The sequence below is a fragment of the Streptomyces sp. NPDC002309 genome (assembly GCF_053593375.1).
In genome coordinates this window covers 113,764-171,434 of the sequence record NZ_JBSFCI010000010.1, presented here as the reverse complement: position 1 = coordinate 171,434, position 57,671 = coordinate 113,764, and the positions used below count along the sequence as shown (strand labels likewise).

Annotated in this window: 40 protein-coding genes and 1 pseudogene (1 of these 41 running past the window's edge); 20 read left to right on the top strand and 21 right to left on the bottom strand. The window is 70.3% G+C overall.

The window, feature by feature from the left end:
* On the top strand, positions 1-5,996 hold the 3' portion of the coding sequence (locus tag ACWCPM_RS11685) for an RHS repeat-associated core domain-containing protein (RefSeq protein WP_450975958.1). 415 nt of this gene lie to the left of the window's left edge; the window shows 5,996 of its 6,411 coding nt (coding positions 416-6,411); the start codon falls outside the window, past its left edge; its stop codon occupies positions 5,994-5,996.
* Complete coding sequence (locus ACWCPM_RS11680; protein WP_450975957.1) at positions 5,977-6,453, top strand: SUKH-3 domain-containing protein; 477 nt, start codon at positions 5,977-5,979, stop codon at positions 6,451-6,453. The genes ACWCPM_RS11685 and ACWCPM_RS11680 overlap by 20 nt, the downstream gene beginning before the upstream one ends.
* A gap of 228 nt (positions 6,454-6,681) precedes the next feature.
* On the opposite strand, the gene ACWCPM_RS11675 is transcribed toward ACWCPM_RS11680, so the two are convergent.
* The gene (locus ACWCPM_RS11675) at positions 6,682-7,020 is read right to left on the bottom strand and encodes a hypothetical protein (protein ID WP_450975956.1); all 339 of its coding nucleotides are present in this window, start codon (positions 7,018-7,020) and stop codon (positions 6,682-6,684) included.
* Between the two features lie 199 nt (positions 7,021-7,219).
* On the opposite strand from ACWCPM_RS11675, the gene ACWCPM_RS11670 reads away from it, so the two are divergent.
* On the top strand, positions 7,220-8,449 hold the full coding sequence (locus tag ACWCPM_RS11670; protein ID WP_450975955.1) for a hypothetical protein: 1,230 nt from the start codon (positions 7,220-7,222) through the stop codon (positions 8,447-8,449).
* On the opposite strand, the gene ACWCPM_RS11665 is transcribed toward ACWCPM_RS11670, so the two are convergent.
* Positions 8,421-9,590, bottom strand: a complete 1,170-nt coding sequence (locus ACWCPM_RS11665) for a hypothetical protein (protein ID WP_450975954.1) — start codon at positions 9,588-9,590, stop codon at positions 8,421-8,423. The two genes, ACWCPM_RS11670 and ACWCPM_RS11665, sit on opposite strands and share 29 nt — an antisense overlap.
* A gap of 287 nt (positions 9,591-9,877) precedes the next feature.
* Between ACWCPM_RS11665 and ACWCPM_RS11660 the strand changes: the two genes are divergently transcribed.
* Positions 9,878-10,888 carry a DEAD/DEAH box helicase gene (locus ACWCPM_RS11660; protein ID WP_450975953.1) on the top strand — a complete coding sequence of 337 codons (1,011 nt, stop codon included), beginning with the start codon at positions 9,878-9,880 and terminating at the stop codon, positions 10,886-10,888.
* Positions 10,889-11,362: 474 nt separating this feature from the next.
* Here ACWCPM_RS11660 and ACWCPM_RS11655 read toward each other — a convergent pair.
* From ACWCPM_RS11655 to ACWCPM_RS11645, 3 genes and pseudogenes are all read right to left on the bottom strand, one after another.
* Positions 11,363-11,503, bottom strand: a pseudogene (locus tag ACWCPM_RS11655) (L-serine ammonia-lyase); the annotation flags it as partial.
* Between the two features lie 475 nt (positions 11,504-11,978).
* A complete protein-coding gene (locus tag ACWCPM_RS11650; protein ID WP_450975952.1) occupies positions 11,979-13,508 on the bottom strand; it encodes a helix-turn-helix domain-containing protein in 1,530 nt (509 codons plus the stop codon).
* A 64-nt stretch (positions 13,509-13,572) separates the two neighbouring features.
* Complete coding sequence (locus ACWCPM_RS11645) at positions 13,573-13,770, bottom strand: DUF4236 domain-containing protein (RefSeq protein WP_450975951.1); 198 nt, start codon at positions 13,768-13,770, stop codon at positions 13,573-13,575.
* 429 nt (positions 13,771-14,199) lie between these two features.
* Between ACWCPM_RS11645 and acnA the strand changes: the two genes are divergently transcribed.
* Positions 14,200-16,917: an aconitate hydratase AcnA gene (gene acnA, locus ACWCPM_RS11640; RefSeq protein ID WP_450975950.1), complete on the top strand. Its 2,718-nt coding sequence runs from the start codon at positions 14,200-14,202 to the stop codon at positions 16,915-16,917.
* A gap of 198 nt (positions 16,918-17,115) precedes the next feature.
* Here acnA and ACWCPM_RS11635 read toward each other — a convergent pair whose 3' ends face one another.
* Entirely contained in the window at positions 17,116-18,030 is a 915-nt protein-coding gene (locus tag ACWCPM_RS11635) for an RNA polymerase sigma-70 factor (protein WP_450975949.1), read from the bottom strand.
* Positions 18,031-18,204: 174 nt separating this feature from the next.
* On the bottom strand, positions 18,205-21,951 hold the full coding sequence (locus tag ACWCPM_RS11630; RefSeq protein WP_450975948.1) for a GH92 family glycosyl hydrolase: 3,747 nt from the start codon (positions 21,949-21,951) through the stop codon (positions 18,205-18,207).
* A 416-nt stretch (positions 21,952-22,367) separates the two neighbouring features.
* On the opposite strand from ACWCPM_RS11630, the gene ngcE reads away from it, so the two are divergent.
* The 10 genes from ngcE (at position 22,368) to ACWCPM_RS11580 (ending at position 36,042) form a co-directional block, all read left to right on the top strand.
* On the top strand, positions 22,368-23,816 hold the full coding sequence (ngcE, locus tag ACWCPM_RS11625; protein WP_450975947.1) for an N-acetylglucosamine/diacetylchitobiose ABC transporter substrate-binding protein: 1,449 nt from the start codon (positions 22,368-22,370) through the stop codon (positions 23,814-23,816).
* 110 nt (positions 23,817-23,926) lie between these two features.
* Positions 23,927-24,856: a carbohydrate ABC transporter permease gene (locus tag ACWCPM_RS11620; RefSeq protein ID WP_450975946.1), complete on the top strand. Its 930-nt coding sequence runs from the start codon at positions 23,927-23,929 to the stop codon at positions 24,854-24,856.
* A 15-nt stretch (positions 24,857-24,871) separates the two neighbouring features.
* Complete coding sequence (locus ACWCPM_RS11615) at positions 24,872-25,795, top strand: carbohydrate ABC transporter permease (protein WP_450975945.1); 924 nt, start codon at positions 24,872-24,874, stop codon at positions 25,793-25,795.
* Positions 25,796-25,987: 192 nt separating this feature from the next.
* On the top strand, positions 25,988-27,199 hold the full coding sequence (locus tag ACWCPM_RS11610; RefSeq protein ID WP_450975976.1) for an ROK family transcriptional regulator: 1,212 nt from the start codon (positions 25,988-25,990) through the stop codon (positions 27,197-27,199).
* 132 nt (positions 27,200-27,331) lie between these two features.
* Positions 27,332-28,438 (top strand): sugar ABC transporter substrate-binding protein, encoded by a 1,107-nt coding sequence (locus tag ACWCPM_RS11605; RefSeq protein ID WP_450975975.1) that lies wholly within the window; start codon positions 27,332-27,334, stop codon positions 28,436-28,438.
* 185 nt (positions 28,439-28,623) lie between these two features.
* The gene (locus ACWCPM_RS11600; RefSeq protein ID WP_450975944.1) at positions 28,624-29,415 is read left to right on the top strand and encodes an ATP-binding cassette domain-containing protein; all 792 of its coding nucleotides are present in this window, start codon (positions 28,624-28,626) and stop codon (positions 29,413-29,415) included.
* Positions 29,412-30,707, top strand: a complete 1,296-nt coding sequence (locus tag ACWCPM_RS11595; RefSeq protein WP_450975943.1) for a sugar ABC transporter permease — start codon at positions 29,412-29,414, stop codon at positions 30,705-30,707. The genes ACWCPM_RS11600 and ACWCPM_RS11595 overlap by 4 nt, the downstream gene beginning before the upstream one ends.
* Before the next feature lie 190 nt (positions 30,708-30,897).
* On the top strand, positions 30,898-32,823 hold the full coding sequence (gene dxs / locus ACWCPM_RS11590; protein ID WP_450975942.1) for a 1-deoxy-D-xylulose-5-phosphate synthase: 1,926 nt from the start codon (positions 30,898-30,900) through the stop codon (positions 32,821-32,823).
* 148 nt (positions 32,824-32,971) lie between these two features.
* Complete coding sequence (locus tag ACWCPM_RS11585; RefSeq protein ID WP_450975941.1) at positions 32,972-34,495, top strand: amino acid permease; 1,524 nt, start codon at positions 32,972-32,974, stop codon at positions 34,493-34,495.
* 74 nt (positions 34,496-34,569) lie between these two features.
* A complete protein-coding gene (locus ACWCPM_RS11580) occupies positions 34,570-36,042 on the top strand; it encodes an ArnT family glycosyltransferase (RefSeq protein WP_450975940.1) in 1,473 nt (490 codons plus the stop codon).
* 32 nt (positions 36,043-36,074) lie between these two features.
* On the opposite strand, the gene ACWCPM_RS11575 is transcribed toward ACWCPM_RS11580, so the two are convergent.
* Positions 36,075-36,440, bottom strand: coding sequence for an NTP pyrophosphohydrolase (locus tag ACWCPM_RS11575; protein ID WP_450975939.1), 366 nt, complete (start codon positions 36,438-36,440; stop codon positions 36,075-36,077).
* A 74-nt stretch (positions 36,441-36,514) separates the two neighbouring features.
* Here ACWCPM_RS11575 and ACWCPM_RS11570 point away from each other — a divergent pair, with 74 nt between their 5' ends.
* Positions 36,515-37,528 (top strand): hypothetical protein, encoded by a 1,014-nt coding sequence (locus ACWCPM_RS11570; RefSeq protein ID WP_450975974.1) that lies wholly within the window; start codon positions 36,515-36,517, stop codon positions 37,526-37,528.
* A gap of 78 nt (positions 37,529-37,606) precedes the next feature.
* Here ACWCPM_RS11570 and ACWCPM_RS11565 read toward each other — a convergent pair whose 3' ends face one another.
* The 5 genes from ACWCPM_RS11565 to ACWCPM_RS11545 form a co-directional block, all read right to left on the bottom strand.
* Complete coding sequence (locus ACWCPM_RS11565) at positions 37,607-39,736, bottom strand: 3-hydroxyacyl-CoA dehydrogenase NAD-binding domain-containing protein (protein WP_450975938.1); 2,130 nt, start codon at positions 39,734-39,736, stop codon at positions 37,607-37,609.
* Entirely contained in the window at positions 39,733-40,950 is a 1,218-nt protein-coding gene (locus tag ACWCPM_RS11560) for a thiolase family protein (protein WP_450975937.1), read from the bottom strand. The genes ACWCPM_RS11565 and ACWCPM_RS11560 overlap by 4 nt, the downstream gene beginning before the upstream one ends.
* 482 nt (positions 40,951-41,432) lie before the next feature.
* Positions 41,433-42,722 carry an HRDC domain-containing protein gene (locus ACWCPM_RS11555; protein WP_450975936.1) on the bottom strand — a complete coding sequence of 430 codons (1,290 nt, stop codon included), beginning with the start codon at positions 42,720-42,722 and terminating at the stop codon, positions 41,433-41,435.
* Positions 42,723-42,940: 218 nt separating this feature from the next.
* Complete coding sequence (locus ACWCPM_RS11550; protein WP_003993737.1) at positions 42,941-43,603, bottom strand: response regulator transcription factor; 663 nt, start codon at positions 43,601-43,603, stop codon at positions 42,941-42,943.
* A 313-nt stretch (positions 43,604-43,916) separates the two neighbouring features.
* Positions 43,917-44,585: a DUF3000 domain-containing protein gene (locus ACWCPM_RS11545; protein WP_450975935.1), complete on the bottom strand. Its 669-nt coding sequence runs from the start codon at positions 44,583-44,585 to the stop codon at positions 43,917-43,919.
* Between the two features lie 148 nt (positions 44,586-44,733).
* On the opposite strand from ACWCPM_RS11545, the gene hemE reads away from it, so the two are divergent.
* A complete protein-coding gene (gene hemE / locus ACWCPM_RS11540) occupies positions 44,734-45,801 on the top strand; it encodes a uroporphyrinogen decarboxylase (RefSeq protein ID WP_450975934.1) in 1,068 nt (355 codons plus the stop codon).
* Between the two features lie 4 nt (positions 45,802-45,805).
* Here hemE and ACWCPM_RS11535 read toward each other — a convergent pair whose 3' ends face one another.
* Entirely contained in the window at positions 45,806-46,630 is an 825-nt protein-coding gene (locus ACWCPM_RS11535; RefSeq protein ID WP_450975933.1) for a rhomboid family intramembrane serine protease, read from the bottom strand.
* 123 nt (positions 46,631-46,753) lie between these two features.
* Between ACWCPM_RS11535 and ACWCPM_RS11530 the strand changes: the two genes are divergently transcribed.
* Positions 46,754-47,080: a hypothetical protein gene (locus ACWCPM_RS11530; protein WP_450975932.1), complete on the top strand. Its 327-nt coding sequence runs from the start codon at positions 46,754-46,756 to the stop codon at positions 47,078-47,080.
* A 10-nt stretch (positions 47,081-47,090) separates the two neighbouring features.
* On the opposite strand, the gene ACWCPM_RS11525 is transcribed toward ACWCPM_RS11530, so the two are convergent.
* Positions 47,091-48,497: an FAD-dependent oxidoreductase gene (locus ACWCPM_RS11525; protein WP_450975931.1), complete on the bottom strand. Its 1,407-nt coding sequence runs from the start codon at positions 48,495-48,497 to the stop codon at positions 47,091-47,093.
* Between the two features lie 27 nt (positions 48,498-48,524).
* Positions 48,525-49,499 (bottom strand): DUF4349 domain-containing protein, encoded by a 975-nt coding sequence (locus ACWCPM_RS11520; RefSeq protein ID WP_450975930.1) that lies wholly within the window; start codon positions 49,497-49,499, stop codon positions 48,525-48,527.
* Positions 49,500-49,679: 180 nt separating this feature from the next.
* On the opposite strand from ACWCPM_RS11520, the gene hemG reads away from it, so the two are divergent.
* Positions 49,680-51,134 carry a protoporphyrinogen oxidase gene (gene hemG, locus ACWCPM_RS11515; RefSeq protein WP_450975929.1) on the top strand — a complete coding sequence of 485 codons (1,455 nt, stop codon included), beginning with the start codon at positions 49,680-49,682 and terminating at the stop codon, positions 51,132-51,134.
* A 5-nt stretch (positions 51,135-51,139) separates the two neighbouring features.
* On the top strand, positions 51,140-51,871 hold the full coding sequence (hemQ, locus tag ACWCPM_RS11510) for a hydrogen peroxide-dependent heme synthase (protein WP_450975928.1): 732 nt from the start codon (positions 51,140-51,142) through the stop codon (positions 51,869-51,871).
* A gap of 25 nt (positions 51,872-51,896) precedes the next feature.
* Here the strand turns inward: hemQ and ACWCPM_RS11505 are convergent, their stop codons facing one another.
* From ACWCPM_RS11505 to ACWCPM_RS11485, 5 genes are all read right to left on the bottom strand, one after another.
* Complete coding sequence (locus ACWCPM_RS11505) at positions 51,897-53,528, bottom strand: alpha/beta hydrolase (protein ID WP_450975927.1); 1,632 nt, start codon at positions 53,526-53,528, stop codon at positions 51,897-51,899.
* Positions 53,529-53,662: 134 nt separating this feature from the next.
* Positions 53,663-54,439, bottom strand: coding sequence for a TIGR04222 domain-containing membrane protein (locus ACWCPM_RS11500; protein ID WP_450975926.1), 777 nt, complete (start codon positions 54,437-54,439; stop codon positions 53,663-53,665).
* 96 nt (positions 54,440-54,535) lie between these two features.
* Positions 54,536-55,882, bottom strand: coding sequence for a DUF692 domain-containing protein (locus ACWCPM_RS11495; RefSeq protein ID WP_450975925.1), 1,347 nt, complete (start codon positions 55,880-55,882; stop codon positions 54,536-54,538).
* Positions 55,883-56,039: 157 nt separating this feature from the next.
* Positions 56,040-56,828 carry a DUF4142 domain-containing protein gene (locus ACWCPM_RS11490; RefSeq protein WP_450975924.1) on the bottom strand — a complete coding sequence of 263 codons (789 nt, stop codon included), beginning with the start codon at positions 56,826-56,828 and terminating at the stop codon, positions 56,040-56,042.
* 124 nt (positions 56,829-56,952) lie between these two features.
* Positions 56,953-57,660 (bottom strand): peptidyl-tRNA hydrolase, encoded by a 708-nt coding sequence (locus ACWCPM_RS11485; protein ID WP_450975923.1) that lies wholly within the window; start codon positions 57,658-57,660, stop codon positions 56,953-56,955.
* Between the last annotated feature and the right edge of the window lie 11 nt (positions 57,661-57,671).

Genomic DNA, 57,671 nt, shown 5'->3' with positions numbered 1-57,671 from the left:
TCAGTCACGCTGCCGCGCAGAAGGCCGGCATCGACGGCCTGCTCCTGAAGGTGGCCCGCGCCGACAGCCGCACCTCCAACGGCAAGGTCTCTGTCGAGGTCGACTACACCGCCTTCGCCCAGGCATACGGCGGCGACTGGGCCCAGCGGCTGCGTCTGGTAGAGCTGCCCGCCTGTGCGCTGACCACGCCTAAGGCGGCCAAGTGCCAGACCGTCACCCCGCTGAAGACGGACAACGACGTCCGCGACCAGAGGCTCACCGCCGACGTCACCGCGCTGCCCGCCGCCAAGGCACCGATGCTCGCGGTCGCGGCGGGTCCGGCGGGCGGATCGGGTTCGTACACCGCGACCTCGCTCGCCCCGTCCGCGTCCTGGCAGGTCGCAGGGCAGACCGGCAGCTTCACCTGGCAGTACCCGCTGCGCGTACCGCCAGCCATCGCCGGACCCTCCCCGCAGCTGGGCCTCGGCTACAACTCGGCGTCCACGGACGGCCGTACGGCCTCCAGCAACAACCAGACGTCCTGGATCGGCGAGGGCTTCGACCTCTCCGCCGGTTACATCGAGCGCTCGTACCGCTCCTGCACGGAGGACGGCCACGACGAGGCCGGGGCGCAGAAGTACGACCTGTGCTGGCACTCCGACAACGCCACCATGAACTTCGGCGGCCGGGCCGGTGAGCTGGTCAAGAAGGGCAAGGACGAGTGGCGTCTGAAGCAGGACGACGGCACCCGTATCGAGCGCAGGTACGACGGCTTCAACTCCGACAACAACGACGAGTACTGGGTCGTCACCACCACCGACGGCACTCGCTACCAATTTGGCAAGGGCAAGCGCGAGTCGGAGGCCGCCGACGCCGAGAACACCGGCTCCACCTTCGAGGTCCCGGTCTTCGGTGACGACAAGGACGAGCCCTGCCATGCCGACACCTTCAAGGAGTCCCGCTGCCAGCAGGCCTGGCGCTGGAACCTCGACTACGTCGTCGACGTGCACGGCAACACGATGACGTACTACTACGGCACCGAGACCAACAAGTACGACTCGGTGCGCGGCGACAAGGTCGTCTTCTACGACCGCGGCGGCTGGCTCAAGCGGATCGAGTACGGCGAGCAGCAGGGCAAGGAGAACACGACCGCCGCGCCCTCGCAGGTCGTCTTCGACGTGGCCGAGCGCTGCACCGGCGCGGCCGCCGACTGCGAGCCGGCCGATCTGAAGGAGTCCACCGCCAAGCGCTGGCCGGACGTGCCGTTCGAGCAGATCTGCACCTCCGACACGGAGTGCAAGGACCAGTGGTCCCCGACCTTCTTCTCCCGCAAGCGCCTGTCCAAGGTCACCACACAGGTCCTGGGTTCCGACGGCAAGACGTACGGAGACGTCGACGAGTGGGAGCTGGCGCACAAGTACCAGAGCGCCGACACCACGCACGCCCCGGCCATGTGGCTGGAGTCGGTCACCCACTCCGGCAAGGACGGCGCGAACAAGCTCCCGAAGGTCATCTTCTACGAGCGTCAGGACGCCAACCGGGTCGACACCGGCTCCGACGACCGACTGCCCATGTACAAGTGGCGCATCCGGGCCATCCAGTCGGAGACGGGCGGCACGATCTCGGTCAACTACAAGCCGACCGAGTGCACGCCGACGAACCTCCCCACCCCCGAGACCAACACCAAGCGCTGCATGCCGTCCTTCTGGTCGAAGGAGGGCACGGTCGGGGAGAAGGAGGACTGGTTCCACAAGTTCGTCGTCGACACGGTCATCGAGGACGAGGTCACCGTCACCGGCCCGAACAAGGTCACCTCCTACGACTACTCCGGCGCGGCCTGGGCCTTCGACGACAGCGAGCTCGTCAAGACCAAGAAGAAGACCTGGAACCAGTGGCGCGGCTATCGCACCGTCACCATGAAGACGGGCGAGGCGGCCAGCAAACAGCTCCGGACCCAGACCACCTACCTCCAGGGCATGGACGGCGACCGTGAGAAGGAGTCCGGCGGCACCAAGTCTGTCACGGTCACCTCCTCCGACGGCATGAAGATCCGTGACGACGCCCGCCACCAGGGCTTCGTCGTGGAACAGCGCAGCTTCAACGGCGAGACAGAGATCACCGGTTCGGTCAGCACCCCCTGGAAGTCCGACGCCACGGCCACGGAGGGCAAGGACGAGGCGAGCTTCGCCGCCGTCAAGTCGGTGAAGACCCGCACCGTCCTCGACAACGGAAAGATCCGCCGCGCCTCCATCGAGCACTTCTACGACGCGTACGGCATGCTTGTCCGCTCCTCCGACTCCGGCGACCTCGCCGTCGAGGATGACGACACCTGCACGACGAACGAGTACAACCGCAACACCGACGCGAACCTGCTGACGCTGCTGAAGCGGGTCACGGTCGTCCCCGTCAACTGCGACGAGGGCACGCCCACTTCGTACACGGGCGTGGCCATCTCCGATGTCCGCACCTGGTACGACGACCGCGACACCTACGGCACCACGCCGACCAAGGGTGACGTGGTGCGCAGCGAGAAGGTCAAGGGGTACGCCGCTGACGGCACCCCGCAGTACGTGACGACGTCCACGGCCAGGTACGACGTGCACGGCCGTGTCGTGGAGTCCGCCGACCAGGCGAACAACGCGACGAAGACGACGTACACGCCGACGACCGGCGGCCCGGTCACCGGCATGAAGGTCGAGGACCCGCTCGGCAACACGACCACGTCCACGGTCGACCGCCGCTGGGGCCTGGTCACCGCCACGGTCGATGCCAACAAGCAGCGCACCGACCTGGAGTACGACGCCCTCGGCCGACTCCTGAAGGTCTGGCTCCCAGGCCGCGCCAAGGCCACGGACACGCCAAACCTTGAGTACGCCTACCTGATCCGCAACAACGGGCCCGTCGTCACCACGACGAAGTCTCTCCTTCCCAACGGCTCGGTGGCCACCAGCCACCAGCTCAGCGACGGCCTGCTGCGCCCGCGTCAGACGCAGACCCCGGCCGCGAACTCGGGACGCGTCATCACCACCACCGAGTACGACACCCGCGGCCTGGCGGTGAAGGAGATCGGCCCCTTCTACAACACGGCGGCGGTCGGCACGACGTTCGTGAACGTCGTCGACGCCTCCGAGGGCACGCCCCGGGAGACGGAGACGGTCTACGACGCGGCGGGCCGGGCCACGGACTCGATCTTCCGCGTCGCCGGTACCGAGAAGTGGCGCACCAAGACCGCGTACCACGGCGACCACACGACGGTCGACCCGCCGGCCGGCGGCACGCCCACCGCGACGTACACCAACGCGCAGGGGCAGACCACCAAGGTCCTCGAGTTCAAGGCCTCGACGCCCACGGGCGCGGCGGACACGACGTCTTACGACTACGACGCCGCGGGCCATGTTTCCGAGGTCAAGGACGAGTCGGGCAACCTCTGGTCGTACGAGTACGACGTGCGCGGCCGTCAGACTCAGGCCGTCGACCCGGACGCCGGCACGTCCTGGATGACGTACAACGACCTGGACCAGCTCAAGACGATCCGCAACCAGCGCGCGATTACCCTCACCTTCACCTATGACAAGCTGGGCCGGCAGCGCTCGCTGTACAACGGCGACAAGAAGCTGACGACCTGGGAGTACGACAGCGCCACCGTCCCCCACGGCAAGGGCCGTCTGGCCGCGGCCACCAGGTGGGTCGGTGACGACGCCTATACGAGTTCGGTCGACGCCTATGACGTGGCGGGCCGTCCGACGAAGACCTCGGTGACGATCCCTGCCTCCGAGGGCAAGCTGGCGGGCACCTACACCTCGACGGTGTCGTACAAGCCGGACGGCTCGATCGACGACGTCGGCCTCCCGGCAGCCGGCGGTCTACCCGCCGAGACGATCACCACCGGTTACACGGCGACCGGTCTGGCGTCCTTCACCCTGGGCGACGCGACGGACTACGCCCGCGAGACCCGCTACTCCAACTACGGCGAGATGCTCCAGCTCACCCTGGGCACGGCCAGCGCCGACAAGTACACCTGGCTCACCAACACCTACGAGGAGGGCACCCGGCGCCTGGAGCGCGCCCGCATCGACCGGGAGATCGTCAAGACCCCCGACTCCGACATCACCTACGGGTACGACGCCACCGGCAACATCCAGAAGATCGCGGACACACCCGAGGGCAAGACGGCGGACGTCCAGTGCCTCACGTACGACTACCTGCGCCGTCTGACCGAGGCGTGGACCCAGACCGCCACCGCCTGCGCGGCAAGCGCCGGTGAGGCGACCGTCGGCGGCCCGGCACCGTACCGGCACTCCTACAGCTACGACGCGGCGGGCAACCGCACCGGCGAGGTCCGCCACGCCACCGGCACGACCGGCGACGCGGCGATCACGCAGACGACGACGTACGTGCCGAAGGCCCAGGACCCCAAGGGCGGCATGCACGCGCACGCCCTGAAGTCGGCGGAGGTGCGCACCGCGACGGCGGCCAAGGAAGTGACAGCGGTCCAGAGCTTCCATTACGACGAGACGGGGAACACCGTCCGTCGCACCAAGGCGGCGACGGACCTCTCCCCGGCGGTCGACCAGAAGCTGGACTGGGACGAGGAGGGCCGCCTGAGCGCGGTCACCCCGTACCTGTCCGGCGACACCCTGGACGAGGCGAACAAGACCTCGTACGTGTACGGCGCGGATGGAACGCGCCTGCTCCGCAAGGAGAAGGGCGCGGTCACGCTGTACCTGGGCAGCCAGGAGGTCCGACTCGACACGGCCAAGAACTTCCTGTCCGGTACGCGTTACTACTCACACGGCGGCCGGCAGATCGCGATGCGGACGTCGGCCGGTGTGACCTGGCTGGTGGGTGGCCAGAACGGCACGGCCGAGATCGCGATCAAGGCCGCGGACTCGGCGATCACACAGCGTCGGACGCTGCCGTTCGGTGAGGTGCGTGGTGCCAAGCCGGCGGCGGGCGCGTGGCCGGGTGACAAGTCCTTCGTGGGTGGCACGGCGGACGCGACGACGGGGCTCATCCAACTCGGCGCCCGCGCATACGACCCGGCCACGGGCCGCTTCGTCTCCGTCGACCCCGTGCTGAACGTCGCGGACCCGCAACACCTCAACGCGTATGCCTACGGCCGCAACAACCCACTCGCCTTCCCGGACCCGACGGGCTTGTACTGGGGCGAGTCCTGGATCAGCCCGATCGGTCACGGTGCCCTCGATGTCCTGGGCCTGGTTCCGGTCTTCGGAGAGCCCGCCGACCTCCTCAACGGCGTCTGGTACACGGCCGAAGGCAACTACATCGACGCGGGGCTGTCCTACGCCTCGGCGATCCCCATCGCGGGCTACGCGGCCACGGCGGGGAAGGGCGCGCGGTACGTCAACAAGGCGGTGGACGCCGTCGACACGGCGACCGACACCACCAAGGCGACCAAGAAGACCGAGGACGCGGTCGACGCCGCCGACAAGGTCACGCCACCGGTGACCCCGAAACCGAAGCCCACTCCCAAGCCCGCCCCTCCGGCCAAGGCCAAGGAAGCGCCCCAGGCGAAGAAGGGCGACTCGGGCGGAGCGAAGACCGAGGGCGGCGGCAAGGGCGGCAAGGGCGGTGACGACGGCGGGAAGAAGAGCCCTGCGGGCAGCGCCGACGACGACCTCCCCGAGTGGACGAGGGCGGAGACCAAGAAGAGCGGTACCAACAACACCGCCGGTGCCGGGGCGCGCGACGGGTACACGGGAGAGCGCCGCTACGGCGAAAGCGGTGCCGTACCTGGAAACGTCCACCCCGATCTCGCTCCCCGCCTGCAGGAAGCACAGGACATGCAGGCCCAGGGGAACCATCTGGAGGAGTGGGATCCGGGGACCTGCGCGGAGTTCCACGCGTGCAACAATCTGATGAATGATGTCGGAGCAAGCCTCGACGAGATCGACTACTTCACCATCACCCGGGCGGACGGAGCACCGTTCCCCTCGTGCGGCTGGTGCAGAAGAATCCTGGGAGAGGGCGGCGCGCGTGACGGATCGGCCGGATAGCCCTCGCGAGGCAGGACTGCCCGAAAGGCTGTCGGACATCCTGGCGGAGGACGCCCGGTGGGTGGCCTCCGAAGCGGACGTCCAGCACATCAGGGATGTCTGGGATGAGCTGGGAATCCACTGCTCGCCGACGGCGCTGCGTTTCGTCGAGGAATTCAACGGAACGTGCTTCGATTACCCCCGCCATCCGCTCGATCCAGGGACACACAGCTGCGAACTGAACGCCGAGCGCGCCAGTCGCATCGTCAACGGCGAAAAGCTGAGGGGATATGAGCAGAGAACGGGAGAGAAGCTGACGCCCGTGGGCATGGCGGCCTCCGGTCCTCTCGTGCTTCTCGTCGCCGAGGGGGGCCGGACGTACGGCGCCTACGATGCGTTCCTCGCCCTCTATGGCGGGAGTCCGGAGGAAGCATTGGTGCATCTGGTCGACAGAGTTCGTCCTGAGCGGCTGGACTGACGGCGGCCATGACACACGAACGCTGACAGTGATGTGAGAAGGCCTTTGGCCCCCGCCCGACAGGGCGGGGGCCAAAGGCCTTTGGGGGCGGAGGTCAGCCCAGTTCTTTCATCGTGGTGTTGCTGCCGTGTACGTCATGATGCTCCAGGCCGAAGGAGCGCGGAAGCAGGCGTAGACCAAGGGCCCCGACGCTGCAGGGTCCGTTGCATGATCTTCTTCTGTCCGGGTTCATCCGGTGAGTCCGAGGGCTGTCAGGGGTCGGTTCCAGTCGCGGGCGGCTTCGCGTAGGGCAGCGGCGATGTTGGTGCGTCCGTCCTGGCGGTGGACGCTGATCGCGAGGTTGCGCAGGCTGGCCATGACGCGCAGGAGTCGCCCGGTATGGATCTTGGAGTCGTCCTCGCGGAAGGTGCGGTCCCGGACGTGGCGCAGAAGATTTTCGATCTTCTGGCGGCCGCGGATCCAGGCGGCGAACTGGGCGCCGCCGGCAGCTCCCGGAGGCACGCTGGTGATCAGGTAGACGCGCTCGATGGTGAGCTTGCCGCTGGTGAAGTCCTGCCTCCAGCGCATGACTTGGAGGGCCTGGCGGGCTTCGGGGTAGTCGATGTAGGCGAAGGCCGCGGTCTTCAGTCTGCGGATCTCGTGGCGGTGGTGTGCGCGGGTACGCTCGTAGTGGTCGAGGGTGATCGCCCGGTCCAGGGCGTTGCCGTCGAGCCCGGCGGTTTCCCGCCAGGGCAGCTGGTTGAGCTGGGTGTGCAGGGTGGGGTGGTTGCCCTTGATCAGGGCGATGCAGTGGGCCTCCTACTCCTACGAGCTGCCCTGCAAGTGGCACGCGGACACCCCTGAGCAGCGGCGGGCTGTCGCCGTCCTGGCCGACCTGCTGACCAGAGTCGGCCGCGTTCGGGCCGCCGCGGTGTGCACGAGCGGGACCACCGCCCAGGTGCTGGCGGCCTGGCAGTGCTCCGAGGAGGCGGGCTTCGCGGCTCACGCCGAGGCCGTGGCTGCCTCGCCCACGACCCCGCCCGACGTACCCGAGCTGAGCTGGGGGGGGCAGGCCATGGGCATCCAGGAAGCGCTGGCCCGTGCCAACCTCGAACATCGACTGGAGCAGGCTCTGGACGAGGGCGGGCTCGACCCGGACGTGCGTACGCTCCCGGCGGCGCGCCGACGGCTCGTCCAGCACTGGCTCACCACCGCGCAGCCCGCGTTCGAGGGCCGCGCGCCGCTGGAGGCCGTGCGGGGTGAACGGCGCGAGTTGTGGGCCGCGGCGCTCCCGACTGAGAGCTGTGCCCTGCTCGCCGCCGTCCTGCCTGCCCTGGAAGAGTCGGCCGCGGCGCCTGCGGACACGGCTGAGCCGCTGCGGTGGCTGCTGGAGCAGATCGGTGACGGTGTCACCCTGACCCAGGCCGGCTACCTGCCGCGGGAGGTGGTGGCAGCCGCGTTCGCCCGCTACCCGCACTGGTACCCGATCGGCAAGGGGCCGCGCTCCGAGGCGGACCTGTTTCAGCTGGCCGATCTGCATGAACTCGCCCGCAGCCACTGGCTGGTGACCAAGCGCCACCGTACGCTCAAGCTCTCGGTGGCCGGGCGTGCCCAGCTGGTGGATCACCAGCTGCGCCAGCATACGGCCGTGCTGGCCTGGCTCGGCACGTCCGCGGCGGAGCGGCAGGTGGCCGAGTGTGCCTTGGGCGCGCTGTGGGCGGCGCCCCGGCTCCGCGAGGACTTGCGCGATGCCGTCCATCCGGTGCTCGCTGCGGGTTTCATTCACGACGACGGTACCGCGATGGAGGTGAAGGACACCGAGCGGCTGCTGTGGAGGTTCTGGCACACAGGCCGCGAACTCGGCTACCTCGATGAGCGGGACCGGTCCGTCGACGCCCCGGTCTGCCTGTCCGCCGCCGGTCGCTCGGCTGCTCTCGCAGCGCTCCGTGTCCTGGCGGCGGGGCCACGGGACCGTGTCCGGGCGCGCCTCAGCGGGCTGTCAGGCCGGCGTCGGTGAGGCGCCGCATCAGCGAGGGCTTGCCGCGGTGCTGTTCGCGCAGGTGGTCGAGGCGCCGGGTGAACTCCATGGGGGTGCCCGCCCGGTCGTGGATCTCGCGGAGGTCTTTCAGGAGGGTGACGGCGGTGTCGTTGGGGCCGGGCTGCTGCTGCCCGATCAGGTGGGCGATGTCCTGCCAGGCCTGCTGTGTGTTCTCGGCCAGGTGGTCCAGGTGGCTCTCGCGAGCCCGCTGCTCGGTTCGGCGGGCTTGGGCGCGGGCCTGTTCCTGCTGCCGGGTGTGCTCGGTGCGCACCTCGTGGGCGGCGTCGAGCAGCTCCGCGGCTGAGCGGCGCCGGGCAGCAGTGGACGACACGGCTGTACCGCGGGACGCGGCGCGGTGGCGGGCCAGCAGCGCGGGGCCCGGTTGCGGGGCGGTGCCCAGGGCGGCGTCCAGCAGCAAGGTGTCCTTCTCGTATGGTGGCAGGGCGCGGATCCAGGTGGCGAGTGCGTCCTTGTCGATCGCCTCGGAAGGGGCGGCATCACTGGCGCGGGCAGCCGCGGTGAGCAGATGCGGGTCTACGTGAAGGAAGTCCGCCAAGGCCTGTTGCGGGCCGGTGAGACGGGCAAGGCCTGCGGGTACGGGCGGCTCGACGGCGGAGGTGTACTCGTCCTCGTCAACGTCCTCCTCCAGCTCCCAGCGGGTGAGCGCGGAAAGCCAGGCCAGATAGAGGGGACGCAGGTCGCCCGCGGCGAGTTCGGTACGCAGGGCGGTGAACGAGGCGAGGGTCAAGGACGTCTCGAAGTCCCACTCGCCGCCGTCCTCGGCCTCGTAGGAGAAGTCGAGCACCAGGTGCCCTTTCCTGGTCCAGCAGGTCAGGGCATCTTCCGTACAGTACGGTTCGGCGCCGCGGGCGGGCAGCAGGGCGGTGGGCAGGCGCAGCATCAGGCGCCGCGAGCCCCAGTTGGCGAAGTACAGATGGGCGTCGTACACCTGCTCCATCAGCTTGCGCGCATCGCCGCGGAAGTCGCCGTAGTGGTACTCGTTGACGAGGTGTGTCGCGCTGATCGTGGCCCGGCTCGACAGTGCCCGCACCCCGTCGAGTTCGTCCTTGGTCAGCGGTCGGTCGATGGCCTGGAACTCGTAGTACTGGTACTCGCTCACGGCCGCGCAGCCTACCGGCACGCGCTGCGACTCATCTCACAGGACCTGGATGTGATTGCTTCCTCGGGCCCGTCCACGGTTAAGGTCCCGGGCCTGGCGGTGCTGTCGGTAGGCTGGTCCACGCGGGTGACGGAGCGTGCCCGTTCCCATCCGTTCCGCTGCTCCCCGAGCGAGGTCGCTTGAGGACCGTCACCATTCGCCCTCCCACAGACGACGGCTCCGCTCCGCGGCCCGGAGAACTGCCTGACGCGTTCACGGTGTTGTTGGCCCACTTGGGCGCGGCTCCGGTGGATCCGGCCACCTCGGTGCTGGTGGATGCGGTGGTGGAGGTGTGGCGCAGGCCCGGTTTCGACCCCTTCCTGTCGCTGCCGCAGCTGTCCTTCGTGCCGTTCGGATACCAGATGCAGACCGCTCAGACGGTGCTGCGGCGGATGCGTGGCCGGGCAATCCTCGCGGACGAGGTGGGTCCGGGCAAGACCATCGAGGCGGGTCTGATTTTGTCCGAGCTGCGGATGCGGGGGTTGGCGGATCGGACGCTGGTGCTCACCCCGGCAGGGTTGGTGGAGCAGTGGCGCGAGGAGCTGGAGCGCAAGTTCGGCCTGCCCACAGTGATCGCCCGGGGCCAGGGCTGGGAGGAGACGGACGCGGAGCGGCCGGTGGTGCTCGCCTCGATCGCCGCCGCGCGCCAGGAGCCGCTGAAGTCCCGGCTGACCGCAGGGCAGTGGGATGTGGTGGTGGCGGACGAGGCGCACCGGTTGCGCAATCCGCGCAGCGCCTCGGGGAAACTCGCCCGAGCCCTGCGTGCCCGCTATCTGCTGCGGCTCACCGCGACTCCGGTGGACAACCGGTTGCAGGATCTGTACGAGCTGGTGAGCTTGGTCGCGCCCGGGTTGCTGGGTACCCCCGCGCAGTTCCGCCAGCGGCACGCCGGAGTCGGGACGGATCCTTCGGTGCCGCGCAACCTGGATCAGCTGCGGGCCCGTACCTGTGAGGTGATGGTTCGTCACCGGCGCAGCGAGGCCGAGGTGCTGCTGCCGCAGCGGCTGGCCGAGACGGTGCTGGTGGTGCCTTCGAAGGAGGAGGCGGAGCTGTATGCGGGGATCGCGGCCAGGATCAGGGCGGAGTCCAGGGGCGCGTCCTCGGCGCGGCTGCTGACCCTGCGCGGGCTGACCCGGCTGGCCGGGTCGAGCCCGCAGGCTGCCGCGCCCACCCTGGCCAGGGCGGGCTGGCCGGACCTGGCGGCGCTGGCCCGGGAGATCGAGGGGTCCACCAAGGCCGATCTCTTTCGCGCTACCTGAGTTTGACTGCTTCTGTCGCTGACGTGGATAGGGCGTTGTCTCCTGAAAGCGAGCATGGAGTGTTGGCCCAGCGTCTTTTACCGCGTGAGCGATGTGTGAGCGGACGGGGCAGCACCCGCTGGACTGGGCATCACATCTCGCAGGGGCGATGACCGTCTGGCCAGGCAAGACGAGATCCGGAGGCAGATCCCGGCATCCGCCGTCACGATCTTGCAGGCCCTCGTAATGCGTAGGTCTCGCTACCTGGCGGTGCACCAACTGCACCCACACATGGGACGGTCTCAGAGCGCCCAGCCCGGTCCTGAAGCCGCCCGTTCCCAGCTGTAATCAGTGAAGTGCCTCGGGGACATCCTGGGGACTTTTCAGGGACTTTCACGTCTGTCCCAGGGAGGTTTCAGGGACTTTCCGCCGCGTAAGCAGGGAAGGCCCTGACAGCGCAGAAAGACACGAACGCAGTGGTCAGGGCCTGTTTTCCTAGCACTCGATGATGTTCACCGCGAGCCCGCCCCGGGCCGTCTCCTTGTACTTGACGGACATGTCCGCGCTGGTGTCCTTCATGGCCTTGCCAGCCTTGACGTAGGCGTCCGCCCCCCCATCCCGCCGGCAGGCTCGACGACGGCAGCGCGCATTTCACTGCTCGTCTCGACGTGCTCCCGGGCAGAGGGGTGTCGCGAATGCTGTCGGCGGGCGCCTCGGTCAGCAGGTCGCCGACCCGGACGTGGGGGTCAGCCGGATGATCGAAGGAGCGCCGGTGCGCGTGGAGGTCCGGGCTGGAACTGGCCGTAGCGGTGTAGTGCGCTTGATGCGCGTGCGCGGAAAGGACTGAACTCCGAATATTAGGAACGCCAGTGGCACCGTCGGTGCGGACATTGCGAGGCCTCTGTGGCGAGCACTCTCCGTGAAGGTTGACGGGAAGTCAGATATCCCTGATGCCTCGTCACCAATGCAAGATCATCTTGCACGCACGTTGCACAAGGTGATGAAAAACAGCGATGATCAATGGAGGGTCCCGCAAGTGTGTAACAGCAGGTCAGCAGGCATTTAGGAGTGTCGTGCCCCTCATCTCATAGGGGCACGACACTCCTACCGATCAGATGTCCCGGAAGATCTCGATCTGCGCCCCGATCGAGTTGAGTCGCTCCGCCAGGTCCTCGTACCCCCGGTTGATCACGTAGACGTTGCGCAGCACCGACGTCCCCTCCGCCGCCATCATCGCGAGCAGCACGACCACCGCAGGTCGCAGCGCCGGCGGGCACATCATCTCGGCGGCGCGCCAGCGGGTCGGCCCCTCGACCAGGACGCGGTGCGGGTCGAGGAGCTGGAGCCGGCCGCCGAGGCGGTTGAGGTCGGTGAGGTAGATCGCGCGGTTGTCGTACACCCAGTCGTGGATGAGCGTCTTGCCCTGGGCGACCGCCGCGATCGCGGCGAAGAAGGGGACGTTGTCGATGTTGAGGCCGGGGAACGGCATGGGGTGGATCTTGTCGATCGGCGCCTCCAGCTTGGAGGGCCGGACGGTCAGGTCCACCAGCCGCGTACGGCCGTTGTCGGCCACGTACTCGGGTGTGCGGTCGTGGTCGAGGCCCATCTCCTCCAGGACCGCCAACTCGATCTCCAGGAACTCGATCGGCACCCGGCGCACCGTCAGCTCCGACTCGGTGACCACCGCGGCGGCGACCAGGCTCATCGCCTCGACCGGGTCCTCGGAGGGGGAGTAGTCCACGTCGACGTCGATGGTCGGCATGCCGTGCACCGTGAGCGTGGTGGTGCCGATGCCCTCGACCTTGACGCCGAGCGCCTCCAGGAAGAAGCAGAGGTCCTGGACCATGTAGTTGGAGGAGGCGTTGCGGATGACGGTCACGCCGTCGTGGCGGGCGGCGGCGAGCAGCGCGTTCTCGGTCACCGTGTCGCCGCGTTCGGTCAGGACGATCGGGCGGTCCGGCCGCACGGAACCGTCGACCACGGCGTGATACTGACCCTCCGTCGCCGTGATGTCCAGACCGAACCGGCGCAGCGCGATCATGTGCGGCTCGATGGTCCGCGTGCCGAGGTCGCAGCCGCCGGCGTACGGCAGCTTGAAGCGGTCCATGCGGTGCAGCAGCGGGCCGAGGAACATGATGATGGAGCGGGTGCGGCGGGCCGCCTCGGCGTCGATGGAGCCGAGGTCCAGATCGGCCGGCGGGACGATCTCCAGGTCGACGCCGTCGTTGATCCAGCGGGTGCGGACGCCGATGGAGCCGAGCACCTCCAGGAGGCGGTACACCTCCTCGATGCGGGCGACCCGACGCAGCACCGTGCGCCCCTTGTTCAGCAGCGAGGCGCACAGCAGCGCCACACACGCGTTCTTGCTCGTCTTCACGTCGATGGCCCCGGAGAGCCGGCGACCGCCGACCACCCTCAGGTGCATCGGGCCGGCATAGCCCAGAGAGACGATCTCACTGTCGAGAGCCTCACCGATTCGGGCGATCATCTCAAGGCTGATGTTCTGATTGCCGCGCTCGATGCGATTGACGGCGCTCTGGCTGGTGCCGAGCGCCTCGGCGAGCTGCGACTGCGTCCAGCCCCGATGCTGCCGGGCGTCACGGATGAGCTTGCCGATGCGTACGAGGTAGTCGTCTGCCATGGGGCTGAGGCTATCTCACATATGAGATGTCGCCTCCCGAGGGGGCCGCCCGGGTGACGGTCCGTCAACGCCGCCGCGTCGAACGGGTCCTGCGCCATCCGAAAGGTCCGGGCAAATCCATAGATGTCGTACGACGTCCGGTGCTGCTGTGGGTGTGCCGCGGTCCCTTCCTGCCGCCGGTCGTGATGGACCAGGAGCGCCGGTTGATGTTCAGTCGCACCCCGGGCAGGATCTGGAAGCTCTTGCGGAACGTGAGTGGCATCTGCGCCTCCGTCTCGGTTCTCGCCGGCCTCGCCGGCTCACCTTCGGATACCCCGGCTTCGCGCACTGATGACCGAAAACTTCGCCCACCGATGTCCGGGAGCTTCCCGCGCCGGCGACCGCAAGCGTGGCGCACCGATGACTGCGAGCTTCCCGCACCGACGACTGAAAGAGAGGGCTCGCGCGGAGCGACGCGCGCGTGGGCGCGTGGGCGGGGCGAAGGAGATCACACCGGGTCCGGGCATGACCATCCAGCCCCCGTGTACTAGAGTTATCTCGACATCGAGATATCTGCCGAGGCGCACCGCGGCTGCGTGCCTCGTCGGTCCATCGGTAAGGGCTACCTAACTTAGCCTTACCTTAGCGGATCGGCCAGGTCGGCGTGGCGGCAGGATGCGGTGGTACGCGCACATGAATGAAGGAGACCGTCGTGTCGGCGAACAGCTTCGACGCCCGCAGCACGTTGCAGGTGGGCGACGAGTCGTACGAGATCTTCCGCCTGGACAAGGTGGAGGGCTCGGCCCGGCTCCCCTACAGCCTTAAGGTCCTGCTGGAGAACCTGCTCCGCACCGAGGACGGCGCGAACATCACCGCCGACCACATCCGTGCCCTCGGCGGCTGGGACTCGCAGGCCCAGCCGTCCCAGGAGATCCAGTTCACGCCGGCCCGCGTGATCATGCAGGACTTCACCGGCGTGCCCTGTGTCGTCGACCTCGCCACCATGCGTGAGGCCGTCAAGGAGCTCGGCGGCGACCCGGCGAAGATCAACCCGCTCGCCCCGGCCGAGCTGGTCATCGACCACTCCGTCATCGCCGACAAGTTCGGCACCCACGACGCCTTCAAGCAGAACGTCGACCTGGAGTACGGCCGCAACAAGGAGCGCTACCAGTTCCTGCGCTGGGGCCAGACCGCCTTCGACGAGTTCAAGGTCGTCCCGCCGGGCACCGGCATCGTCCACCAGGTGAACATCGAGCACCTCGCCCGCGTCGTCATGGTCCGCGACGGCAAGGCGTACCCCGACACCCTGGTCGGCACCGACTCGCACACCACCATGGTCAACGGCCTCGGCGTCCTCGGCTGGGGCGTCGGCGGCATCGAGGCCGAGGCCGCGATGCTCGGCCAGCCGGTCTCGATGCTCATCCCGCGCGTCGTCGGCTTCAAGCTCACCGGTGAGCTCAAGCCGGGCACCACCGCCACCGACCTCGTGCTGACCATTACCGAGATGCTCCGCAAGCACGGCGTCGTCGGCAAGTTCGTCGAGTTCTACGGCGAGGGTGTGGCGGCCACGAGCCTCGCCAACCGCGCCACCATCGGCAACATGTCGCCGGAGTTCGGCTCCACCGCCGCGATCTTCCCGATCGACGACGAGACCCTGAACTACCTGCGTCTGACCGGCCGCTCGGACCAGCAGGTCGCGCTCGTCGAGGCGTACGCCAAGCAGCAGGGCCTGTGGCTGGACCCGGCCGCCGAGCCGGACTTCTCCGAGAAGCTGGAGCTCGACCTCTCCACGGTCGTCCCCTCCATCGCCGGCCCGAAGCGCCCGCAGGACCGCATCGTCCTCGCGAACGCCGCCGAGCAGTTCAAGCAGGACGTGCGCAACTACGTCGACGCCGTGGACGAGGCGGGCCAGGAGTCCTTCCCGGCCTCCGACGCCCCGGCCGTCGCCCCGAACGGCACCCCGTCCAACCCGGTCACCGTGACCGCCCCCGACGGCTCGTCGTACGAGATCGACCACGGTGCGGTGACCGTCGCGGCCATCACCTCCTGCACCAACACCTCCAACCCGTACGTCATGGTCGCCGCCGCCCTGGTGGCCAAGAAGGCGGTGGAGAAGGGCCTGACCCGCAAGCCGTGGGTCAAGACCACGCTCGCCCCGGGCTCCAAGGTCGTCACCGACTACTTCGAGAAGTCGGGCCTGACCCCGTACCTCGACAAGGTCGGCTTCAACCTCGTCGGCTACGGCTGCACCACCTGCATCGGCAACTCCGGCCCGCTGCCGGAGGAGGTCTCCCAGGCCGTCAACGACCACGACCTCGCCGTCACCTCGGTCCTCTCCGGCAACCGGAACTTCGAGGGCCGCATCAACCCCGACGTCAAGATGAACTACCTGGCGTCGCCGCCGCTGGTCGTCGCCTACGCGCTCGCCGGCTCCATGAAGGTGGACATCACCAAGGACGCCCTGGGCACCGACCAGGACGGCAAGCCGGTCTACCTCGACGACATCTGGCCGACCGAGGCCGAGGTCAACGACGTCGTCGCCAGCGCCATCGGCGAGGACATGTTCGCCAAGTCCTACAGCGACGTCTTCGCGGGCGACGCCCAGTGGCAGGCGCTGCCGATCCCGACCGGCAACACCTTCGAGTGGGACGCCGAGTCCACCTACGTCCGCAAGCCCCCCTACTTCGAGGGCATGCGGATGGAGCCGTCCCCGGTCGAGGACATCGCCGGTGCCCGGGTGCTCGCCAAGCTGGGCGACTCCGTCACCACCGACCACATCTCCCCGGCCGGCGCCATCAAGGCCGACACCCCCGCCGGCCAGTACCTCACGGAGCACGGCGTCGAGCGCCGCGACTTCAACAGCTACGGCTCCCGCCGCGGCAACCACGAGGTCATGATCCGCGGTACGTTCGCCAACATCCGCCTGCGCAACCAGATCGCGCCGGGCACCGAGGGCGGCTACACCCGCGACTTCACGCAGGACGGCGCCCCGGTCGCGTTCATCTACGACGCCTCCCGCAACTACATCGAGCAGGGCATCCCCCTGGTCGTCCTCGCGGGCAAGGAGTACGGCTCCGGCTCGTCGCGCGACTGGGCGGCCAAGGGCACCGCGCTGCTCGGCGTCAAGGCCGTCATCGCCGAGTCGTACGAGCGCATCCACCGCTCGAACCTGATCGGCATGGGCGTCCTGCCGCTCCAGTTCCCGGAGGGCCAGTCCGCGGCCTCCCTCGGCCTGACCGGCGAGGAGACCTTCTCCTTCACCGGTGTCGAGGAGCTGAACAACGGCACCACGCCGCGCACGGTGAAGGTCACCACCGACACCGGTGTCGAGTTCGACGCGGTCGTCCGCATCGACACCCCGGGTGAGGCCGACTACTACCGCAACGGCGGCATCATGCAGTACGTGCTGCGCAACCTGATCCGCAAGTAAGGGTCCGGACACCACGGCGAGGGCCGCACCCCCGGGCAACCGGGGGTGCGGCCCTCGCCGCGTCCGGGGAGCCCCGGCTGCCGGAACACGCCCTGGTGGATCCGGAAAGGTGCGGCCCTCGCCATGTCCGGGGAGCCCCGGCTGCCGGCACCGCCTGGTGGATCCGGAAGGCGCGGCCCTCGCCGCGTCCGGGGACCGCTAAGGGCGGTCGGTCTGCCAGTGGGCCGACTCCGCGTAGGCCCACAGCTTCTCGGGGGTCAGGACCCAGTAGACCCCGTCGATGCCGTCCGGCCCCACGGTGAGGCTCACCAGGGCGACGGTGGCCCCGTCCTGCATCACCAGCGCGCTGGGCATGCCGTTGGCATCCACCACGCGGTACTCCGCACGGGGGAAGAACTTCTTGGCGGAGGCGCAGATCATGGCCACCCGGTGGGCGCCCACGATCTTCACGCGGGCCACGCCGCGCATGCCGTTGCCGTCGGCGTAGGCGACCGCGTCGGCGGAGAGCACGCTCTCCAGGGCGGCGACGTCACCATGGCGCGCGGCGGCCATGAAGGCGTCCAGCAGACGCCGGTACTGCGCCGTGTCGACGGGTGCCCGCCGCTCGGCGGACAGGCGCTTGCGCGACCGGCTGACGATCTGGCGGGTATTGGCCTGACTGAGCCGCAGCATGTTGGCGATCTCGTCGTAGGCGTAGCCGAACGCCTCCCGCAGCACGTAGGCGGCCCGCTCCACCGGGTTCAGCTTCTCCAGGACCAGCAGCATGGCCAGCTCCAGCGCCTCTCCGCGCTCCGCGCCGACCTGCGGATCCGCGCTGGTGTCCACGGGCTCCGGCAGCCACGGCCCGACATAGGCCTCACGACGGACCCGCGCCGACTGGGCGACGTTGATCGCCAGCCGCGTGGTGATCTTCGCCAGGAACGCGGGGGGCTCCTGGACCGCGCTGCGGTCGGCGTCCTGCCAGCGCATCCACACTTCCTGCACCACGTCCTCGGCCTCGGAGGCGCTGCCCAGGATGCGGTAAGCGATACCGAACAGCCGGGGACGCAGCTGCTCGAACGCGTCCGCGGCCGCCTTCAGAGAGTCCTCGCCGGGGGGCTGTCCCTCGTCCATGGTGCCGATGCCTCCACTGTTCGACCGTCGTGCCCCCCCAGCGGGCGAGGCTCCCAGGTGAAGAAGGCCCGCTCCCTGTGATCCTACGGTGACGACGTGGGCGGAGGCGCAAAGCGGAAGCGGCGCTTCCCGCAAAGTAGCACGCGGGAAGCGCCGCACCGGATCCCGGTTTCCCTACCGGCCGAGCAGCTCGATCTCCGAGAGCGTCGCCTCCCCACCGGTCATGACCAGGCGGTACGCCGCGTAGTCACCGGCGCGCGGCACGGAGAACGCCCGTGTCTGCCGGTCCCACCGGAAGGATTCGCCCGTGCGATCGTCCAGCGTCCGCCACGTCGTGCCGTCCGCCGAGCCCTGGAGCTTCCAGCCGGTCGGGGCCTTGGTGTGGTCCGCGGACGTCAGCGTGTACTGCACGGCCTTCGCCCGCCCGGACACCGGCAGGTCCACGGACGTCACGCTCGCGTGCGTCGCCGAGGTGTTGTCGAAGAGCGCGCCCTCGCCCGTGGTCAGGTCCGAGCGAGGCGCCGGGACCTTGTCGTCCTGGGTGACGGAGACCGGGGCCGCGTTCTTGCCGGTGCCCCACTTGGACGGCTTCGGACCCATGTCGAACTCCAGCACACCGCCCTTCGCCAGCAGCGAGTGCGGCAGGGAGGTCGACGTCCAGCTGCGGCCGTTGACCTTGAGCCCCTGCACATAGATGTTCTTCGCGCTGTTCTTCGGCGCCTTGACCACGAGGTCGCGACCGTTCTCCAGGTGGACCGTGGCCTTGGTGAACAGCGGGGAGCCGACCGCGTACTCGCCGCTGCCCATCACCAGCGGGTAGAAGCCGAGCGCGGAGAAGAGGAACCAGGCCGACTGCTCGCCGTTGTCCTCGTCACCGTGGTAGCCCTGGCCGATCTCGCTGCCGGTGTACAGGCGCGACAGCACCTCGCGGACCTTCTCCTGCGCCTTCCAGGGCTGTCCGGCCGCGTCGTACATGTAGATCGCGTGGTGGGCGACCTGGTTGGAGTGCCCGTACATGCCCATCCGGACGTCCCGCGCCTCCGTCATCTCATGGATGACGCCGCCGTACGAGCCGACGAACTCCGGCGAGGCCGTCTCCGGCGTCGCGAAGTACTCGTCGAGCTTGTCGCCGAGCCCGTCGCGGCCGCCGTAGAGGTTGGCGAGCCCCCGGCTGTCCTGCGGGGCGGTGAAGGCGTAGCCCCAGCCGTTGGTCTCGGTGTAGTCGTGGCCCCAGACCCGCGGGTCGTACTTCGAGGACTCCACCCGCCAGTCACCCTGGGCGTCGCGGCCCTGGAAGAACCCGGCCTCGGAGTCGAAGAGGTTCACGTAGTCCTGGGCGCGGTCGAGGAAGTACTCCGACTCCTCCTTGTAGCGCTTCTCCCCGGTCTTCTCGTACAGCGTCCGGCCCATCCGGGAGATGCCGTAGTCGTTGAGGTAGCCCTCCAGCGCCCACGACAGGCCCTCGTGCGTCTCGGTGCCGGTGTAGCCCAGGAAGGGGGAGGTCGCCATGCCCTTGCGGCCCACACCCGACGACGGCGGCACGACCGTGGCGTTCTTCACCGCCGCGTCGTACGCCGCCTTCTCGTCGAAGTCGACGCCCTTGACGTACGCGTCCGCGAACGCGACGTCCGAGGAGGTGCCCGTCATCAGGTCCGCGTAGCCCGGCGAGGACCAGCGCGAGGTCCAGCCGCCGTCCTTGTACTGCTGCACGAAGCCGTCGACCATCTCACCCGCCTGGCGGGGCGTCAGCAGCGAGTAGGCCGGCCAGGTCGTGCGGTAGGTGTCCCAGAAGCCGTTGTTGACGTACACCTTGCCGTCCACGATCTTCGCGCCGGTGTGGGTCGGGGTGTCCGGGCCCGTCATCGGCGAGAAGGGGGAGGCGTACTTGTACGTGGAACCGACCTTCTCGAAGCCGGAGTTGGGGTACAGGTACAGCCGGTAGAGGCTGGAGTACAGCGTGGTCAGCTGGTCCGGCGTCGCGCCCTCGACCTCGACCTTGCCGAGCAGCCGGTCCCACAGCCGCTGGGCCTTGGCCTTGACGGCCTCGAAGGAGGTGCCCTCCGGCATCTCCTGGCGCAGGTTGTCCTTGGCCTGGTCGACGCTGATCAGCGAGGTCGCCAGGCGCAGCGTGACCGTGCGGTCGGCGCCCGCGTCGAAGCGCAGGTAGCCCTTCACCCCGCTGGACGAGCCCTCCTTCACCGGCTTGTCGAAGGTGCCGTAGACGAAGAGCCGGGTCGCGCCCGCCGACAGCCCGGACTTCACGTCCGAGTAGCCGGTCACGACGCCGGTCTCCTTGTCCAGGGTCAGGCCGGCCTGGTCGGTCACGTTGTCGAACAGGACGCTCGCGTCGTCACCCGGGTAGGTGAACCGGAGCATCGCCGCGTGGTCCGTCGGGGTCATCTCGGCCTTCAGGCCGTTCTCGAAGCGCACTCCGTAGTAGTGCGGCCGCGCGACCTCGTTCTCGTGCCGGAAGGGCAGCGCGCGCGCCGTACGGGCGATGTCCGGGGTGCCGGAGGCGGCGGACGGCATCACCTGGAAGGTCTGCCGGTCGCCCATCCAGGGGCTCGGCTCATGGCTGGCGCTGAACGCCTGGACCGTCGGCAGGTTGTCGGCGTTGTTCGCACGTGCGTAGTCGTACAGCCAGCTGAGCGAGCCGGCGTTGGTCACCGGAGTCCAGAAGTTGAAGCCGTGCGGCACGGCGGTCGCGGGGAAGTTGTTGCCGCGCGAGAAGCCGCCGCTGGAGTTGGTGCCGCGCGTGGTGAGCGCGTAGTCCGACACGTGCGCCTTGGGCTTCTCGGGCGCCTTCACGGCCAGCGAGACATCGTCCACCCAGCCGCGGAACCTCGCCGGGCCGGCGGGGGAGTCGTACGCCACCAGGATGCGGTCGACGGTCTTGCCCGCCGCGACCGAACCGATGCGCGAGGCGACGTTGTTCCACTGGTTGACGTAGAGCACCTTGGCCTCGCCCTGCGCGCGCGGGGTGAGCCCGAAGCCGTGCTGGTCCTTCGCGCCGAGGCCGCTGAGGTGCGTGCCGTCGGTGAAGGCGAGGTCGACGGAGACGTTCGTGGCGTCGTAGTCCAGGTCGCCGTCCGCCATCGAGGGGAAGACCCGGTACGAGAGCTCGGTGTCCCGGCCGACGGCCACGTCGACGTCGAAGACCTTGTTGTACGAGTAGGCGCGGCCGTCCGCGGTGTGCCGGCCGGCGTAGCGCAGCGCGCGCTTGCCGGTGAAGCCGGCGCCGGACTTCGCGGTGGGCGAGCCGCTCGGACCGCGGTCGACCAGCGACAGCATGTCCTGGGGCACGGGGCCGTCGCTGCCGCCGTTGGAGAACTGCACGTCCGCCAACTGCAGAATGGTTCCGCCGTTGTTCTTGGTGATGTCCAGCCGGTAGTACCGGAACTCGGCGGCGGCGGTCTCCGCGATGTCGTACGTCTTCGTCTGGAAACGCTCCGAGAAGGATTCGCCGGAGCGGGTGTCCAGGGTCTTCCAGTCCGTGCCGTCCGTGGAGCCCTGGAGCGTCCAGTCGGCCGGATCGCGTTCGTCGTGGTCGTTGGCCGAAGTGAGGGCGTACCGGGCCAGTTTCACCGGCTTGTCGAAGTCGAACTCGACCCAGCCCGTGGGCGTGAAGGTGAGCCACTTGGTGGTGGGCTCGGTGTCGACCAGGTTCCCCTTCACCTCGCCGGCACCGGTGTTCTCGCCGTTCGCCCGGACATCGGTGACGTGGTCGGTCACGTTGCCCGGAATGCCGCTGCTGTAGCCGCCGTCCACGCCGGAGGCACGCTTGCTGCCGTCCGGTGCGGTGTCGACCGTGTTCAGCCAGTCCGGCTCCGGCTCACCGGACTCGAACGAGGACGTGAACTCCCGGTCGGCGGCGGGTGCCTCCGGCAGGGCGACGGCAACGCCCTGTGAACCGACGGCCATGACAAGGGCGGCCGCCGTTCCGACCGCCGTACTCCATCTGTGCCGAACTCTGTGGCGCATCCGCCAACCCACTCCCTGCGCGCTGTGGACAACGTTGTCAAACTCTGTGCGCAAGGACCAGTAGTGACCCAAGTGGTCGCGGCTGTCAAGGGTGTTGACCGAGTCGTTAGGGGCGGCATGTCCTGAATTCTTCAGGCAGGGATCCTGTCGGGGACTCGCATTTCCGCGAGGTCTCAACTCGGAAAAGACCGACGGTGAACCTTGCATTCGATCTTGCTCCACTGGCGTGAAGTGGACTATACCTGTCGGCGATTCACATGACGCGCACTTCCCGCACGACCCTGCATGACCGACCGCGGTGCCGGGGAGGATCCGGTTCACCGCCTGAGTCCTGTTCAGAAGGCGAGGACTTGAGCATGGGATCCCCATCCGCAGAGAACTCCGGCACCGAGGGTGTCGGCCGCCGCGCACTGATCAAACGGTCCGCGGCGCTCGGCCTGGTCACCGTACCCGCGATGAGCTTCGTTTCCGCATGCGCCAGTGGTGGCGGGGGTGACGAATCGTCGGGCGGCGACACCAAGGGCAAGACGTCGAAGGACAACCCGTTCGGCGTGAAGGAGGGCAGCAAGCTCGACGTCGTCATCTTCAAGGGCGGCTATGGCGACGACTACGCCAAGGCGTGGGAGGCCGCGTTCCAGAAGAAGTGGAACGTCACCTCCACGCACACCGGAACCCAGGAGATCACCGGCAAGCTGCAGCCCCGCTTCAACGCGGGCAACCCGCCGGACATCGTGGACAACTCCGGTGCCCAGAAGATCAAGATCGATGTGCTGTACAAGAACGGCCAGCTGCTCGATCTCGCCGAGGTGCTGGACGCGCCGAGCGTGGACGACCCCTCGAAGAAGGTCCGCGACACCGTCATTCCCGGCACGCTGGACCCGGGTCTGCAGGGGGGCAAGGTCGTCGCCCTCAACTACATCTACACGGTGTGGGGCCTTTGGTACTCCGGAAAGCTCTTCAAGGAGAAGGGCTGGGAGGAGCCGAAGACCTGGGACGACTTCCTCGCCATCTGCAAGGACGCGAAGTCCCAGGGCATCGGCGGTCTCGCGCACCAGGGCAAGTACCCGTACTACATCAACGTCGCCATCATGGACCTGATCGCCAAGAAGGGCGGTCTGGACGCCATGAAGGCGATCGACAACCTCGACCCGAAGGCGTTCGTCGGTTCCGACGCGGCGCAGGCCGCCGTCGAGGCCGTCTACGAGGTCGTCGAAAAGGGCTACCTGATGCCCGGCACCAACGGGCTGACCCACACCGAGTCGCAGACCCGGTGGAACCAGTACAAGTCCGCGTTCATCACCAGCGGTTCGTGGCTGGAGAACGAGCAACTCAAGCAGACGCCGCCCGACTTCGACATGAAGTTCCTGCCCATGCCGGTGCTGCCGGACAGCGTGATGCCGTTCGAGGCGATCCGCGCCGGCTCCGGCGAGCCGTTCATCATCCCGTCCAAGGCGAACAACCTGCCGGCCGCCAAGGAGTTCGTGCGGATGATGCTGTCGCGGGAGTGGTCGACGCTGTTCGCCAAGGAGGCGAACTCGCTGACCATCCTCCAGGACGGTGTCGACCCCAGCGTCCAGTTGCGGCCCGGTACGCAGTCCACGGTCGAGGCGTCCAAGGCGGCCGGGGACAACACCTTCCGCTTCCTGTACACCGAGTGGTACAGCGAGATGGACACCGCGATCCAGAACGCGTCCAACGAGCTCATGGCGAAGCGAATTCAGCCCAAGGAGTGGCTGAAGCGGGCGCAGGCCGCGGTGAACAAGGCGGCGGAGGATCCCGCGTCCGAGAAGAACCGTCGGGAGTAGTTCTCCGGGGAGTGCCGTAGAGGTGCGGGGAACCGCGCGGCGCGGGCCTTCTCCGGCTCGTCGCGCGGTTCTCCGCGCCCCTTTGGATCGGGACAGCAGGGGCAGGTTTCATGCGTAAAGGGCAGTACCGGTTCGTCGCGGGATTTCTCCTGGTTCCCGTGGTGCTTTATCTGACGTTCGTGATCTGGCCGTACATCCAGACGTTCGGGTACTCCCTGACCGACTGGAAGGGCCAGTCGCAGACCTTCGACTTCGTCGGTCTCGACAACTACAGGGCCTTGTTGCAGGACGACATCTTCATGGGTGCCATCTGGCACAACATCCTGTTCCTGGTCTTCATCCCGGTGATCACCATTCTGCTCGCGCTGTTCTTCGCCTTCATGCTGAACGCGGGCGGGCGCAGCCGGGCCGGCGGGGTCTCGGGCGTGGCCGGTTCCAGGTTCTACAAGGTCGTGTACTTCTTCCCGCAGGTACTGTCGCTGGCCATTCTCGCGGTGCTGTTCGGCGCCGTGTACCGCAGCGACAGTGGCGGCATGCTGAACGGCTTCCTGGTGAAGCTGGGCCTGGTCGACGCGAACGATCCGGTCGAGTGGCTCAACGAACCCGATTTCGTGCTGTGGGCACTGATCCTGGTCGTGGTCTGGCACGGTGTCGGGTTCTATCTGGTGCTGTTCTCCGCCGCGATGCAGTCCATCCCGAGGGACATCTACGAGGCCGCCCTGATCGACGGTGCCGGACGGGCCCAGTCGTTCTTCCGCATCACGCTGCCGCTGCTGTGGGACTCCGTGCAGACCGCGTGGGTCTACCTGGGGATCGCGGCGATGGACATGTTCATCCTGGTCTCCACCATGACCTCGGGCGAGTTCGGTGGCGGACCGGACCACGCCAGCGAGGTCATGTCGACGGTGATGATGCGCAACTTCCTCTACTACGGGAAGAGCGGCTACGCCTGCGCCATGGGCGTCGTCATGCTGCTTCTCACCCTGATCCTGTCCGTGGTCATGCTGCGCGCCACCCGCCGCGAGCGCGTCGAGTTCTGAGCGGGAGAGACGACGATGAGCGCACCCATCAAGGAGAACGCCCCCACCCTCGCCAAGGAGCCCGCGTCCCGGCCCCCGGAGCGGGCCGGCGACCGGCGCGGCGAGGGCGTGGTGCTGAACGCGTTCTCGCACGGGTTCCTCGCCCTCTGGGCCCTGATGATCGTCCTGCCGCTGCTGTGGCTGATCCTCAGCTCCTTCAAGACCGACTCGCAGATCGCGGGCTCGGCCTTCGGCTGGCCGCGGAACTGGTCCCTCGACGTGTTCACGCGCGCGTGGGACAAGGGCATCGGCGACTACTTCCTCAACACGGTCCTGGTGCTGGCCTTCTCGGTGCCGCTGACCATGCTGTTCGGCTCCATGGCCGCCTACGTGCTGGCGCGCTACCGGTTCTGGGGCAACCGGCTGCTGTACTACTTCTTCGTGGCCGGCGCGATGTTCCCGGTGTTCCTGGCCCTGGTCCCGCTGTTCTTCATGGTGAAGCGGCTGGACATGCTGAACACCTACCAGGGTCTGATCCTGGTCTACGTCGCCTACTCGATGCCGTTCACGGTGTTCTTCATGCACGCCTTCTTCCGGACGCTGCCGACGGCGGTGTTCGAGGCGGCGATCCTGGACGGGGCCTCGCACACCCGGACGTTCTTCCAGGTCATGCTGCCGATGGCCAAACCGGGACTGATCAGCGTGGGGATCTTCAACACGCTCGGGCAGTGGAACCAGTTCATCCTGCCGACGGTTTTGATGCAGCCGCAGAGCGGCGACGATCCGGAGCGCTACGTCCTGACCCAGGGACTGATCCAGCTCCAGCAGCAGCAGGGTTACGCCTCCGACCTGCCCGTACTGTTCGCGGGTGTGACCATCGCGATGATCCCGATGCTGGTCGTGTACCTGTCCTTCCAGCGCCAGGTGCAGGCGGGTCTGACTTCGGCAACCCTGAAGTAACGGGAGTAACGCCTCGTAGCCGTTCGCACGCACACCGCTCCCCGCCCAGGAAGCGGTGTGTGTGGCGTGCGCCCGGCCCCCTGAAACTGTTCAACCTCTTGACGGGAGGCAACCCGAACGGCTCAGCTTAGAGTTCACTAGTTGGACATAGACGGGGCCTCGCCGAAGCGGTCCCGCGCGCAGGAGGTCGTCGTGGAGACTCCGGGGTCGCAGTCGTCGCTGCACCGAGCCAACCTGGAACGGGTGGTCCGAGCCGTACGGCTGGCCGGATCCCTCACCCAGGCGGAGATCGCAAGGACGACCGGTCTGTCCGCGGCGACGGTCTCCAATATCGTCCGTGAGCTCAAGGACGGCGGGACGGTCGAGGTCACACCGACCTCCGCGGGCGGCCGCCGGGCCCGCAGCGTCTCGCTCAGCGGCGACGCCGGGATCGTCATCGGCGTCGACTTCGGCCACACCCATCTGAGGGTGGCGGTCGGGAACCTCGCCCACCAGGTGCTGGCCGAGGAGTCCGAGCCGCTGGACGTCGACTCCTCCGCGGCACAGGGATTCGACCGGGCCGAGGAGCTGATCAGCCGTCTGATCGCGGCGACGGGGGTGGACCGCGGCAAGATCGCCGGCGTGGGCCTCGGTGTCCCCGGACCGATCGACGTCGAGTCCGGGACGCTGGGGTCGACCTCGATCCTGCCCGGCTGGACCGGTGCCCGGCCCGCCGAGGAGCTGCGGGGGCGGCTCGGCGTACCGGTGCACGTCGACAACGACGCCAATCTGGGTGCCCTCGGCGAGCTGGTCTGGGGCGGCGGCAAGGGCGTGCGCGACCTCGCGTACATCAAGGTCGCCAGCGGTGTCGGCGCGGGTCTGGTGATCGACGGGAAGATCTACCGGGGGCCGGGCGGCACCGCCGGTGAAATCGGACATATTACACTTGACGAATCGGGTCCCGTCTGCCGCTGCGGCAACCGGGGCTGCCTGGAGACCTTCACCGCCGCCCGCTACGTGCTCCCGCTCCTCCAGTCCAGTCACGGCAGCGACCTGACGATGGAGGGCGTCGTGCGGCTGGCGCGGGAGGGGGACCCGGGATGCCGTCGGGTGATCGCGGATGTCGGCCGTCATATCGGCAGCGGAGTCGCGAACTTGTGCAACCTGCTGAACCCGAGCCGGGTGGTCCTGGGCGGTGATCTCGCCGAGGCCGGGGAGTTGGTGCTCGGGCCCATAAGAGAGTCCGTGGGCCGCTACGCGATTCCCAGTGCCGCACGCCAACTGTCCATTCTTCCAGGGGTACTTGGCGGCCGTGCGGAGGTGCTCGGGGCGCTCGCCCTCGCTCTCAGCGAGATGGGCGATTCAACCCTTTTGGACGGCGGTGTCGGGGGGCCACTTCCGGCCGTCGCAGCTGCCTTCACTTAGAGAACGGTTGGCACCGTTGCCAACCCGTTAAGGATTTACTTCTTGACGCCGAACGCGCGGCCGAGTTGACTTCCAGCCACCTCGGCCGCAACGACGCGGCCTCGTCAGGGAGGTTTAGAAGTGAACATGCGTATGCGTCGTGCCGCCATTGCCGTTGCCGCCGGTGCGATGGCCGTCTCGCTGGCTGCCTGTGGCAGCGCTGAGGAAGCGGGCGGCGACAAGGACGCCGGCAGCTCCTCTGCCGCCAAGGGCGACAACATCAAGATCGGCCTGCTCCTGCCGGAGAACAAGACCGCGCGTTACGAGAAGTTCGACCGGCCGCTGATCGAGAAGAAGATCAAGGAGCTGACGGACAACAAGGCGGAGATCCAGTACAACAACGCCCGCCAGGACGCCAACCTCCAGGCCCAGCAGGTCGACACGATGATCACCAACAAGGTGGACGTGCTGATCCTGGACGCCGTGGACGCCAAGGCGATCAAGAACTCCGTGCAGAAGGCCGCCGACGCCGGCATCAAGGTCGTCGCCTACGACCGCCTCGCCGAGGGCCCGATCAGCGCCTACACCTCGTTCGACAACGAGGAGGTCGGCCGGACCCAGGGCGAGGCCCTGCTCCAGGCCCTGGGCGCCAAGGCCAAGGACAGCCAGATCGTCATGATGAACGGTTCGGTCACCGACCCGAACGCCGCCATGTTCAAGAAGGGCGCGCACTCCGTTCTCGACGGCAAGGTCAAGATCGGCAAGGAGTTCGACACCAAGGAGTGGTCGCCGGACAACGCCAACGCCAACATGGAGGCGTCGATCACGGCGCTCGGCAAGGGCAAGATCGCCGGTGTCTACTCCGCCAACGACGGCATGGCCGGTGGCATCATCACCGCGCTGAAGGCCGCGGGCATCGACGACATCCCGGTCACCGGCCAGGACGCCGAGCTCGCCGCCGTGCAGCGCATCATCATGGACCAGCAGTTCATGAGCGTCTACAAGTCCTACCCGCAGGAGGCCGAGGTCGCCGCCGAGATGGCGGTCGCCCTGGCCAAGGGTGAGGACCTGGGCGCCATCGCCAAGGACAAGGTCTCCAGCGCGAGCGCCAAGGACGTCCCGTCGGTCCTGGTCCCGGTGATCTCCCTGACCAAGGAGAACATCAACGACACCGTGATCAAGGACGGCATCTACACCACCGACGAGATCTGCGCCGGCAACTACAAGGCTGCCTGCGACAAGCTCGGCATCGGCGGCTGACACGGTTCGGGCCCCTCTCCGCGCACGGGAACCCGCTTCGGGGTTCCCGTCCGGTGACGGCCGCACCACAGGCTCCTCCGGCGCCCCGCGTCACACACAGCCCCGCAAGCTAGTCCCGGGGCGCCGGACGGAACATCCCCCCAGTCTTTCTGCACAACCTCCCGCCGGGTCAGGCGGCGAAGGAGATGGTTCACGTGTCCGCTACGCCCGTGCTGGCGTTGCGCGGGGTCTCCAAGCGTTTCGGTGCCGTCCAGGCGCTCACCGACGTAGAGCTTGAGGTCCACGCCGGTGAGGTGGTCGCCCTCGTCGGCGACAACGGCGCCGGAAAGTCCACGCTGGTGAAGACGATCGCCGGCGTGCACCCCATCGATGAGGGTGTCATCGAATGGGACGGCAAGGCCGTTTCGATCAACAGGCCGTACGACGCCCAGTCCCTGGGCATCGCGACCGTCTACCAGGACCTCGCGCTGTGCGACAACATCGATGTCGTCGGCAACCTGTTCCTCGGCCGTGAGCTGAGGAAGTGGGGCGTCCTGGACGAGGTCGAGATGGAGCGCCGCGCGCGCGAGCTCCTCACGACGCTCTCGATCCGCATCCCCAGCGTGCGCATCCCGATCGCCTCGCTCTCCGGCGGTCAGCGCCAGACCGTGGCCATCGCGCGCTCGATGCTCGGCGAGCCCAAGCTCGTCATCCTCGACGAGCCGACCGCCGCCCTCGGCGTCGAGCAGACCGCTCAGGTCCTCGACCTGGTGGAGCGGCTGCGGGAGCGCGGCCACGCCGTGATCCTGATCAGCCACAACATGGCCGACGTCAAGGCCGTCGCCGACAAGGTGGCGGTGCTGCGTCTGGGCCGTAACAACGGTGTCTTCGAGGTCAAGACGACCTCGCAGGAGGAGATCATCTCCGCCATCACGGGCGCCACCGACAACGCCGTGACCCGCCGTGCGGCGCGCACGACCGGGGAGGTTTCCAAGTGAGCATCGACAAGACCTCCACGCCCGCGGCGGACGGACAGGCCGTCGAGAACCCCGAGGCGGCCGCCGCCGCGGTCACCGCGGTCGACCCCCGTCTGCTGGTGCGCGAGCAGGGCCTCGCGGGCTACGTCGGCGAGTTCAAGCGCAAGATGAAGGCGGGTGAGCTGGGCTCCATCCCGGTCGTCGTCGGCCTGATCATCATCTGCATCGTCTTCCAGAGCCTGAACTCCGCGTTCCTGTCCGCGCAGAACATCAACGACATCACCGTCACGATGGTCGGCACCGGCATGATCTCGGTCGGCATCGTGTTCGTGCTGCTGCTCGGCGAGATCGACCTGTCGGTCGGCTCGGTCAGCGGCGCCTCCAGCGCCATCGCGGCCGTGCTCGCGGTGAACCAGGGCTGGCCGGAGTGGGCGGCGGTGCTGTTCGCCATCGTCGCGGGTGCCGCCATCGGCGCGCTCCACGGCTTCTTCTTCGCGGTGCTCGGCGCCCCGGCCTTCGCCGTGACGCTGGCCGGTCTGCTCTTCTGGCTCGGCTTCATGCTCCAGACGCTGGGCGAGAACGGCACGATCAACCTCGACAGCGACGGCTTCATCGGCAAGCTGACGACGTACTTCTTCACGGACGTCGCCGCCGCCTACGGTCTGGCCGCCGTCGTGACCGCGCTCTTCTTCATCAGCTCGTTCCTCGGCAACCGGCGCCGTGAGGCGGCGGGTGTGCCGTCCCGGCCGATGAGCGACACCCTGATGCGGACGGGTCTGCTCGCGCTGATCTCCTTCGCCGCGGCGTTCATGTACAACCAGTACAAGGGCCTGCCGCTGGCGACCGTGATCTTCCTGGTGTTCCTGGTGGGCACGGACTTCGTGCTCCGCCGGACCGCCTACGGTCGCAAGATCTTCGCCCTCGGTGGCAGCGTCGAGGCGTCCCGGCGTGCCGGCATCAACGTCACGGCCGTCCGGATCTCGGTGTTCGCGATCTCCGGCGGGTTCGCCGCGATCGGCGGTCTGTTCCTGGCCTCGAAGATCGCGTCCGCCAACCAGAGCGCCGGCACCGGCGACCTGCTGATGAACGCGATCGCCGCGGCGGTCATCGGTGGCACCAGCCTCTTCGGTGGCCGCGGCCGCACCTGGAACGCGCTGCTGGGTGTGCTGGTGATCGTCTCCATCCAGTACGGCCTCCAGCTGGAGTCCATCGCCGAGCCGGTCAAGTACATGATCACGGCCGGTGTGCTGCTGACGACGGTGGTCATCGACTCGATCACCCGCAAGACGCAGAAGACGGCGGGTCGCGCGTAGCGACCCCCGTGAGGACAGTGCCCGGCACCGGCAAGGTGCCGGGCACTGTCATGTCGTAGAAGCGGCTCCCGTTGGGTAGGGCCGAACGCGTGACGTACGACCCACCGCCCTGGCGCCCGGCGCCGGGGCGGAACATTAGACTCGACAAGCCCGGCAACAGCTCGAACAGCTCTACAGCAAGGAGGCACGGGTGCCGCTGCTGACCCGCATCACGGGACCGCGCGATCTGGACCGGCTCAGCCTGGAAGAGCTGGCCCAGCTGGCCGAGGAGATCCGGACCTTCCTCGTCGAGGCCGTCTCCAAGACCGGCGGCCACCTCGGACCCAACCTCGGCGTGGTCGAGCTGACCATCGCCCTGCACCGCGTGTTCGAGTCCCCGAAGGACAAGGTGCTCTGGGACACCGGCCACCAGGCCTACGTCCACAAGCTGCTCACCGGGCGGCAGGACTTCTCCCGGCTGAAGATGAAGGGCGGCCTGTCCGGCTACCCCTCGCAGGCCGAGTCCGAGCACGACGTCATCGAGAACAGCCACGCCTCCACGGTCCTCGGCTGGGCCGACGGCCTGGCGAAGGCCAACCAGCTGTTCCGGCGCGACGACCACGTCGTCGCCGTGATCGGCGACGGCGCGCTGACCGGCGGCATGGCCTGGGAGGCGCTGAACAACATCGCGGACGCCAAGGACCGCCCCCTCGTCATCGTCGTCAACGACAACGAGCGCTCCTACGCCCCGACCATCGGCGGCCTCGCCAACCACCTCGCGACGCTGCGCACCACCGACGGCTACGAGCGTTTCCTGGCGCGCACCAAGGAGGTCCTGGAGCGCACCCCGGTGGTCGGCCGGCCGCTCTACGACACCCTGCACGGCGCCAAGAAGGGCCTCAAGGACTTCATCGCGCCGCAGGGCATGTTCGAGGACCTGGGCCTGAAGTACGTCGGCCCGATCGACGGCCACGACATCGAGGCCCTGGAGTCGGCCCTGACCCGCGCCAAGCGGTTCGGCGGCCCCGTGATCGTGCACTGCCTCACCGAGAAGGGCCGCGGCTACCAGCCCGCGCTCCAGGACGAGGCCGACCGCTTCCACGCCGTCGGCAAGATCCACCCCGACACGGGCCTGCCGATCGCCTCCTCCGGCGCCGACTGGACCTCCGTGTTCGGCGACGAGATGGTCAAGATCGGCCAGGAGCGCGAGGACGTCGTCGCCATCACCGCGGCGATGCTGCAGCCCGTCGGCCTCGACCGGTTCGCGAAGGTCTTCCCGGACCGGGTCTACGACGTCGGCATCGCCGAGCAGCACGGCGCCGTCTCCGCGGCGGGCCTCGCCGCCGGCGGGGTGCACCCCGTCTTCGCCGTGTACGCCACCTTCCTCAACCGCGCCTTCGACCAGGTCCTGATGGACGTCGCCCTGCACAAGTGCGGTGTGACCTTCGTGCTGGACCGGGCCGGCGTCACCGGCACCGACGGCGCCTCCCACAACGGCATGTGGGACATGTCGATCCTCCAGGTCGTCCCCGGCCTCAGGCTCGCCGCCCCGCGCGACGCGGAGCAGGTGCGCGCCCAGCTGCGCGAGGCCGTCGACGTCGACGACGCGCCGACCGTGGTGCGCTTCTCCAAGGGCGCCGTCGGCCCCGCCGTACCCGCGGTGGGCCGGGTCGGCGGCATGGACGTGCTGCGCGAACCCGGCACCACCACCCCGGACGTGCTCCTCGTCTCGGTCGGCGCGCTCGCGCCGATGTGTCTGGAGATCGCCTCGCTCCTCGACAAGCAGGGCATCTCCACCACCGTCGTCGACCCGCGCTGGGTCAAGCCCGTCGACGAGGCCATGGCCCCGCTCGCCGAGCGCCACCGCGTCGTCGTCACCGTCGAGGACAACTCCCGTGTCGGCGGCGTCGGCTCGGCCGTCGCGCAGGCGCTGCGGGACGCGGGCGTCGACGTACCGCTGCGTGACTTCGGCATCCCGCCGCGCTTCCTCGACCACGCCTCCCGCGCCGAGGTCATGGCGGAGATCGGACTGACCGCGCCGGACATCGCCCGGCAGGTCACCGGCCTGGTCTCCCGGCTCGACGGGCGGTTCGACGAGCGCAGCGCCGCCGACGAGATCGAGGCCGCGCGCGACTGACCGCGCGACCGGAGCCCTCTGAATGGGCCGGTATCACCACTCTTCGCGGTGGCGGTACCGGCCCGTTCGCGTGAGTCGGCGCGGCCCGGGGCATACGCACTACGCCCCCTCTCGATCATGTCGAGGACGACAAGCGTGGGAGGTCCCCGTGAGCAGCACCCTCTTCCGGACGAAGAAGGTCGAGCAGTCCATCCTCGACACCGAGGAGCCGGAGCACGCGCTCAAGAAGTCCCTGTCCGCCCTGGACCTGACGGTCTTCGGCGTCGGCGTGATCATCGGCACCGGCATCTTCGTCCTCACCGGAGCGGTCGCGAAGAACAACGCCGGACCGGCCGTGGCGCTGTCCTTCGTGGTCGCCGGCGTCGTCTGCGCCCTCGCCGCGCTCTGCTACGCCGAGTTCGCCTCCACCGTCCCGGTGGCCGGCTCCGCCTACACCTTCTCGTACGCCGCCCTGGGCGAGCTGCCCGCCTGGATTATCGGCTGGGACCTCGTCCTGGAGTTCGCGCTCGGCACGGCGGTGGTGGCCGTCGGCTGGTCGGGGTACATCGCCTCGCTGCTGGAGAACGCGGGCTGGAGCCTGCCGGAGTATCTGGGCACCCGGGAGAGCGCCGAAGGCTTCGGCTTCGACATCCTCGCCGCCGCGCTGGTGCTGGTGCTGACGGCCGTCCTCGTCGTCGGCATGAAGCTCTCCGCGCGGGTCACGTCCGTCGTCGTCGCCATCAAGGTGGCCGTCGTCCTCGTCGTCATCATCGCGGGGGCCTTCTTCATCACCGGCAGCAACTACGACCCGTTCGTCCCCGACCCGCAGCCCGTGCCGGCCGGGCACAGCCTGGACGCGCCGCTGATCCAGGTCATGTTCGGCTGGGCGCCGGCCAACTTCGGGGTGCTGGGCATCTTCACCGCCGCCTCCGTGGTCTTCTTCGCCTTCATCGGCTTCGACATCGTGGCCACCGCCGCGGAGGAGACCAAGAACCCCCAGCGCGACATGCCCCGCGGCATCCTCGGCTCGCTCCTCATCTGCACCACCCTGTACGTCGCGGTGTCGATCGTCGTCACCGGTATGCAGCACTACAGCGAACTGTCCGTGGACGCGCCGCTCGCCGACGCGTTCAAGGCCACCGGTCACCCCTGGTTCGCCGGCTTCATCAGCTTCGGCGCCGCCGTCGGCCTGACGACCGTCTGCATGATCCTGCTGCTCGGCCAGACCCGGGTCTTCTTCGCGATGAGCCGCGACGGCCTGCTGCCGCGCTTCTTCTCCCGCGTCCACCCGCGCTTCAGGACCCCGCACCGGCCGACCGTCCTGCTCGGCGTGATCATCGCGATCCTCGCGGGCTTCACGCCCCTGCAGGAGCTCGCGGCGCTGGTGAACATCGGCACACTGTTCGCCTTCGTGATCGTCGCCATCAGCGTGATCATTCTGCGCAGGACCCGCCCGGACCTGCCCCGTTCCTTCCGCACCCCCTGGGTGCCGGTGCTCCCGATCGTGTCCGTCCTGGCCTCGCTGTGGCTGATGCTGAACCTGCCCACCGAGACCTGGATCCGGTTCGCCGTCTGGATGGCGATCGGCATCGTCGTCTACTTCCTCTACGGCCGCTCCCACAGCCGCCTCGGCCGCCACGAGGAGACCACCGTCGGTGAGGTCCAGCACCCCCCGCACGGCGACAAGGCGTGAGCGTCCCGTTCTGATCAACCGGCCTCGTATGTCCCGTTTCATCAGGGGATGCGGGGCCGGATAGCGTACGGCCCATGCGCGCCGAGCCCCTCTCCCCGCCACGCTCCGTAACCGAACGGGGGGCGGCGCGCGGTTACTGGACCGGGCTGCTGCCCCTGCTGGCCGCCCTGGCCTGCCTCACCCGCGTGCCCTCCTTCACCCGGCCGCTCTGGAACCCCGACGAGGGCTATCTCGCCGTCCAGGCACGCCTGCTGGCGCACGGCGGCGAGCTGTACGAGACGGTCGTGGACCGCAAGCCGCCGCTGGTGCCGTGGCTGTACGAGGGGGCGTTCGCGCTCGCCGGCTCCGAGTCGCTCGCCCCGGTCCGGGTGCTCGCGGTGCTGGCGCAACTGCTGACCGCCGTCCTGCTCGCCTCCCTCGCCCGGCGGCGTTGGGGCGACCGCGCGGGCCGCACAGCCGGCGTGCTCTACCTGCTGGTGTCCGTCGGGCTCAACCCGCAGGACGCGCAGGCCGCGGGCTTCGAGGTGTTCATGCTGCCGTGCACGGCCGCCGCCATGTGGTGCGCGGACCGGGGCCGCTGGGGCGCCGCGGGGGTGGCAGTGGCCGCCGCGTTCCTCACCAAGCAGACGGGGGCGGCCGTCCTGCTGCCGGTGTTCTGGCTCTGCGTCCGCGCGGGCGGCGGTCCGCGGGGCGGGCTGCCGTGGCTCGTCGCCGGGGCCGTCCTGCCGGTGCTGGTCGCGGCGCTGGTCACCGACCCGGCCGGTTTCCTGTTCTGGACGGTGACGGGGTCGGGGGCGTACGCCTCCTTCACCGGTTCCGAACTGCACGTACTGACCCGGGGCCTGGCCAACACCGCGCTCCTGGCCGTCGGCTGCGCGGGCCTGCTGCCGCCGCTGGTACGGGCCCTGAGGGTGCCGCGCGCCATGGCGGGGGAGCTGTGGCTGTGGGCGGCCGCGTCGGCCGGTGCGGTGCTGGCGGGGTTCCACTTCTTCGGTCACTACTACCTGCAACTCCTGCCGCCCCTGGCCCTGCTGGCGACGGCGGCCCTGCGGACCCTGCCCCGCGACCGCCTGGTGACCGCCGTCGTCACCTCGGCCCTGTGCTGCGGCCTGTTCCTCGCCTGGGGCCTGTTCGCGCCCCGCGCCGAACTCGCCCACGCGCAGCGCCTGGCGGAGGCCACCGCCCGCCGCACCGGGCCCGGCGACCGCGTCCTCGTCTGGGGCATGCACCCCGAGACGTACTGGCTGGCCGACCGCACCCCCGCCAGCCGCTTCCTCACGGCCGGCCTCCTCACCAACTACAGCGGCGGCCGCGACGGCCCCCAGGTCGGCGAGAGGTACGGCGTCGAGGGCTCCTGGCCGGCCTTCCGCGCCGAACTCGCCGCCCACGCCCCGGCGCTGATCGTGGACGACTCCCGGGGCAAGCCGTACGCGCCGGAACGGGTGCCGAGCCTGCGGAAGGTTCTCGTGGCGGGCTACGAGGAGGTGGGGGAAGTGGACGGAGCGGTGCTGTACGCGCGGGTGGCGAGGGGCGCGGGAAGGCCGTAGGGCGTCGACGGCGGTGTGGCCGCCGGAAGCGCCTAGCGGTTCACCGACCGCGGTCCCGCCACCCGCGCGCCGAGTTCCGTGACCCTTCGCCTGAGTTCGCGGTCGGCCGTGACGACCAGGCACGGGCGCTCGCCGGCCTCGCCCACCAGTTCGACCATGCGATCGTCCCCGCTGCCCGGTGCCGCGTCCACGCGTACGCCCGGCACCGACTCCACCCCGCGGGCGGCGCCCTCCACCACCAGGACGATCTCCACGGGCTCCGCGCGCCCCGGCAGCCCGTCCGCCGCCAGCCGGTCGCGCAGCCGCTCGGCCGCGCCGTGCCGGTCACGCCACCAGCCGTCGGGCACCGAACCGACCACGTTGGCCGCGTCGACGATCACCAGGAGCGGGGGAGTCATGTCACCCAGCGTCCCACGAGCCCCCGAGGAGAACCCGGGGACGGCCCGCATAAAGTAGGGGCGTGGTCTTCGCATTGAACGGTGACTGGCTGATACGAGGCCGGGACGGGCGGCTCAGCGCCTACGCCCCGAGCGGTGAGGCCGTCCTCTGCCGCGCCGAACGTCTTCCTGGCGGCGACTGGCTGCCGCCCCGCAGGGTGGGCGGCGAGCAGCGGCTGCTCTCCGCCATGGCGGTCGGCCAGGGAGCCGACGGCTACGCGCATCTGGCCGCCTGGCGGCCCACTGCGGACGGCGAGGCGGGTCTTGTGCACTCCACGCACTTCCGCCCGCATCTCGCGCCGCTGGACTGGCTTCCGACCGGCCATCCCAACAGGACGGGAGCGCGGACCGGGATGCCCGCCGTGGCCGTCGACGACGCCGGGCGCGCCTACCTCTTCGTACGCAACCGCGGTCTGGGGGTGCACACGATCAACCAGAAGGCGCGCGGCGGCTGGAACAGCTGGCACGACCTGAGGGGTTCCCGGGTGCACGAGGAACTCGTCGCCGTCACCGGGGAGTCGGGCCTGGTCGAGGTGTACGCGACCAATCCCGAGGGCATCCTGCGCTGGGTCCAGCAGGAGCCGGGCGCGCGTCCGGTCGCCGCCGACCCGCTGCGGGTGCCGGTGGAGCCGGGCTCGCTGAGCGCGCTGCCCTCGTCCAAGGAGCACACGACGCTGTTCTTCGCGGACCCGGAGGGCACGTTGTACGCCTGGCGCCCCGACGGCGACCCGGTCGCGCTGACCACCGCGGCCGGTCCGGGGCCGGTGGCGGTGCTGCGCTGCGCGCCGGACGGCAAGGACTGCACCGTGCTGGCCCAGCGGTCCTCCTCGGGGCGGGTGGCCTTCGCGGCGTACCCCACCGAGCAGGAGGCGGCCGGCCTGTCGTGGACCGAGTCGGGGCCCCGGCTGCCGGAGGGTTCACGGGTCGCCCTGGCCGAGGACGCCGAGGGCCGCCTCGTCGCCGCGTCGGTCACGCCGGACGGCGAACTGCGGGTGGCCCGGCAGAAGGACGAGCACGGACCGGCACTCGCGGCGTGGCAGACGGTCTGAGGGCTTGGTCCGAGGGCCGACGCACTCAGGGATGAGGGCCCCCGCCACGGCGGGGGCCCTCATCCCTGAGTCAGAAGGTCACGCCGGGACGCTCGCGGTCCCCTGCTCCAGGAACCGCTTCCCGGTGACCCGCTCGGAGACGCCCTCGCGGTCCAGGTACGGCGTGACGCCGCCCAGGTGGAAGGGCCAGCCCGCACCCGTGATCAGGCACAGGTCGATGTCCTGCGCCTCGGCGACGACGCCCTCGTCGAGCATCAGCCCGATCTCCTGCGCCACCGCGTCCAGCACCCGCGCCCGCACCTGCTCCTCGGTGAGCACGGAGTCGCCCTGCTTCAGCAGCGCGGCGACCTCCGGGTCCAGCTCCGGCTTGCCGCTGTCGTAGACGTAGAAGCCGCGCTTGCCCGCCTCGACGACCGCCTTGAGGTTCGGGGAGACCGTGAAGCGGTCCGGGAACGCCCTGTTGAGGGTCTCCGAGACGTGCAGCCCGATCGCCGGACCGACCAGCTCCAGCAGCACCAGCGGCGACATCGGCAGCCCGAGCGGCTCGACCGCCTTCTCCGCCACGTCGACGGGCGTGCCCTCGTCGATGACGTTCTGGATCTCGCCCATGAAGCGGGTCAGGATGCGGTTCACCACGAACGCCGGGGCGTCCTTGACGAGCACGGCCGTCTTCTTCAGCTTCTTGGCGACGGCGAACGCCGTGGCCAGCGAGGCGTCGTCGGTCTGCTCACCGCGGACGATCTCCAGCAGCGGCAGGATCGCGACCGGGTTGAAGAAGTGGAAGCCCACGACCCGCTCGGGGTTCTTCAGCTTCGACGCCATCTCCGAGATCGACAGCGAGGAGGTGTTGGTGGCGAGGATGGCGTGCGCCGGGGCGACCGCCTCGACCTCCGCGAACACCTTCTGCTTGACGCCCATCTCCTCGAACACGGCCTCGATGACGAAGTCCGCGTCCGCGAAGCCCTCGGCCTTGTCCAGGACACCGGTCACCAGCGCCTTGAGACGGTTGGCCTTGTCCTGGTTGATCCGGCCCTTGCCGAGCAGCTTGTCGATCTCGGCGTGGACGTAGCCCACACCCTTGTCGACGCGCTCCTGGTCGATGTCGGTCAGCACGACCGGCACCTCGAGGCGGCGCAGGAACAGCAGCGCGAGCTGGGAGGCCATCAGACCGGCGCCGACGACGCCGACCTTGGTGACCGGACGCGCCAGGTTCTTGTCCGGGGCGCCCGCGGGGCGCTTGCCGCGCTTCTGCACGAGGTTGAAGGCGTAGATGCCGGCGCGCAGTTCGCCACCCATGATCAGGTCGGCGAGCGCCTTGTCCTCGGCGTCGTAGCCCTGCTGGAGGTCGCCGTTCTTGGCGGCGGCGATGATGTCGAGGGCGCGGTAGGCGGCCGGGGCGGCGCCGTGCACCTTGCCGTCGGCGATGAAGCGACCCTTGGCCACGGCCTGGTCCCAGGCCTCACCCCGGTCGATCACGGGACGCTCGATACGGATCTCGCCCTTGAGGACGGCCGCCGTCCAGATGAGCGACTGCTCCAGGAAGTCGGCGCCCTCGAAGATCGCGTCGGCGATCCCGAGCTCGTAGACCTGCTTGCCCTTGAGCTGCTTGTTCTGGTTGAGGCTGTTCTCGATGATCACCGAGACGGCCTTGTCGGCGCCGATCAGGTTCGGCAGCAGGGTGCAGCCGCCCCAGCCGGGGACCAGACCGAGGAAGACCTCGGGGAGCGAGAAGGCCGGGATGGCCGCGGACACCGTGCGGTAGGTGCAGTGCAGTCCGACCTCGACGCCACCGCCCATCGCGGCGCCGTTGTAGTACGCGAACGTCGGCACGGCGAGACCGGACAGACGCTTGAAGACGTCGTGGCCGCCCTTGCCGATGGCGAGCGCGTCCTTGTGCTGCTTCAGCAGCTCGACGCCCTTGAGGTCGGCGCCGACGGCGAAGATGAACGGCTTGCCGGTGATGCCGACGCCGACGATCCCGCCGTCCGCCGCCTCCTTCTCGACCTGGTCGACGGCGGCGTTGAGGTTCGCCAGCGACTGGGGGCCGAAGGTGGTCGGCTTGGTGTGGTCCAGGCCGTTGTCCAGGGTGATCAGGGCGAAGCGCCCGGCACCCAGGGGGAGGTCGAAGTGGCGGACGTGCGCGCTGGTGACGACCTCGTCCGGGAACAGGGTCGAAGCCTGCTCAAGAAGCTCGGCGGTGGTGCTCACTTGTCCCCCTCGAAGTGCGGGTTCTCCCAGATGACCGTCGCGCCCATGCCGAAGCCGACGCACATGGTCGTCAGGCCGTAGCGGACGTGCGGCTGCTCCTCGAACTGGCGGGCCAGCTGCGTCATCAGACGGACGCCGGAGGAGGCCAGCGGGTGGCCGAAGGCGATGGCGCCGCCGTACTGGTTGACGCGCGGGTCGTCGTCGGCGATGCCGTAGTGGTCGAGGAGCGCGAGGACCTGGACGGCGAAGGCCTCGTTGATCTCGAAGAGGTTGATGTCCTCGATCGACAGGCCCGCCTTGGCGAGGGCCTTCTCGGTGGCCGGGATCGGGCCGTAGCCCATGACCTCCGGCTCGACGCCCGCGAAGGCGTACGAGACGAGGCGCATCTTGACCGGCAGGCCGTGCTCGCGGGCGAAGTCCTCGCTCGCGATGATCGACGCGGTGGCGCCGTCGTTCAGACCGGCCGCGTTGCCCGCGGTGACCCGGCCGTGCACACGGAACGGGGTCTTCAGACCGGCCAGGTTCTCCAGGGTCGTCCCCGGGCGCATCGGCTCGTCGGCGGTGACCAGGCCCCAGCCCGTCTCACCGGCCTCGGCGGCGGTGCGGCGCACCGAGATCGGTACCAGGTCGGCCTGGATCTTGCCGTCGGCGTACGCCTTGGCGGCCTTCTCCTGGGAGCGCACGGCGTACTCGTCGGCGCGCTGCTTGGTGATGTGCGGGTACCTGTCGTGCAGGTTCTCCGCGGTCATGCCCATGAACAGCGCGGACTCGTCGACCAGCTTCTCGCTGACGAACCGCGGGTTGGGGTCGACGCCCTCGCCCATCGGGTGGCGGCCCATGTGCTCGACACCGCCGGCGATGACGGCGTCGTACGCGCCGAACGCGATGGAACCGGCCGTGGTGGTCACGGCGGTCAGGGCGCCCGCGCACATGCGGTCGATCGAGTAGCCCGGCACCGACGTCGGCAGGCCCGCGAGGATGCCGGCGGTGCGGCCGAGGGTCAGGCCCTGGTCGCCGATCTGCGTGGTCGCGGCGATGGCGACCTCGTCGATCTTCTTGGGGTCCAGGCCGGGGTTGCGGCGCAGCAGCTCCCGGATCGCCTTCACGACGAGGTCGTCGGCGCGGGTCTCGTGGTAGACGCCCTTCGGGCCCGCCTTGCCGAACGGGGTACGGACGCCGTCTACGAAGACGACGTCCCTGACGGTACGAGGCACGATGGCTCTCCTCCAGGGTGCGGGATGGCACTGCTGCGACGCGCCTCGCTGAGCGGGCGCTCAGCCCCCATGCTACTTGTGGGTAACGTAGCTGCCCAGTCCCCCCGCAGGGAGCGGCGAACGTCACACCGCTCACCGAGGCCGCCCCCGACGGCGGATGGCCGAATATCGCCGCACTCCCGGCCCGAGCGCCGACGCCGTTCAGGGGCGCGGGGAACTGCGCGACCAGCCCACACGGCCCCGCACCCGCGACACGAGCCCGCCCCCACGGCGCCCCCGGCTCCCGCCCCGAGCGCCGACGCCCTCAGGGACGCGAGGAACTGCGCGACCAGCCCACACCACCCCGCACCCGCCCCACGAGCCCGCCCCCCACGGCGCCCCCGGCTCCCGCCCCGAGCGCCGACGCCGTCAGGGACGCGGGGAACTGCGCGACCAGCCCACACCACCCCGCACCCGCCGAACGGCACACAGCACGCGAGTGCTCAAGCGCTCTTCGCCACCAGTGCGTTCACCAGCACCGGCGTCACCAGCTCCACCTGCCACGGACGTGCCCCGTATCCGGCCAGCGCGGCTCGCACCGACTCCACGTCGCCCACCGCCGGCGGCTCCCAGCAGACCCGGCGCACGCTGTCCGGCGCGATCAGGTTCTCCTGCGGCAGCCCGAGCTCCTCGGCCAGCGCGGAGACGCCCGCACGCGCCGCGGACAGCCGCGCGGCCGCCGCCGGATCCTTGTCGGCCCAAGCCCTGGGCGGCGGCGGCCCCACGACCGGCTGCCCCGGCTGCGGCAGCTGCGCCTCGGGCAGCGCCTTCGCGCGATCCACCGCGACCTGCCACTGCTCCAGCTGCCGACGGCTCGTCCGGTGCCCGAAGCCGTTCAGCGCCGACAGTGCCTGCGCCGTGGCCGGCAGGGCGAGCGCGGCCTCGACGATGGCCGCGTCCGAGAGCACCTTGCCGGGCGAGATGTCCCGGCGCTGCGCGATCCGGTCCCGGGTCTGCCAGAGCTCCCGCACCACCGCGAGCTGCCGACGCCGGCGCACCTTGTGCATCCCGGACGTACGGCGCCAGGGGTCCTTGCGGGGCTCGGGCGGCGGCGCGGCGGCGATCGCGTCGAACTCCTGCCGGGCCCACTCCAGCTTGCCCTGCCGGTCCAGCTCCTTCTCCAGCGCGTCCCGCAGGTCGACGAGCAGCTCGACGTCGAGCGCCGCGTACCGCAGCCAGGGCTCGGGAAGCGGGCGTGTGGACCAGTCGACGGCGGAGTGGCCCTTCTCCAGGACGAAGCCGAGCACGCTCTCGACCATGGCGCCGAGGCCGACCCGCGGGAAGCCGCAGATCCGTCCGGCCAGTTCGGTGTCGAACAGCCGCGTCGGAATCATGCCTATCTCGCGCAGGCAGGGCAGATCCTGGGTGGCGGCGTGCAGTACCCACTCCACACCGGACAGCGCGTCGCCGAGCGCCGAGAGGTCGGGGCAGGCGACAGGGTCGATCAGCGCGGTGCCCGCTCCCTGGCGGCGCAGTTGCACGAGGTACGCGCGCTGTCCGTAGCGGTAGCCGGAGGCGCGCTCGGCGTCGACGGCGACGGGCCCGGAGCCCGCGGCGAAGGCGGCGATCACCTCGGCGAGGGCCGCCTCGTCCGCGATCACGGGCGGAATGCCCTCACGCGGCTCCAGCAAGGGGATCGGCGCCTCCGTAACAGAAGATCCGCCGTCTTCCGGAGGTGCGCCCCCGGTGGTTCGCAGTGAACTGTCTGCTGCGGTTTCTTGGGCGTCGGTCACCTGTCAAGGGTATCCGTGTATGGACTGCGCCCGCCGACGGAACGTTCCGTCGGCGGGCGCGGGAGGGTCGCAAACCAGTCAGGTCCATGTGGGTTCCCGGTCGCGACCGAGGGGGACGGGGCGGGTCCTCGGCGGCTCGTTTCCGTTCACGTCAGGGAATGCCGGGTGATCCGGCGAACGGGTGGCTCGGGGAAGGCGGGGAGTGGGGGAGGCGGTGATCAGTGGATGATGCCGGTGCGCAGCGCCACGGCGACCATCCCGGCACGGTCTCCCGTGCCGAGCTTGCGTGCGATACGGGCGAGATGGCTCTTGACGGTCAGCGCGGACAGGCCCATGGACACGCCGATCGCCTTGTTCGACTGGCCTTCGGCGACCAGGCGCAGCACCTCGACCTCGCGGCCGGAGAGCTCGCGGTAACCACCCGGGTGGCTCGGGGCACCCGGGGGGCGGCGGTGCAGACGGGCGGCGGCCGCGCCGATGGGGGCGGCGCCCGGCCGGGTGGGGAGCCCGACGTTGGTACGGGTGCCGGTGACGACGTATCCCTTCACACCGCCCGCGAGGGCGTTGCGCACGGCGCCGATGTCGTCGGCGGCCGACAGGGCGAGCCCGTTGGGCCAGCCCGCGGCGCGGGTCTCCGACAGCAGCGTCAGGCCGGAACCGTCCGGCAGGTGGACGTCGGCGACGCAGATGTCGCGGGGGTTGCCGATGCGGGGACGAGCCTCGGCGATGGAGGAGGCCTCGATGACATCGCGCACACCGAGGGCCCACAGATGGCGGGTGACGGTGGAGCGGACACGGGGGTCGGCCACGACCACCATCGCGGTCGGCTTGTTCGGGCGGTAGGCGACCAGGCTTGCGGGCTGCTCAAGGAGAACGGACACCAGGCCTCCTGGGTGCGGGACGGAATCGGCTCGTGGGGGGCGAAGCCGGGACGAACCGTGCTTTCAAGGTCACAGTCGTCTTCGGCATCGAAGCGCTCCGCCTTTAGAGAATGATCACGATCTGGTGAGTAACAATCCGAGCAATTCGGACACGCGAGCGATCATTCGAAGATCGAACGGTTTCGCTTGAGTTCGATGTCCGGCCAAAAGTGGCCGTATCGACAAAGAGATCCGTCCGAACGGGTGCATGCGTGTGCGCCCGGCGGGATCGGGCCGGAACCGGGAGCGGTTGAACCGCCGTTCGCGCCGCCGGTCAGCGGGCCTGCGGGTCGCGCCGCTGCGGCAGGGTCACCACGGACGCGTCGCCCGGACCCGCCGGCGGCAGCCCCGCGACCTGGGCGAGCAGATCGCACCAGGAGGCGAGATGGGCCCCGGTGTCCGGTACGCCGCCCAGACCCTCCCGGGGCGTCCAGGAGGCCCGGATCTCGATCTGCGACGCGGCGGGACGCGCGGACAGCCCGCCGAAGTAGTGCGAACTCGCGCGCGTGACGGTGCCGCTGGGCTCGCCGTACGTCAGACCGCGTGCCTGGAGCGCACCGGTCAGCCAGCTCCAGCACACCTCGGGCAGCAGCGGGTCGGAGGCCATCTCCGGCTCCAGCTCGGCCCGTACCAGGGTGACGAGCCGGAACGTGCCGTGCCAGGCGTCGTGTCCCGCCGGGTCGTGCAGCAGCACCAGCCGGCCGTCGGCCAGGTCCTGGTCGCCGTCGACGACGGTGGCCTCCAGCGCGTAGGCGTGCGGGGCCAGCCGCTGGGGGGCCCGGGTGGCCTCGACCTCGATCTGCGGCCGCAGCCGCGCGCCGCGCAGCCCCTCGACCGCAGCCCGGAAAAGCGGCGGAGCAGTGTCGCCCGTATGCAGGTCCCCCCTCTTCGGGTCGTCCATTCCGCCAGCGTCGTCCGACAGTCGTCCCTGAGCCGCAGCCATGCGGTGCAGATTAAGGGGAACGGACGCCCGGCGCAGGCTAGACACCCCGCCCGGCGGTACCGGGACCCCGGGCCCTGCCACTACAGGTCCCCCGCCGTGCACCGGAGGCCGCGCCCTGCCCCCGCGGGCGCCGTGCGAAACTCTCCTCGTGAGTGCCAACGGAAGCCCCACGGGCCAGCAGCCGACAGCGACGTACGACTCCGCCTTCCTCAGGGCGTGCAGGCGCGAGCCCGTGCCGCACACCCCGGTGTGGTTCATGCGGCAGGCCGGGCGCTCGCTGCCCGAGTACCGCAAGGTGCGCGAGGGCATCCCCATGCTGGAGTCGTGCATGCGGCCCGAGCTGGTCACCGAGATCACCCTCCAGCCGGTGCGCCGGCACCACGTGGACGCCGCGATCTACTTCAGCGACATCGTCGTCCCCCTCAAGGCCATCGGTGTCGACCTCGACATCAAGCCCGGGGTCGGCCCGGTCGTCGAACGCCCCATCCGCTCCCGCGCCGACCTCGCCCAGCTGCGGGACCTGACCCCCGAGGACGTCTCCTACGTCACCGAGGCCATCCACCTGCTGACCGCCGAGCTCGGCGCGACGCCCCTGATCGGTTTCGCCGGCGCCCCGTTCACCCTCGCGAGCTACCTCGTCGAGGGCGGCCCGTCGCGCACGTACGAGAACGCCAAGGCGATGATGTATGGCGACCCGCAGCTCTGGGCCGACCTCCTCGACCGCCTCGCGGACATCACCGCCGCCTTCCTCAAGGTGCAGATCGAGGCGGGCGCGAGCGCCGTCCAGCTCTTCGACTCCTGGGCCGGCGCACTCGCCCCCTCCGACTACCGGCGCTCCGTCCTGCCCGCCTCCGCGAAGGTCTTCCGCGCCGTCGAGTCCTACGGCGTCCCGCGCATCCACTTCGGCGTCGGCACCGGTGAGCTGCTCGGGCTGATGGGCGAGGCCGGCGCGGACGTCGTCGGCGTCGACTGGCGCGTGCCCCTCGACGAGGCCGCCCGCCGCGTCGGCCCCGGCAAGGCGCTGCAGGGCAACATCGACCCCACGGTCCTCTTCGCCACCCAGGAGGCCGTCGAGACCAAGGCCCGCGAGGTCCTGGACGCCGCCGCGGACCTGGAGGGCCACATCTTCAACCTCGGCCACGGCGTCATGCCGTCCACCGACCCGGACGCCCTCACCCGCCTCGTCGAGTACGTCCACACGCAGACCGCCCGCTGAGCGCTCACCACGTCTGCCGGGGCCGCGCCCTTCTGCCGAAGAGCAGACCGCGCGGTTCCGGTGGCGGTGGGGTGCCCCGCTTCAGGGGCCAGGCCAGGAGCATGCCGGCGAGGAAGCCGACGATGTGCGCCGCGTACGCCACGGTGCCCGCGGCGGAGACCCCCTCGCCGGAGGAGTACACCGCCTGGAGCACGAACCAGAAGCCCAGCACCATCCAGGCCGGCAACCGCAGCGGCAGGAAGATCAGGAACGGGACCAGCACCCACACCCTGGCCTTCGGATACAGCACCAGATACGCGCCGAGCACACCGGCGATCGCCCCCGAGGCGCCGATGAGCGGCTCCGCGGAGTCGGCGTTGAGGACCGCGAAGCCGTACGACGCCGCGTAGCCGCAGACGGCGTAGAAGAGGGCGTAGCGCACATGCCCCATGCGGTCCTCGACGTTGTTGCCGAAGATCAGCAGGAACAGCATGTTGCCCAGCAGATGCAGCCAGCCGCCGTGCAGGAACATCGCGGTGAGCACGCTCAGTTCGGGCGACTTGTCGTACGCCGGCGGGCCCACCACGCAGCCGGGGCCGTCCGGACCGACCGCGGTGTCGCCCGTGGCCACCAGTCGCGGCAGTTGATGGTGGATCAGCTCCTGGGGCACCGCCGCGTACCGGTCCAGGAACGCCTGGAGATGGCACAGCTGCCCCAGGCCGCTGTCACCCGCGACCGAACCGGCGAGCCCGGGCATGAACAGGAACACGACGACGTTCGCCGCGATCAGCGCGTACGTCACCCAGGGCGTGCGGCGCACCGGGTTGACGTCATGGACGGGGATCACCACAAGGAAGTACTGCCCTCGCTGTGCCCGCCGAACCGGTGAACGCGGCGGCCCGGGCCCGCGTATGTCCTCTCGACCGGCCGCGGCCCGGCGAGGCGCGTCGCGGGACGACGTGAGGATCAGGCGATGAACGACCGAGTTACTCCTCCGATGCAGGCCACTCCCGACGGCGAGGCGCAGCTCGCGCTGGTCGTCCACCTCCCCTGGGAGGACGTCGCCCGGCTCGGCCAGGAGGCCGGCCGCATGGCGGCGCAGCTGCAGCGGCCGGTGACGCTGGACGAGGCGGTGAGCAGCCGGCTGCGGTCCGTCTCCCCGGGCGCCCACGCGAGGCCGGCGGGGGCGCAGCCCACCGCCATGCCGACGGCGTCGGCCGCCTCGGTGTCGTCGCTGCCGTCCCGCCCGCCGGCCGAGCAGGCGCGGCAGGCGATCGACCGCATCAACGGGACGGCGTAGCCGTACCCCTCTAGGACGCTCCCCGGACCTTGGCCACGGCCCTGCGCGCGGCCACCAGCACGGGATCCCAGACCGGTGAGAACGGCGGCGCGTACCCCAGGTCGAGCGCCGTCATCTGCTCCACCGTCATCCCGGCCGTGAGCGCCACCGCCGCGATGTCCACCCGCTTGCCCGCTCCCTCCCGGCCGACGATCTGCACGCCGAGCAGCCGCCCCGTGCGGCGCTCGGCGAGCATCTTCACGGTCATCGGGGAGGCCCCCGGGTAGTACCCGGCCCGGCTGGTGGCCTCGATCGTCACCGCCTCGAAGCGCAGCCCCACCCGCAGCGCGTCCTTCTCCCGGAGTCCGGTGCGGGCGATCTCCAGGTCGCAGACCTTGCTCACCGCGGTGCCGACCACGCCGGGGAACGTCGCGTAACCGCCGCCCACGTTCACACCGATGACCTGACCGTGCTTGTTGGCATGGGTACCGAGGGCGATGTGCCGTTCCCGGCCGGCGACCAGGTCGAGGACCTCCACGCAGTCCCCGCCCGCCCAGATGTTCTCGTGGCCGCGCACCCGCATCGCCAGGTCCGTCAGCAGTCCGCCGTGCTCACCGAGGGGGAGCCCCGCCGCCTTCGCCAGTGTCGTCTCCGGGCGGACGCCGATGCCCAGCACGACCACGTCCGCCGGGTACTCGGCGTCCCGCGTGGCCACCGCCCGCACATGACCGTCGTCATCGGTGAGGATCTCGGTGACCTCGGTGTCGTCGACCATGGTGATGCCGAGGCCCTCCATGGCCTCGCGCACCAGGCGCCCCATGTCCGCGTCGAGCGTGGACATCGGCGCGGCGCCCCGGTTGACGACCGTCACCTCGTAGCCGCGGTTGATCAGCGCCTCGGCCATCTCGACGCCGATGTAGCCCGCCCCGACGACCACCGCGCGCCTGCCCCGCGAGCGGGCGAGCGTGTCCAGGAGTTCCTGACCGTCGTCCAGGGTCTGCACCCCGTGCACGCCGGGGGCGTCGGTGCCGGGCATGTCGGGCCGGATCGGCCGGGCACCGGTGGCGATCACGAGCTTGTCGTACGACGTCCAGGACTCGGCCCCGGAGTCGACGTCCCGCGCGCGTACCCGCGACCCGGCGACGTCGATCTCCACGACCTCCGTGCGCAGCCGCACGTCGATGTCGCGCGCGCGGTGCTCCTCGGGTGTGCGGGCGATCAGCTCCTCGCGCTCGGACACGTCGCCGCCCACCCAGTACGGGATGCCGCACGCGGAGTACGAGGTGAAGTGGCCGCGTTCGAAGGCCACGATCTCCAGCTCGCCGGGCCCCTTCAGCCGCCGTGCCTGTGACGCCGCGGACATCCCCGCGGCGTCACCGCCGATGACGACCAGCCGCTCTGTCGTGCCACTCGTGCCGTTCGCACCGCTCATCTTCATGCGAACACGCTACGGCCACGGGACAATTCAGTCCCGCTCGCCCCTCTCCGCAGCGGCCGGCAGCGGTTCCGTCGAGGCCGGCGCGGCGGCACGGCGTGCCGTGCGCGGCCGTACGAAACGCAGCCACACGGCGAAGAGCACAGCCGCCAGCGCCGCGAACGGCAGCACCGCGCCCACGGCGACCACGATCCAGCGCAGCATCGTCACGAAGGCGTCCCAGCCGCCCGCCAGCGCGTCCAGGAACCCGGGGTCGTCGTCCTTCTTGGGCGCCTTGCGCACCGGGGTCTCGGTCAGCGACAGGGTGATGGTGGAAAGGCTGGTGCGGTCCTCCAGCGAGGCCTGCCGGGCGAGCAGCGACTCCAGGTCGGCCTGGCGGGCGCTCAGCTCGCCCTCCAGTTCGACGACGTCGGTCAGCCGGGTCGCCCGGTCCATCAGCTCGCGTATCCGGGCGACGCTGGCGCGCTGGGTCTTGATGCGGCTCTCCACGTCGACGACCTGGTCGCTGACGTCCGTCGCCTTCGCGGTGCGCTCCAGGAGCTTGCCCGCGCCCTCCAGGTCGGCCAGGACGTCCTCGTACCGCTCGACGGGCACCCGCAGGACGACACGGGTGCGCTCGCCGCCGTGCCCGTCCCGGGTGGTCGTCTCGTTGCCGACGAAGCCGCCCGCGGTCTCGGCCGTCGTACGTGCCTCGTCCAGGGCCTTCGGCACGTCCTTGACCTGCACGGTCAGGGAGGCGGTGCGGATGATGTGGTTCATGGGCAGCCGGGGCGCGGCCGGAGGCCGCTCGGCGCCCGGCCGGCTGTCGCTGCCGGGGGCGCCCTGCGCGGCGCCGGGCCCGGCGGCCGCCTCGTCCTGGGCGGCGCCCGCGTCACTCTTGGAATCGGCGGTGATGTCGGCCGAGCCGCTGCACCCGGTGAGCGCGAGGGCGCCGGCGAGCAGGAGTCCCGCCAGAGCCGGGACAGGACGTGCGGCGAGACGGTGTGCGGTGCGTGATGTGCGCATGTGGGCGAACCCCCGAGGGTCGTGACAACGGACGCTCCTTGGACGCCCGGACGGCCCCGGACGTTGGATCCCGCCGGTCCCGATGCGGTCACGGTCGGGACTCGGCGGGGCCACGGGACCCGGCCCCGTCACCGGCAGGCCCTCGGGGTGACCGTCCGTGGCGTCTGAGAAGGTGGGGCCATGAACGCAGCACGCACCGACGCCGGGCAGGCCGTCGTCATCGGAGCCGGTATCGCCGGGCTGGCAGCGGCGCACCGGCTGCTGGACCGGGGTGCGCGGGTGACCGTGCTGGAGGCGTCCGGCCGGGTCGGCGGCAAGCTGCTGCCCGGCGAGATCGCGGGCGTCCGCGTGGACCTGGGCGCCGAGTCGATGCTGGCCCGCCGGCCCGAGGCGGTCGCCCTCGCCCGCGAGGTGGGTCTCGCGGACCTGCTCCAGCCGCCGGCCACGGCGAGCGCCTCCCTGTGGACCCGCGGCGCGCTGCGCCCGATGCCCAAGGGCCACGTCATGGGCGTGCCCGGCAGCGCCTCCGCGCTCGCGGGCGTGCTCTCCGAGGAAGGGCTCGCGCGCATCGAGCGCGACGCCGAGCTGCCCCGCACGGAGTTCGGCGACGACGTCGAGGTCGGCGGGTTCGTGGCGGCGCGGCTCGGCCGCGAGGTCGTCGACCGGCTGGTGGAGCCGCTGCTGGGCGGCGTCTACGCGGGCGACGCGTACCGCATCTCGATGCGCTCGGCCGTCCCCCAGCTCTTCCAGGCCGCCCAGAGGCACGACTCGCTGACCGAGGCGGTCCGGGAGATCCAGACCAGGGCGGCGGAAGCCGCGCGGACCGGGCCGGTGTTCATGGGCATCGAGGGCGGCGTGGGCGGCCTGCCCCTCGCCGTGGCCGAGGCGGTGCGCGCCCGCGGCGGCGAGATCGTCACCGGCGCCCGGGTGACGGAGCTGCGCCGCGAGGGCCCCACGGGCTGGCGGGTGGTGGCCGGGGAGCGGGTCCTGCACGCCGACGCGGTGATCGTCGCCGTGCCCGCGCCGGCCGCCGCCGCTCTGCTGCGCGCCGAGGCCCCGGCGGCCGCGGCCGACCTGGCCGCCGTGGAGTACGCCTCGATGGCGCTGGTCACCCTCGCCTACCGCAGGTCCGAGGCGCGCCTTCCCGAGGGCAGCGGCTTCCTGGTGCCGCCCGTCGACGGACGGACGATCAAGGCGTCCACGTTCGCCTCCCACAAGTGGGGCTGGATCGCCCGCGAGGACCCGGACCTGGTCGTGCTGCGCACCTCCGTCGGGCGCTACGGCGAGACCGAGATCCTCGGCCGTGACGACGCCGGCCTGGTGGACGTGTCCCGGCGCGACCTCGCGGCGGCCACCGGCCTGGACGCGACGCCCGTCGAGACCCGCGTCACCCGCTGGGACGGCGGTCTGCCGCAGTACCCCGTCGGGCACCACGCGCGCGTGGCCCGCGTCCGCGAGCACGTCGGCAGGCTCCCGGGCCTCGCCGTGTGCGGCGCGGCCTACCACGGGGTGGGCATCCCGGCGTGCGTCGCCAGTGCCCACGCGGCCGTCGACCAGATCCACGGCGATCTGACGGCGGTGCGGGAGCTCACCGCCCACCCGGTGGAGAGCCTGCACGGCGGAGCGGGAGAATAGGGGACATGAGCGACGACGCCTCCACCCCCGCCCCCGACCGGATCCCGAACAAGGGCAAGCTGGCCAAAAACCTCAACGAGGTCATCCGCTACACCCTGTGGTCCGTGTTCAAGCTGAAGGACGTGCTGCCCGAGGACCGCGCGGGCTACGCCGAAGAGGTCCAGGAGCTCTTCGACCAGCTCGCCGCCAAGGACGTCACCGTCCGCGGCACCTACGACGTCTCCGGGCTGCGGGCCGACGCGGACCTGATGATCTGGTGGCACGCCGAGACCAGCGACGAGCTGCAGGAGGCGTACAACCTGTTCCGCCGCACCCGGTTCGGCCGTGCCCTGGAGCCGGTGTGGTCGAACATGGCGCTGCACCGCCCCGCCGAGTTCAACCGCAGCCACATCCCGGCGTTCCTCGCCGACGAGACGCCCCGCGCCTACGTCAGCGTCTACCCCTTCGTGCGCTCCTACGACTGGTACCTGCTGCCGGACGAGGACCGCCGGCGGATGCTCGCCGACCACGGCAAGATGGCCCGTGGTTACCCGGACGTGCGCGCCAACACGGTCGCCTCCTTCTCCCTCGGCGACTACGAGTGGGTCCTCGCCTTCGAGGCCGACGAGCTGTACCGCATCGTCGACCTCATGCGTCACCTGCGTGCCTCCGAGGCCCGGATGCACGTCCGCGAGGAGGTGCCGTTCTTCACGGGCCGCCGCAAGGAGATCGCGGAGCTGGTCGCGGGCCTCGCCTGACCGGCCAGGGCCCGCCGCGGCGTCGCTAGCGGCGGGGAGCGCCTCGCTCGACGTCGGCCGGTTCCCCGACGGCGGTGGGCTCCGGCGCCGGGCGCGGCGCGCAGTGGGCGCGGCGCGCCGGGAGCCGGCCCTCGAGCAGATACGCCTCCAGGTGGGCGTTGACACAGGCGTTGGGGCCGCCGGCGATGCCGTGCGTGCCGGAGTCCCGTTCGGTGACCAGGACGGAGCCCGACAGCCGGCGGTGGAGTTCGAGGGCGCCGTCGTACGGAGCGGCCGCGTCCCGTTCGGCGGCCAGGATCAGCGTCGGCGGCAGCTCACCCGGCCCGGTCCGCACGTCGAGCGGGCGTTGGCGTGGAACCTGCCAGAAGGCGCACGGCAGGTTCAGCCACGCGTTGCTCCACGTCTCGAAGGGCGCCACGCGGGCGAGCCGGGTGTTGTCCCGGTCCCAGACCTTCCATTCCGTCGGCCAGGGCGCGTCGTTGCACTCGACGGCCGTGTAGACCGCACGCGCGTTCTCGGCCGTCGCCGCCGACCCCTCGTGCGGCGCGGCCAGCTCGACCAGCGGCCGCTCGTCGCCCTTCAGGTAGTCCGCCAGCGCCTCGGCCCGCGACGGCCAGTGGTCGTCGCGGTAGCCGGCCTCCAGGAACGCGCCCTGCAACTGCCCCGGCCCGACCTTCCCGCCCGCCGGTTCCCCGGCGAGCCGTGCCCGCGCGCTGTCATAGGCGCGCTGCACCGCCTCCGGCGTGGCGCCGAGGCCGTAGACGCGGTGGTGCCGGGCGATCCACTCCCTCATGTCCGCCCAGCGGTCCTCGAAAGCCGCCGACTGGGCGAGGTTGTTGCGGTACCAGACCTGCGCCGGATCGGGGTTCACCGCCGCGTCGAACACCATCCGCCGTACATGTGAGGGGAACAGCGTCGCGTACAGCGCCCCCAAGTAGCTGCCGTAGGAGCCTCCCAGGAAGGTCAGTCTCTCCTCGTCCAGCGCGGCGCGCAGCACGTCGAGATCGCGGGCGTTGTTCAGGGAGTGGTAGTGCCGCAGCGCCTCTCCCGACCGTTCGGCGCAGCCGCGCGCGTAGGCGGACGCCCGTACGAGGCGCTCGCGCTTGTACGCCTCCGACGGGTGCGAGGGTGCCTGCGAGGGCCCCTTGAAATGCCGCGCGGGGTCCTCGCAGGACAGCGGCGCGGAGCTGCCCACGCCGCGCGGGGCGTAGCCGACCAGGTCGTACGCGGCGGCAAGGCGCTGCCACTCGGGCAGATGACCGACCATCGGGAACTGCAGGCTGGACGCGCCCGGACCGCCAGGGTTGTGGACCAGGGCACCCTGACGGGGCACTTTGCGCTTGCTGTTGAGCGGGTCGCGCTGGGTGGCCGGCACCCGGCTGACCGCGATCCTGATCTGCCTGCCCTCGGGCCGCGCGTAGTCGAGCGGGACGGTGACCGTGCCGCACTCCATGCCCGCCGGGTTCCGCGCTCCGTCCCGGGCCGCGGCGCACTCGCCGAAGTCGACACCGACGGCGGCGGCACGGGCGGCAGCCACGGCGGTGCCGCGCAGTTCGGCCGTGACGTCCGGGCGGGCCGGTGCGCTGCGGGCCGGGACGGCGGCGAGGCTGGTCAGGAGCAGGGAACCGGCGGCCGTGTAGAGGGCGGCAGCTCTCATCGCGTATCCCTTCGGAGCGCGGCAGCGACAGAAGGGATGTTTCGTATGATGGTGGGAAAAGGCAAGCGCAGGTGGCTGGTGTCGGCCCCAATGCGCCCATACGCTTTCAGCCCGCGAACCCTCTTGAGCCCGTGTCAGAGGTGCCGGTGCGGCCCGCGATGCGCGAAGGCCGCGCGCAGGTCCGGCTCGCCGACCGCGCGGATGCCGCGTACGGCGACCGAGGTGAGATAGGCGCGCTCGTCCTCGCCGTCGCCCGGGTGCCGGGCCAGCGTGCCGAGCAGACGCTGTCCGGCCGGGGAGGCCCAGCGCGAGTAGGGGTGCGCCTCGATCCGGGCGAGGGCCAGACAGCTGAGGCAGAGGACCAGCGGCAGGGCGAACCAGAGGGCGACCAGATACCGGGGCACGCCTTCCTGAGCGGGCATCAGCAGCGCGGCCACGCCGAGCGCGAGGACGGCCGGCGTGGCGATCCGCACCCGGCGCACCCCGGCCCCGACGGTGGTCCCCGCCCCGGTCGGCACGGCGAGACCGGCGCTGACCAGGCGGTCGGCGAGGCCGTGCACGGCGTCCGCGGCGGCCGCGGCGGCCCGTACCGGGGCGATGGGGGACTGGCCCTCCGGCCCGATGGCGCCTATGACCGACCGCTCGATGTCGTCACGCCCGCGCGGGTCCACGACGGTCGCCCAGCCTGTGTGCGCGAGGAGCAGCCGCCGCTGGCGCGCCATCGACACCAGCGTCAGATCGGCGACCCGCGCCGGTCCGCCGGACAGGAACGCGGCCTCGTACAGCGTCAGATCGTGCCGCGCGGGAGGCTCCGCCTCGGCGTCCGCGGCGCGTACGGCGGCCAGGCACAGCCGGATGCACGCCAGGCCGGCCACGGCCCATGCCAGCAACAGGGGAAGGACCCAGAACATGCCGTGTTTCTATGCCAATCGACTGGGAAACTCCATGCCTTGTTCACATTGCGGGACGGAGCGTTGTCTGTCCGTTACGTTCCGCGAGACCGGTGGTCAACGGCGCAGCAGCACCCGGCGGGCACGGGCGAGACGCGAGCGCGGACGGGGTGCCGGGCCGGAACGCTCCAGCCACCACTCCCGCAACCGCCTTCGCGAGCGCGCCTCCTGGGGCCGGCCCGCGAGCAGCAGCCGCTCGGCGAAGTCCAGGGCGTCACGCCGGTATCCCGCGGTCATCGGATGCCGATGGGCGTAGGCGAGGAAGGAGGGGCGGTAGTCGGCCCCGAGGATCTCCAAAAGCTCCGGTGCCACCTTGGCCACCACGTCCGCCCGCTTCCCGGCCAGCGCCCGCGCCTGCACGCCGACCCGCGCCCGGTCGAATCCCTCGGGGACCGGCGTACCGGCGACGAGGGCGGAGAGCAGCGCGGTCTGCGCGAGGGCGAGCCGCTGCCGGTCGGCGTCGGGCTCGGGGGCGTGGTGGGGGTCGGCGTCGGCGCCGGGTTCGGGGGCGGTGGAGCCGGCCGGCTCGGGGGCCGCTGAACTCCCGGCGGTGGCCGATGGCGTCTTCGTCCTCGCGCGCGCCCCCTCCTCCAACGCTCCTCGTATCGCCGTCAGTTCCCCCTCCAGCTCGGCGGGTGCCGGGAAGTTCTCGTCGCGTTCCAGCAGGACACCGGGCGGGGTGACCCGGGACGCGAGATCGGTGAGGATGTCGAGGACCGGCCGGGGGACCGGGTGGGCGTGACTGTCGTGCCAGACGCCGTCGCGCGCGAAGCCGCCGGCGACATGGACATAGGCCAGGGCCTCCAGCGGGAGTTCGGACAGTGCCTTCGCGGGGTCCTCGCCCCGGTTGACGTGGTTGGTGTGCAGGTTCGCCACGTCGATCAGGAGCCGTACACCGGTGCGATCGGCCAGCTCGTACAGGAACTGCCCCTCCGTCAACTCCTCGTCCGGCCACGAGACGAGCGCGGCGATGTTCTCCACGGCGAGCGGCACCGGCAGCTCTTCCTGCGCGATACGGATGTTCGCGCAGAGCACGTCGAGGGCGTCCCGGGTGCGCGGTACGGGCAGCAGGTGCCCGGCCTCCAGCCGCGGGGACGCGGTGAGCGGGCCGCCCGCCCGCACGAACGCGATGTGCTCGGTGACCAGCGGCGAGCCGAGCACCTCCGCCCGCTCGGCGAGCGCCGCGAGACGTCCGGGGTCCGGCCGTTCGGCGTCGCCGAGGCCCAGGGACACACCGTGCGGGACGACGGTCACGCCCCGCTCGCGCAGCCGCAGGAGCGAGTCCGGAAGGTGACCCGGGCAGACGTTCTCGGCGACGGCCTCGACCCATTCGACGCCCGGCATGCGCTCCACGGCGTCCGCGATCTCCGGCCGCCACCCGATTCCGGTACCCAGTCGCTGCATGGCCCCCTCCTTCACGTCCGTCCGCGTGCACCTGGATGCGTGTGTCGTCTCCTTCGACGGACCGCTGTTCTCCGGCGTGAAGGGGGTATGGCCCCGCTCCCGGGGCCCGAACCCTGCCGTGCGCTCCTTCAGAGCAACATTTGAGGTTGCCCGTGGCTCACCGCAGGACGCCCGCCGTGTCCTGCGGGTCAGGCCGCTTGGTGTTGACCGTGCCCGGTGCACCCGGCGACGGCTGGGACGTGGTCTGGACGTCGCCGGTCGCCTCGGCCGCCGGCGCCGACGGCACGATCTGGCCGGGGACCGGGGCGGGCGGGCCGCTCGGGCGGGCGGTCGCCCCGGTCGCCGCCGCGTCGGCGATGGCGTCGAAGTCGACCCGGCCCGTCTTCTCCAGCACGGTGATGTGGTCGAGGACGGTCTGGTTGGCGTCCGACGCGAGCTGCCGGACCAGCGTGTTGCGGGTGCTGTTCCGGACCGTGCCGATCACCGGGAAGATCTTGCCGTGCGCGGCGCGCAGCAGGTTGGCGAACTTGTACTCGTACTCCACGCCGCTCGCCGCGGTCATCTCGTTGAGCCAGCCCTGCTGCTCCTCCGTGGGCTGGTTGGGCAGTTCGACGCCGAGCTGGGCGGCGACGATCCGGACCCGCTTGTCGAGGTCGGTGTGGCCGACGATCAGGTGGTCGGCGGCCTCCTTGACGGCCGCGCTGGCGGGGCGCTCCATCGCCTGCTGGCCCGCGGGCAGCTCCCACAGACCGGCGAGCCGCACCTTCACGATGAGTTCGCGGTCCAGCGCGGTCAGCGGACCCCACTGGGTGTTGACGGTGTCCGCGGCCACGTTCGCCTGGCCGGTGCCGGAGCGGTCGGCGTACGACCACACCGGGAAGGCGAGCGCGCCGACGGTGGCGGCGAGCGCCGCCATGATGAGGGCCGTACTGTTGATGCGCCGCAAGGGGTGCCTCCTGGGAGAACGCCAACTGGTCGTTGGTGCACGAGTCGCTGGGCCAGCGCCAGGAGATACGCGGGACGGGCCGCGGATGTTCAAGGAATCCGTGAAACCGTGGCCGAAGGTCGGTTCAGCGTAGTGCGGGGTGGTCGGCGACGACGGTGCAGCTGCCCGCCGGGATCTCGGTGAACCCGGCGTCCCGCACCAACGGCAGCCCGGACGAGACGAGATGGGGCCAGCGGTCTCGCGGGGCGGTCCGCACGGCGAGCGGGAACCCGGCGTCCCGCCAGGCCGCGCGCTCGGTCTCGGACAGGTCCCACCAGGCGAGTTGGGCGCCGTGCCCGGCCTGGGCCATCGCCTTGCCCGCGGACATGTCGATCTCCGGGTTCATCCACAGCACCGGCGCCCCCGCGTCCGTCGCGGCCGGCGACTCCGGGTCGTCGAGGTCCGTCCCGGAGACCTGGAGCCGCGCCAGGTCCTTCGGCCAGGCGTCCAGCGGGACCGGCGGGAACACCCGCACCTCGGCCGCCTTCCCGGTCACCGTGATCCCGGGCAGCGCCTCGGCCCGGCGCCACTCGGCGCCCCGGGCCCGCCGTACCACCTTCCGGATCCGCGCGTCCTGCCAGTCCCGTACGGCCTCGGCCCACTCGCCGTCCCCCAGCGACCGCGGGTCGCTCAGCATGACGAGCACCGCGCGGGCGGCGGTCTCCAGGGCGTCGGTCCGGGCGGGCGGGGCGTCCCGCTCCAGGCGCGCGACCAGCGGCAGCACGAACTGGGGCGCGGCGTCGCGGGGGCCGGGATCGGAGCGGAAGGGGCTGGTGGTGGGTTCCGTAGTCACACGGTCCAGTG

Coding starts and splice junctions, on each gene's coding strand:
- ACWCPM_RS11505 (WP_450975927.1), bottom strand. CDS start 53,528: ATGAGAGCTGCCGCCCTCTACACGGCCGCCGGTTCCCTGCTCCTGACC.
- ngcE (WP_450975947.1), top strand. CDS start 22,368: ATGGGATCCCCATCCGCAGAGAACTCCGGCACCGAGGGTGTCGGCCGC.
- ACWCPM_RS11520 (WP_450975930.1), bottom strand. CDS start 49,499: ATGCGCACATCACGCACCGCACACCGTCTCGCCGCACGTCCTGTCCCG.
- ACWCPM_RS11605 (WP_450975975.1), top strand. CDS start 27,332: ATGCGTCGTGCCGCCATTGCCGTTGCCGCCGGTGCGATGGCCGTCTCG.
- ACWCPM_RS11630 (WP_450975948.1), bottom strand. CDS start 21,951: ATGGCCGTCGGTTCACAGGGCGTTGCCGTCGCCCTGCCGGAGGCACCC.
- ACWCPM_RS11615 (WP_450975945.1), top strand. CDS start 24,872: ATGAGCGCACCCATCAAGGAGAACGCCCCCACCCTCGCCAAGGAGCCC.
- ACWCPM_RS11580 (WP_450975940.1), top strand. CDS start 34,570: ATGCGCGCCGAGCCCCTCTCCCCGCCACGCTCCGTAACCGAACGGGGG.
- ACWCPM_RS11495 (WP_450975925.1), bottom strand. CDS start 55,882: ATGCAGCGACTGGGTACCGGAATCGGGTGGCGGCCGGAGATCGCGGAC.
- ACWCPM_RS11530 (WP_450975932.1), top strand. CDS start 46,754: ATGAACGACCGAGTTACTCCTCCGATGCAGGCCACTCCCGACGGCGAG.
- ACWCPM_RS11545 (WP_450975935.1), bottom strand. CDS start 44,585: ATGGCTGCGGCTCAGGGACGACTGTCGGACGACGCTGGCGGAATGGAC.
- ACWCPM_RS11635 (WP_450975949.1), bottom strand. CDS start 18,030: ATGGACGAGGGACAGCCCCCCGGCGAGGACTCTCTGAAGGCGGCCGCG.
- ACWCPM_RS11650 (WP_450975952.1), bottom strand. CDS start 13,508: ATGGCAGACGACTACCTCGTACGCATCGGCAAGCTCATCCGTGACGCC.
- ACWCPM_RS11575 (WP_450975939.1), bottom strand. CDS start 36,440: ATGACTCCCCCGCTCCTGGTGATCGTCGACGCGGCCAACGTGGTCGGT.
- ACWCPM_RS11525 (WP_450975931.1), bottom strand. CDS start 48,497: ATGAAGATGAGCGGTGCGAACGGCACGAGTGGCACGACAGAGCGGCTG.
- ACWCPM_RS11645 (WP_450975951.1), bottom strand. CDS start 13,770: ATGCCACTCACGTTCCGCAAGAGCTTCCAGATCCTGCCCGGGGTGCGA.
- ACWCPM_RS11500 (WP_450975926.1), bottom strand. CDS start 54,439: ATGTTCTGGGTCCTTCCCCTGTTGCTGGCATGGGCCGTGGCCGGCCTG.
- hemQ (WP_450975928.1), top strand. CDS start 51,140: ATGAGCGACGACGCCTCCACCCCCGCCCCCGACCGGATCCCGAACAAG.
- hemG (WP_450975929.1), top strand. CDS start 49,680: ATGAACGCAGCACGCACCGACGCCGGGCAGGCCGTCGTCATCGGAGCC.
- ACWCPM_RS11620 (WP_450975946.1), top strand. CDS start 23,927: ATGCGTAAAGGGCAGTACCGGTTCGTCGCGGGATTTCTCCTGGTTCCC.
- ACWCPM_RS11675 (WP_450975956.1), bottom strand. CDS start 7,020: ATGCGCTGGAGGCAGGACTTCACCAGCGGCAAGCTCACCATCGAGCGC.
- ACWCPM_RS11600 (WP_450975944.1), top strand. CDS start 28,624: ATGGTTCACGTGTCCGCTACGCCCGTGCTGGCGTTGCGCGGGGTCTCC.